This is a genomic window from Roseinatronobacter sp. NSM, from assembly GCF_052379845.1.
In the GTDB taxonomy this organism is placed as follows: Bacteria; Pseudomonadota; Alphaproteobacteria; order Rhodobacterales; family Rhodobacteraceae; genus Roseinatronobacter.
On record NZ_JBQTCF010000003.1, the window covers coordinates 112,228 to 169,898 of the forward strand.

The 57,671-nt window shown below is 61.8% G+C and carries 46 protein-coding genes and 1 tRNA gene (2 of these 47 only partly in view); 31 read left to right on the plus strand and 16 right to left on the minus strand.

Translation table 11 applies throughout. From position 1 onward, the window contains the following. A protein-coding gene (locus ACTZWY_RS02770) for a LysR family transcriptional regulator (RefSeq protein ID WP_444789153.1) crosses the window boundary here: on the minus strand, positions 1-510 show its 5' portion. The gene continues 408 nt to the left of window position 1, outside the view; only the first 510 of its 918 coding nucleotides appear in the window; its start codon is at positions 508-510; the stop codon falls past the left edge of the window. 109 nt (positions 511-619) lie between these two features. On the opposite strand from ACTZWY_RS02770, the gene ACTZWY_RS02775 reads away from it, so the two are divergent. Genes ACTZWY_RS02775 through ACTZWY_RS02790 form a run of 4 tightly spaced genes read left to right on the plus strand, consistent with a single transcriptional unit; the run spans position 620 to position 4,959 of the window. After that, the gene (locus ACTZWY_RS02775) at positions 620-1,903 is read left to right on the plus strand and encodes a TRAP transporter large permease (RefSeq protein ID WP_444789154.1); all 1,284 of its coding nucleotides are present in this window, start codon (positions 620-622) and stop codon (positions 1,901-1,903) included. 29 nt (positions 1,904-1,932) lie between these two features. Next, positions 1,933-2,913, plus strand: coding sequence for a TRAP transporter substrate-binding protein (locus tag ACTZWY_RS02780; protein ID WP_444789155.1), 981 nt, complete (start codon positions 1,933-1,935; stop codon positions 2,911-2,913). After that, a complete protein-coding gene (locus ACTZWY_RS02785; protein WP_444789156.1) occupies positions 2,913-3,455 on the plus strand; it encodes a TRAP transporter small permease in 543 nt (180 codons plus the stop codon). Before ACTZWY_RS02780 ends, ACTZWY_RS02785 begins: the two co-directional genes overlap by 1 nt. Before the next feature lie 43 nt (positions 3,456-3,498). After that, on the plus strand, positions 3,499-4,959 hold the full coding sequence (locus ACTZWY_RS02790; RefSeq protein WP_444789157.1) for an N-acyl-D-amino-acid deacylase family protein: 1,461 nt from the start codon (positions 3,499-3,501) through the stop codon (positions 4,957-4,959). Between the two features lie 36 nt (positions 4,960-4,995). Here the strand turns inward: ACTZWY_RS02790 and ACTZWY_RS02795 are convergent, their stop codons facing one another. Then, on the minus strand, positions 4,996-5,436 hold the full coding sequence (locus ACTZWY_RS02795) for an RbsD/FucU family protein (RefSeq protein WP_444789158.1): 441 nt from the start codon (positions 5,434-5,436) through the stop codon (positions 4,996-4,998). 63 nt (positions 5,437-5,499) lie between these two features. Further along, positions 5,500-6,300, minus strand: coding sequence for an IclR family transcriptional regulator (locus ACTZWY_RS02800; RefSeq protein ID WP_444789159.1), 801 nt, complete (start codon positions 6,298-6,300; stop codon positions 5,500-5,502). A 161-nt stretch (positions 6,301-6,461) separates the two neighbouring features. Between ACTZWY_RS02800 and ACTZWY_RS02805 the strand changes: the two genes are divergently transcribed. From ACTZWY_RS02805 to ACTZWY_RS02840, 8 genes are all read left to right on the plus strand, one after another. Further along, complete coding sequence (locus ACTZWY_RS02805; protein ID WP_444789160.1) at positions 6,462-7,214, plus strand: SDR family oxidoreductase; 753 nt, start codon at positions 6,462-6,464, stop codon at positions 7,212-7,214. Position 7,215: 1 nt separating this feature from the next. Then, positions 7,216-8,079 (plus strand): amidohydrolase family protein, encoded by an 864-nt coding sequence (locus ACTZWY_RS02810; RefSeq protein ID WP_444789161.1) that lies wholly within the window; start codon positions 7,216-7,218, stop codon positions 8,077-8,079. Then, positions 8,076-9,614, plus strand: a complete 1,539-nt coding sequence (locus ACTZWY_RS02815) for a sugar ABC transporter ATP-binding protein (protein ID WP_444789162.1) — start codon at positions 8,076-8,078, stop codon at positions 9,612-9,614. Before ACTZWY_RS02810 ends, ACTZWY_RS02815 begins: the two co-directional genes overlap by 4 nt. Further along, positions 9,611-10,627 (plus strand): ABC transporter permease, encoded by a 1,017-nt coding sequence (locus ACTZWY_RS02820; protein ID WP_444789163.1) that lies wholly within the window; start codon positions 9,611-9,613, stop codon positions 10,625-10,627. The genes ACTZWY_RS02815 and ACTZWY_RS02820 overlap by 4 nt, the downstream gene beginning before the upstream one ends. 55 nt (positions 10,628-10,682) lie before the next feature. After that, on the plus strand, positions 10,683-11,630 hold the full coding sequence (locus ACTZWY_RS02825) for an ABC transporter substrate-binding protein (protein WP_444789164.1): 948 nt from the start codon (positions 10,683-10,685) through the stop codon (positions 11,628-11,630). Between the two features lie 91 nt (positions 11,631-11,721). Continuing rightward, on the plus strand, positions 11,722-12,582 hold the full coding sequence (locus tag ACTZWY_RS02830) for a fumarylacetoacetate hydrolase family protein (RefSeq protein ID WP_444789165.1): 861 nt from the start codon (positions 11,722-11,724) through the stop codon (positions 12,580-12,582). Continuing rightward, a complete protein-coding gene (locus ACTZWY_RS02835) occupies positions 12,579-13,856 on the plus strand; it encodes an L-fuconate dehydratase (protein WP_444789166.1) in 1,278 nt (425 codons plus the stop codon). Before ACTZWY_RS02830 ends, ACTZWY_RS02835 begins: the two co-directional genes overlap by 4 nt. A 3-nt stretch (positions 13,857-13,859) precedes the next feature. Next, positions 13,860-14,642 (plus strand): SDR family oxidoreductase, encoded by a 783-nt coding sequence (locus tag ACTZWY_RS02840; RefSeq protein WP_444789167.1) that lies wholly within the window; start codon positions 13,860-13,862, stop codon positions 14,640-14,642. Here the strand turns inward: ACTZWY_RS02840 and ACTZWY_RS02845 are convergent. Beyond that, positions 14,637-15,668 carry a LacI family DNA-binding transcriptional regulator gene (locus ACTZWY_RS02845; RefSeq protein WP_444789168.1) on the minus strand — a complete coding sequence of 344 codons (1,032 nt, stop codon included), beginning with the start codon at positions 15,666-15,668 and terminating at the stop codon, positions 14,637-14,639. The genes ACTZWY_RS02840 and ACTZWY_RS02845 overlap by 6 nt on opposite strands. Before the next feature lie 142 nt (positions 15,669-15,810). On the opposite strand from ACTZWY_RS02845, the gene ACTZWY_RS02850 reads away from it, so the two are divergent. From ACTZWY_RS02850 to ACTZWY_RS02875, 6 genes are read left to right on the plus strand one after another with little or no spacing between them, the layout of a single operon-like run. Continuing rightward, positions 15,811-16,800, plus strand: a complete 990-nt coding sequence (locus ACTZWY_RS02850; RefSeq protein WP_444789169.1) for a tripartite tricarboxylate transporter substrate binding protein — start codon at positions 15,811-15,813, stop codon at positions 16,798-16,800. Positions 16,801-16,815: 15 nt separating this feature from the next. Further along, positions 16,816-17,295, plus strand: coding sequence for a tripartite tricarboxylate transporter TctB family protein (locus tag ACTZWY_RS02855; RefSeq protein WP_444789170.1), 480 nt, complete (start codon positions 16,816-16,818; stop codon positions 17,293-17,295). A gap of 6 nt (positions 17,296-17,301) precedes the next feature. After that, a complete protein-coding gene (locus ACTZWY_RS02860) occupies positions 17,302-18,804 on the plus strand; it encodes a tripartite tricarboxylate transporter permease (protein ID WP_444789171.1) in 1,503 nt (500 codons plus the stop codon). A gap of 14 nt (positions 18,805-18,818) precedes the next feature. Beyond that, complete coding sequence (locus tag ACTZWY_RS02865) at positions 18,819-19,595, plus strand: HpcH/HpaI aldolase family protein (RefSeq protein ID WP_444789172.1); 777 nt, start codon at positions 18,819-18,821, stop codon at positions 19,593-19,595. 12 nt (positions 19,596-19,607) lie between these two features. Next, positions 19,608-20,474, plus strand: coding sequence for a PfkB family carbohydrate kinase (locus ACTZWY_RS02870; protein WP_444789173.1), 867 nt, complete (start codon positions 19,608-19,610; stop codon positions 20,472-20,474). A gap of 31 nt (positions 20,475-20,505) precedes the next feature. Then, a complete protein-coding gene (locus tag ACTZWY_RS02875; protein WP_444789174.1) occupies positions 20,506-21,504 on the plus strand; it encodes a Gfo/Idh/MocA family protein in 999 nt (332 codons plus the stop codon). Between the two features lie 171 nt (positions 21,505-21,675). On the opposite strand, the gene ykgO is transcribed toward ACTZWY_RS02875, so the two are convergent. Both ykgO and ACTZWY_RS02885 read right to left on the minus strand, forming a co-directional pair. Continuing rightward, positions 21,676-21,801, minus strand: coding sequence for a type B 50S ribosomal protein L36 (gene ykgO / locus ACTZWY_RS02880; RefSeq protein ID WP_071479794.1), 126 nt, complete (start codon positions 21,799-21,801; stop codon positions 21,676-21,678). 64 nt (positions 21,802-21,865) lie between these two features. Continuing rightward, positions 21,866-21,940, minus strand: a tRNA-Val gene (locus ACTZWY_RS02885). 153 nt (positions 21,941-22,093) lie between these two features. On the opposite strand from ACTZWY_RS02885, the gene ACTZWY_RS02890 reads away from it, so the two are divergent. Then, positions 22,094-22,957: an N-formylglutamate amidohydrolase gene (locus ACTZWY_RS02890; protein ID WP_444789175.1), complete on the plus strand. Its 864-nt coding sequence runs from the start codon at positions 22,094-22,096 to the stop codon at positions 22,955-22,957. A 108-nt stretch (positions 22,958-23,065) separates the two neighbouring features. Here the strand turns inward: ACTZWY_RS02890 and ACTZWY_RS02895 are convergent, their stop codons facing one another. Next, positions 23,066-25,585 (minus strand): cation:proton antiporter, encoded by a 2,520-nt coding sequence (locus ACTZWY_RS02895; RefSeq protein WP_444789176.1) that lies wholly within the window; start codon positions 25,583-25,585, stop codon positions 23,066-23,068. Positions 25,586-25,833: 248 nt separating this feature from the next. Here ACTZWY_RS02895 and ACTZWY_RS02900 point away from each other — a divergent pair, with 248 nt between their 5' ends. Then, the gene (locus ACTZWY_RS02900; RefSeq protein ID WP_444789177.1) at positions 25,834-26,709 is read left to right on the plus strand and encodes a 3-hydroxybutyryl-CoA dehydrogenase; all 876 of its coding nucleotides are present in this window, start codon (positions 25,834-25,836) and stop codon (positions 26,707-26,709) included. 90 nt (positions 26,710-26,799) lie between these two features. Then, positions 26,800-27,075, plus strand: coding sequence for a hypothetical protein (locus ACTZWY_RS02905; protein ID WP_444789178.1), 276 nt, complete (start codon positions 26,800-26,802; stop codon positions 27,073-27,075). A gap of 5 nt (positions 27,076-27,080) precedes the next feature. Here ACTZWY_RS02905 and ACTZWY_RS02910 read toward each other — a convergent pair whose 3' ends face one another. Further along, positions 27,081-28,274 (minus strand): glycosyltransferase, encoded by a 1,194-nt coding sequence (locus ACTZWY_RS02910; protein WP_444789179.1) that lies wholly within the window; start codon positions 28,272-28,274, stop codon positions 27,081-27,083. A 323-nt stretch (positions 28,275-28,597) separates the two neighbouring features. On the opposite strand from ACTZWY_RS02910, the gene ACTZWY_RS02915 reads away from it, so the two are divergent. From ACTZWY_RS02915 to ACTZWY_RS02935, 5 genes are all read left to right on the plus strand, one after another. After that, positions 28,598-33,139 (plus strand): beta strand repeat-containing protein, encoded by a 4,542-nt coding sequence (locus tag ACTZWY_RS02915; RefSeq protein ID WP_444789180.1) that lies wholly within the window; start codon positions 28,598-28,600, stop codon positions 33,137-33,139. 31 nt (positions 33,140-33,170) lie between these two features. Continuing rightward, a complete protein-coding gene (locus tag ACTZWY_RS02920) occupies positions 33,171-34,022 on the plus strand; it encodes a SapC family protein (RefSeq protein WP_444789181.1) in 852 nt (283 codons plus the stop codon). Between the two features lie 255 nt (positions 34,023-34,277). Then, positions 34,278-35,645: a TolC family protein gene (locus tag ACTZWY_RS02925; RefSeq protein WP_444789182.1), complete on the plus strand. Its 1,368-nt coding sequence runs from the start codon at positions 34,278-34,280 to the stop codon at positions 35,643-35,645. Beyond that, a complete protein-coding gene (locus tag ACTZWY_RS02930) occupies positions 35,642-37,789 on the plus strand; it encodes a type I secretion system permease/ATPase (protein WP_444789183.1) in 2,148 nt (715 codons plus the stop codon). Before ACTZWY_RS02925 ends, ACTZWY_RS02930 begins: the two co-directional genes overlap by 4 nt. Beyond that, positions 37,776-39,089 carry an HlyD family type I secretion periplasmic adaptor subunit gene (locus ACTZWY_RS02935; protein WP_444789184.1) on the plus strand — a complete coding sequence of 438 codons (1,314 nt, stop codon included), beginning with the start codon at positions 37,776-37,778 and terminating at the stop codon, positions 39,087-39,089. The genes ACTZWY_RS02930 and ACTZWY_RS02935 overlap by 14 nt, the downstream gene beginning before the upstream one ends. A gap of 132 nt (positions 39,090-39,221) precedes the next feature. Here ACTZWY_RS02935 and ACTZWY_RS02940 read toward each other — a convergent pair whose 3' ends face one another. Both ACTZWY_RS02940 and ACTZWY_RS02945 read right to left on the minus strand, forming a co-directional pair. Beyond that, on the minus strand, positions 39,222-41,309 hold the full coding sequence (locus tag ACTZWY_RS02940; protein ID WP_444789185.1) for a hypothetical protein: 2,088 nt from the start codon (positions 41,307-41,309) through the stop codon (positions 39,222-39,224). A 209-nt stretch (positions 41,310-41,518) separates the two neighbouring features. Further along, positions 41,519-44,224 (minus strand): VWD domain-containing protein, encoded by a 2,706-nt coding sequence (locus ACTZWY_RS02945; protein ID WP_444789186.1) that lies wholly within the window; start codon positions 44,222-44,224, stop codon positions 41,519-41,521. Positions 44,225-44,356: 132 nt separating this feature from the next. Between ACTZWY_RS02945 and ACTZWY_RS02950 the strand changes: the two genes are divergently transcribed. Continuing rightward, positions 44,357-45,121, plus strand: coding sequence for a hypothetical protein (locus ACTZWY_RS02950; protein WP_444789187.1), 765 nt, complete (start codon positions 44,357-44,359; stop codon positions 45,119-45,121). A gap of 27 nt (positions 45,122-45,148) precedes the next feature. Here the strand turns inward: ACTZWY_RS02950 and ACTZWY_RS02955 are convergent, their stop codons facing one another. From ACTZWY_RS02955 to ACTZWY_RS02980, 6 genes are all read right to left on the minus strand, one after another. Continuing rightward, on the minus strand, positions 45,149-47,782 hold the full coding sequence (locus ACTZWY_RS02955) for a dockerin type I domain-containing protein (RefSeq protein ID WP_444789188.1): 2,634 nt from the start codon (positions 47,780-47,782) through the stop codon (positions 45,149-45,151). A 121-nt stretch (positions 47,783-47,903) separates the two neighbouring features. Next, positions 47,904-51,209 (minus strand): error-prone DNA polymerase, encoded by a 3,306-nt coding sequence (locus ACTZWY_RS02960; RefSeq protein ID WP_444789189.1) that lies wholly within the window; start codon positions 51,207-51,209, stop codon positions 47,904-47,906. Then, positions 51,206-52,669 carry a Y-family DNA polymerase gene (locus tag ACTZWY_RS02965; RefSeq protein WP_444789190.1) on the minus strand — a complete coding sequence of 488 codons (1,464 nt, stop codon included), beginning with the start codon at positions 52,667-52,669 and terminating at the stop codon, positions 51,206-51,208. The genes ACTZWY_RS02960 and ACTZWY_RS02965 overlap by 4 nt, the downstream gene beginning before the upstream one ends. Continuing rightward, positions 52,584-53,192, minus strand: a complete 609-nt coding sequence (locus ACTZWY_RS02970) for an ImuA family protein (RefSeq protein ID WP_444789191.1) — start codon at positions 53,190-53,192, stop codon at positions 52,584-52,586. The genes ACTZWY_RS02965 and ACTZWY_RS02970 overlap by 86 nt, the downstream gene beginning before the upstream one ends. Positions 53,193-53,239: 47 nt before the next feature. Next, positions 53,240-54,475 carry a DUF418 domain-containing protein gene (locus ACTZWY_RS02975; RefSeq protein ID WP_444789192.1) on the minus strand — a complete coding sequence of 412 codons (1,236 nt, stop codon included), beginning with the start codon at positions 54,473-54,475 and terminating at the stop codon, positions 53,240-53,242. Between the two features lie 189 nt (positions 54,476-54,664). Then, the gene (locus ACTZWY_RS02980) at positions 54,665-55,513 is read right to left on the minus strand and encodes an EAL domain-containing protein (protein WP_444789193.1); all 849 of its coding nucleotides are present in this window, start codon (positions 55,511-55,513) and stop codon (positions 54,665-54,667) included. A gap of 186 nt (positions 55,514-55,699) precedes the next feature. Between ACTZWY_RS02980 and argH the strand changes: the two genes are divergently transcribed. From argH to lysA, 4 genes are all read left to right on the plus strand, one after another. Beyond that, positions 55,700-57,091: an argininosuccinate lyase gene (argH, locus tag ACTZWY_RS02985; RefSeq protein WP_444789194.1), complete on the plus strand. Its 1,392-nt coding sequence runs from the start codon at positions 55,700-55,702 to the stop codon at positions 57,089-57,091. After that, positions 57,088-57,225, plus strand: coding sequence for a hypothetical protein (locus ACTZWY_RS02990; protein WP_444789195.1), 138 nt, complete (start codon positions 57,088-57,090; stop codon positions 57,223-57,225). The genes argH and ACTZWY_RS02990 overlap by 4 nt, the downstream gene beginning before the upstream one ends. Continuing rightward, positions 57,222-57,536 carry a DUF2834 domain-containing protein gene (locus ACTZWY_RS02995; protein ID WP_444789196.1) on the plus strand — a complete coding sequence of 105 codons (315 nt, stop codon included), beginning with the start codon at positions 57,222-57,224 and terminating at the stop codon, positions 57,534-57,536. The genes ACTZWY_RS02990 and ACTZWY_RS02995 overlap by 4 nt, the downstream gene beginning before the upstream one ends. Before the next feature lie 85 nt (positions 57,537-57,621). Then, positions 57,622-57,671, plus strand: partial view of a diaminopimelate decarboxylase gene (lysA, locus tag ACTZWY_RS03000; RefSeq protein WP_444789197.1) — the beginning only. It continues 1,228 nt past the right edge of the window; 50 of the gene's 1,278 nt are visible here — the first part of the coding sequence; it begins with the start codon at positions 57,622-57,624; its stop codon lies beyond the right edge, outside the window.

Here is a 57,671-nt window from a genome sequence, read left to right on the forward strand (position 1 = left end):
CAGCTTGCCCCGCCCGATGCGGGTGGCATGCAGTTCGGCGCAATCCACCATACCCACGCAGAACCCTAGATCGATCTGGCCTGCGCGAATGGCCGAAAGCTGTTCAACAGCGGTCTGCATCCACAGGTTCAGCTCAAGGTCGGGCATCTGCCGCATCAGGTGGCTTACGGCCTGTGGCAGGTGGCTTCTTGTCAGCATCCCCACACACCCGACCGACAATTGCCGTTCGGCCCCCATGCGATACTTGTCGATCCGCTTTGACAGTTCGCGCACGCCTTCGCTTAGGAACTTGCTTTGATGATACAGCCAGCCTGCTTCCGCGCTGGGCGTGATGCGCCCCTGGTCCAGTGTGAACAGGCTGAGGCCCAGGGCGCGTTCCAGGTCACGCAGGTGTTTGCTGACAGTGGGTTGTGAAATACTTAGCGCGCGGGCAGCAGCGCTGAAGGAGCCATGCTCATACACAGCACAGAATACTTGCATCCGTTGCAGGGTTATTGCGCGATGATCCATACGCCGCCCATAGCTTATTGCTATGCATATAGCAAAAACTTTTCATTTTATTTGAGAGGATTGCCCGCAATACTGCTTCACAAGTGTAACAGAAGCCGGATGCCATTCTATGCAAGCAAGTGTTGTTCTGGGTTTTCTGTTCATTGCCGTAATCGCGGGCGCGGCCATCGCTTATGCGGTGGGTGCGGCGGCGATCCTGACCTTCATTGTGTCCGACAATACCCGCTACATGGCTGTCCTGCCGCAACGCCTGTTCAGCCAGCTTGATGTGTTCGCCTTTCTGGCGATGCCGCTGTTCATTCTGGCGGGCGATCTGATGAATCGGGGCGGGCTGGCCAAGGCGCTGATCGATTTTTCCATGTCGCTGGTGGGCCGCCTGAAGGGGGGCTTGGGGCATGTCAACATTCTGACAAGTGTGTTCTTTGCGGGCGTGTCGGGGTCTGCTGTGTCGGACGCGGCGGCCTTGGGCAATTCACTGGTGCCGGAAATGGAAAAGCGCGGCTATTCGCGCGATTATGCGGCCGCGATCACGGGCGCGTCGTCCATCATCGGGCCGATCATTCCGCCCAGTTCGATCCTTATTTTCTATGGCGCGCTGATGGATACGTCCATCGCCGCGTTGTTTGCAGCGGGCATTGTGCCGGGGTTGTTGCTGGCGGGGGTGCTGATGGCCATGAACGCGTTTTACGCATGGCGCGACGACCACCCCGGCGGGCGCGATGCGGAATTGCCTGCGGTGCTGCCATCCGCCCTGAAGGCACTTCCGGCGCTGTTGCTGCCCGTTATCATCCTGGGGGGCACGCTGTTTGGCATCATGACCCCGGCCGAGGCTGCGGGCGTGGCCGTCATGGCCGCGCTGCTGATCGGCATTGGCTATGGCCAGTTGGGCTGGCGCGAAGTGGGCGAAAGCCTGCACCGCACGGGCGTTTTGCTGGGGGCGTTGTTCATCATTCTATGTGCGATTTCGACCTTCAGCTATCTGGCGGCGCTGATGCAATGGCCGCAGGCCATTGCGGCCACGATTGACGGCTGGGGCCTTGGGCCGCTGCAATACCTGATGCTGATCAACGTCATCTTCCTGCTGGCCGGTATGGTCATGGATGTGAAGGCGGCGGTGGCGCTGTTTGCGCCTATCTTCGTGCCCGTTGCGCTGGCCATGGGGATTGACCCTGTGCATCTGGGCATTGTGATCTGTTTCAACATCACCATCGGGTTGCTGTCGCCGCCGCTGGGGGGCGTGCTGCTGATCCTGGCCACGGTGGTGAAGATGGATTACTGGCGCCTGATCCGCGTGACGCTGCCGTTCTTTCTGGTCGAATTATGCGTGCTGATCGTGCTGACATTTGTTCCCGAAATCTCGCTGGCGTTGCCCAAGGCACTTGGGCTGCGCTGATCCGTTTCACAACCAAAGAGGACTGAGACATGACAAAGACACTTCTGGCCACTGGCCTGAGCTTCCTGCTGGCGACAACATCGCTTTCGGCAACCGAGGTCAAGATTGCCATGAACGGCGTGAATGATCCTGCCACCAATGCCGAAGCCGCATTTGCCGCAGGGTTTTCCGAAGCGCTGGAAGGCACGGGGTTTGATGTCAACATCTTCCCGTCCGACACGCTGGGCAGCGAACGCGAGCGTTTTGACCAGGTGGCCCAGGGGCTTCTGGAAATCAACCTGGCGACCGTCTCCACCACCTATGGCATGAGCCCCATGGTCCGCGGCGTGGCGCTGCCGTTCATGTTTGAAGATGGCGACGAATTCGACGCTGTGATTGCGCAATCGGACCTGCTGGAGCAGATGAATGAACCGCTGGTGCGCAATGGCGTGCGTCTGGTGGGGTTCACCTATATCGGCATGCCCAACGGAATTCATAACCGCAGCCATGCTGTCACCAAGATGGAAGACCTGTCATCGCTGCGCCTGCGCGCGCTGAATGCCGAACAACTGGCCTATATCGAAGCGCTTGGCGCATCGGGCACGATTGTGGCCTGGGCGGAAGTTGCAAACGCCATCCAGACCGGCATTGCAGACGGCTATATCAACCCGCCCAATTCCGCCATCCGCACCGGCCACACCGAATTCCTGCGCCATTTCACGCAAATCGCGGTCACGCCCTCTACCCGCATCGTGCTGATGTCCGAAGACTGGTATGACATGCTGTCGGACGAAGAAAAAACCCAGATCGATGCGGCCATTGAGGCAGGCATTGCCGCCAACCGCGCCTGGATCGAGGATTGGAGCAGCATCGTTACAGAACGCCACATTGAAGCCGGTGTCACCATTTCCGAACTGGACGAAGGCGAGCGTGAAAAGATGGTCGCGGCCACACGCCCCACATGGGATGACGTGATGGAAGCCGACCATCTGGCGGCCTATCTGGACGCGCTGGACATGGTGCGGAACTGATGCAGTTGGCCGGACGGATAGTCGTTGCGCTTAGCCGTGGCATTGACCGTCTGGCCAGTGCCTTGTCGATGATGTTCCTTGTGGTGCTGGTGGGGGCAGTCATGACGCAGGTTGTTGCGCGGTATGTGCTGAACTCGCCGCCCGCATGGACCGAAGAACTGGCCCGCTACGCCATGATCTGGGCAGGGTTGATGGGGGCAACGCTGTCATTCAAGCGCCGCTTCGATCCTGCCCTGATCGGGGCTGCCAACCCCGACCGCCCTGCATGGGTGTCGGCGCTCACAGGGGCCATTCAGGGGCTGGCGGTGCTGATTTACCTGTTGCCGATCCTGTGGTTCAGCTTCTTTGGCCCCAATATGAACCCCGAACGCAGTTTTCTGGTGCGTCATTCGCGCATGACGGCTGAAACGCTGGGCTTGCCCACGCTTCTGGTCGCGGTGGCGGTGCCGTTGATGGTGGTGTTCATTCTGGTCCATCTGCTGGCCCGCCCGTTTGAACGCGCAGCGCCCGAAACAGCGCCCCCCCAACAGGATATCGCGTAAGCAGGCCTTGCGCTTTTTGACCTTCCACATGTCAGGACTTCCCATGAAAGCGCCCATGAAAGCGGATGTAATTTTCCGGAATGCAACGATTATTGACGGCACTGGTGGCCCGTCATGGCAAGGGGATCTGGCCATCACTGATGACCGGATCACGGCCATGGGCCAACTGGCACCGCACAGCGCGGGTGTGGAACATGACTGCACCGGGCTGGTGCTGGCACCGGGGTTCATTGACCCGCATGTGCATCATGATGAAATCGTGCTGACTGACCCCGACATGGCCTGCATGGTGGGGCAGGGGGTAACAACCATCATCAACGGCAATTGCGGGTTTTCCATTGCGCCCTTGCGTGCGGATGTGGTGTTGCCTGCCCCGCTGGACATGATCCTGTCGCCGGATGTGCCCCGCTTTGGCAGTTTTGCGCAGTATCGCGCGCAGCTGGACGCCGAACCGCCTGCAGTGAACACGGCCTGTCTGATCGGCCATGGCACCTTGCGCGTCAACGAATGCGCTGATCTGAACCGCCCCGCCGACAAGGCCGAATTGCGCGCCATGGCGGCATCATTGGATGCGGCGCTGGCTGATGGGGGGATCGGGCTGTCCACGGGCACCTTCTACCCGCCCGCGCGCGCGGCCCCTACGGCTGAACTGATTGAAATGGCCCGCATCGCGCAGGCGCATGGCAAGCTGTATGTCACCCATATGCGCGACGAGGGCGACCGCGTCATCGAGGCGCTGGACGAGACGCTGCAAATCGGGCGCGCAGCCTGTTGCGGGGTGCATGTGTCGCATCACAAATGCGCAGGGCTGGCCAATCATGGCCTGTCTGAAGTTACGCTGTCCATGATTGACGCGGCGCGCGCCCATCAGGATGTGGGGTTGGACACAACGCCCTGGACAGCATCTTCCACCATGCTCAATTCCGGGCGGCACAAACAGGCGCAACGCGTGATGGTGGCCGATTCCGTGCCCTATCCTGACATGGCGGGCCGCGATCTGGCCGATATTGCGCGCGACTGGGGCGTTGATCTGGATGCCGCCATGGAACGGCTGCTGCCTGCAACGGGTATTTTCTTTCTGATGGCGGAAACCGATGTGCGGCGCATTTTGCAATACCCGCATACGATCATTTGTTCCGACGGGATCGGGCGGGGCAAACACCCGCATCCGCGCGTCTGGGGCACCTTTCCGCGCGTGCTGGGCCATTACGCCCGCGATGAGGCCGTGTTCACCCTTGAAGAAGCGGTCAAGCGCATGACATCCATGCCCGCAGAGCGGTTCGGGCTGACAGGGCGCGGGCGGCTGGCAGTTGGGCATTTTGCCGATCTGGTGGTATTTGACGCCGCGCGCATTGCTGCGGGCGCCAGCTATGAAGACCCCAAGCGCCCCGCAATCGGGCTGCACCAGACCTGGGTGAATGGCCGCTGCGTATGGCGCGACACTGCGCCCACGGGCGCAAGGCCGGGCAAGACGCTGGATCGCAATGACGGGGTCAGGGCCTGACGTTTGCAGGCCCCATGCCGTTTGGTGCGGTTCCGGTCAGCTGGACACAACGCCCTTGCGCAGGATGAAATTGCCATAGAAACGGCGTTCGGTGGTGCGGATGATGACAAAGGATGTCTGCGCCGCCGCATAGAATGCAAACCGATCAAGCATGGCAATATCCTGACCGGCTGCCCGGATCAGCGGCACGGCGTCGCGCACGGCTTCGGGCAGTGTGTCGGGGGTGTCCACCATTTGCATGGCGCGCGCGGGCGGGGTTTGGGGGTCGAAATCGTCCAGCGGCAGCACGCTGAGAATGGCCTGAAGGGCCTGTGTCGAGGTGCCGCCAAAATCCACGACCCGCCCCCAGACACTGTGTCTGGCACCCGTCACCGCCGGATAGTTCGCATCGACGATTGTTGCGCAGTCGCCATGCCCCATTGATGCAAGCGCATACAACAGTTCCGGCGTCAGTCGTCCGTCCAGTCCAAGCAGCATGTTTCCCTCCTCCTCCTTGCCCGTCCCGTCCTTGGGCGGGTGTTTCCCGGCGTCCACCGCCCTTCAGTGCAAGGCAATCTGATTTGCGGTATCGCGCAGGACCTCCAGCGCATCGGATACGCTGACATCGGATGCAGGATGCGTGTCCAGCCGCTGAATATAGGGGCAGGTCAGCACCGCGATGGCATTGCCATCCATCCCGAAAATGGGAACCGAAATATCAGTCACGCCCACCAGTTGCTGGCTGGGTTCCATGCGATAGCCGGCCTTGCGCACCTTGTCCAGCATTGCGCGGCGGGCGGCGTCGATGCCCTGGGGCACGGTCTGGATTGCCTGCAGAATGCGCGCGCGGGCGCTGTCATCCTGAAAGGCAAGCAATGTCTGGCCGGACCCAGTTGACAGCATGTCCAGTTGCGCCCCCACCTGCAGGCGGAATTCCCAGTTTGCGCGGTGGCTGGCCTGTGCCACCACAGCCGCGCAGGGCCCTTCTTGCAGGACCAGATGCACCGATTGGATGGTGCGGCGGGCAAAGTCGTTCATCAGCGGTTGGGCCTGTGACACCAGACGGCGCAGGGGCGGGTGGGCCGCGCCCAGAAGAAACAGCTTCATCGTCAGCGCGTATCGGTCCCCTTCTGCCGAACGGCAGATATAGGCGCGCGCCACCAGCCGTTCGATCATGCGGTATATTTCGCTGGGGCTGCGGTTCATGGCGCGCACAATCTCGCTGCGCGTCAGGCCGCCGGGTTCGTTGGCCAGAAGCTCGAGTATATCCAGCCCCTTGTCCAGCGCGGGTGCGCGATAGCGTGTTTCATCCCCGCTTGATTGGCCCGCTGCTTTTCCAGTCGTTTCCACAGGTTTGTTCATCCAGATGTCCCTTTGACGGGGGCCGTCCGCCCGCAGCGCGGGCGAAAGTGGCACCAGAACATTATGCTTGCAAGCTTATCAAATATGAATAAGCTATCCAAATATAAACTTACAACCAACCCGGGAGGGGGTGAAGGTTGTCAGGTTTTCTTGGGGGGATTATGCGACTGACAGGGAAAACTGTCCTTGTGACAGCGGCTGGGCAGGGCATTGGCCGTGCTGCGGCCATGGGCCTTGCCATGCAGGGCGCGCAGGTGATTGCAACGGATATCAACGCCAGCTTGCTGGATTATGCCGGCCCATGTGGTGCGGGCCAAGTGCTGTCGCGCGAACTGGATGTCTGCAACCCGCAGGCCATTGCGGCGCTGCAGGGGCAATTGCCTGATCTGGATGGTTTGTTCAATTGCGCGGGCATGGTCCATCAGGGCAGTATTCTGGACCTGTCCGATGACGATTGGGCGCGCAGTGTGGATGTCAATGTCACATCGATGGTGCGCATGTGCCGCGCCTTCCTGCCGGGCCTGTTGCGGCAGGCGCAAACCGGGGGCACGGCGGCCATTTTGAACATGGCGTCGATGGCGTCTTCGGTCAAAGGGTTCCCGAACCGCGCCGCTTATGGGGCCACGAAGGCGGCTGTGATTGGCCTGACCAAGGCCATTGCCGCGGATTTTGTGCAGCAGGGGGTGCGGTGCAATGCATTGTGCCCCGGCACTATTGAAACCCCGTCCTTGCGCGGGCGCATTGCGCAAGCCGCCGATCCCGCGCAGGCAAGGCGCGATTTCATTGCCCGCCAGCCCATGGGGCGGCTGGGCAATGTGGACGATCTGGTGCCGATGATCGTTTATCTTCTGTCTGACGAAAGCCGCTTCATGACCGGGCAGGCGGTGTTGGTGGATGGGGGGGTGACAATCTAGAATGTGGGCGCTGGATGCACATTGCCATATCTGGGCGCTGGAGCGCGGTGACTACGGGTGGCTGGACCGCAGCAACCCGGCCTTTGGCCCCATCGCGCAGGATTTCGGGGTGCAGGACCTGACCACGCGGCTGGATCAGGCGCAGATTGCGCGCGCCATTGTGGTGCAGGCCGCCCCGACGCAGGCCGAAACGCGCTGGCTGCTGGAACAGGCGCGCGGGAACGCACGGATTGCCGGCATTGTCGGTTGGGCGGATTTGACACAGCCGGATATTGGCGCGACCTTGCGCGCGCTGGCCGCTGACCCCGTGCTGCGCGGCATACGCCCCATGCTGCAAGATATTTCGCCCGATGACTGGTTGCTGACCGCCCCCTATGGCGGTTGGGTGCAGGCCATGCAGGACAATGACCTGCGCTTTGATGCGCTTGTGTTGCCGCAGCATCTGGACACGCTGTTGCGGTTTTGCACGCGTCATCCTGACCTGCCGGTGGTGATTGACCATGCCGCCAAACCCGCCCTGTCGGCCCGCCGCGATGATCCGCGTCATGGGCTGTGGCGCGACGGTATGATGCGCCTTGCGCGCGATACGGGGGCCTGTTGCAAGCTGTCGGGCCTGTTGACCGAACTGGCCCCCGCCGACCTGCCGCAGGCGCGCGATATCCTGTTTCCAGTGATGGATGATTTGCTGGACTGGTTCGGGCCTGCGCGCCTGATATGGGGGTCTGACTGGCCGGTGCTGCGCCTTGCGGGCAGTTATGCGGGGTGGCATGCGCTGTGTGCCCAATGGCTGGCGCAGCTGCCAAAGTGGGAGTGCGCGCAGATCACTGGGCAGAATGCGGCGCGGTTTTACGGGGTGCAGCCATGACCCCCCTGATTGACATGCGCCATATCGACAAGCGTTTTCCGGGGGTGCACGCGCTGCGCGATGTGCGTTTTGACCTGATGGCGGGCGAAGTGCATGCCCTGATGGGGGAAAACGGGGCGGGCAAATCCACCTTGATGAAAATCCTGTCAGGGGTGTATCACCGCGACGGGGGCACGGTCACGCTGGACGGGCAGGACGTGTCCTTCGCCAGCCCCAAGGCCGCGCAGGATGCAGGCATTGGCATCATTCATCAGGAACTTAGCCTGATGAATGACCTGAGCGTGGCGCAAAACATCTTCATCGGGCGGGAGCCGCGCGTGCTGGGCATCATGGTTGATGATGCGCAGATGGTCCGGCAGGCGCGCGCGCTGTTTGACGCGATGAACGTGCCGATTGACCCCGAAACCCCTGTCCACCGCCTGAGCATTGCCAAACAGCAGATGGTGGAAATCGCCAAGGCGCTGAGTTTCAGAACCCGCGTTTTGGTGATGGATGAACCCACCGCCGCCCTGAACGACCGCGAGATTGACGAGTTGTTTCGCATCATCGCCAAGCTGCGCGCCAGCGGGACGGGCATTATCTATATCAGCCACAAGATGGACGAAATCCGCCGCATTTCAGACCGCATTACTGTCATGCGCGATGGCCAGACCATTGGGACGCGCAGCACCGCCGACACCACGCTGGACGAAATCATTGCCATGATGGTGGGGCGCGATCTGGGGCAGGATACCGCCCGCATTCCCGACCTGAGCGCTGCGCCCATCGCGCTGGAAGTGCGCAACCTGCGCCGTGGCCGCGACATCCGCGATGTCAGCTTTTCGCTGCGCAAGGGTGAGATTTTGGGTTTTGCGGGGCTTATGGGGGCAGGGCGCACCGAAGTTGCGCGCGCCATCTTCGGTGCCGACCCCCGCGACGGCGGGCAGATCCTTGTTCATGGCGCGGCAGTGGCCATTCGCACCCCCGCCGATGCAGTGCGCGCGGGCATTGGCTACCTGTCCGAGGATCGCAAGCATTTCGGGCTGGCCCTGCCCATGTCGGTGCGCGACAACATAAGCCTGACCAGCCTGCACCAGTTCACCCGCGCGGGGGGCGTGCTGGATGACGCGGCACTGGCGCGCACGGCGTCAGAGCAGATTCGCGCGCTGGACATCCGCACCCCGTCCGACCGGCAGGAAGTGCGGCTGTTATCCGGGGGCAACCAGCAAAAGATTGTCATCGCCAAATGGTTGCTGCGCGACTGCGATGTGCTGATTTTCGACGAGCCCACGCGCGGCATCGATGTTGGTGCCAAAAGCGAGATTTACAAGCTTCTTGCCGCACTTGCCGCCGAAGGGCGCGCGATCATCGTGATTTCGTCGGAATTGCCGGAAATCCTGCGGCTTAGTCACCGCATCGCCGTCATGTGCGAAGGGCGCCTGACCGGCTTCTTGCCCGGTGGGGAAACCACGCAGGAACAGATCATGGAACTGGCCACCCGCACCGCCCGATCCCCGCGCCCCGATAGCCCGCCAAGACCAGAGGTTCGCGTATGACCGAAGCCACCACCCCCGCCCAACCCGCTGGACAGGCCGAACCTGTCAGCTTCTTTGCGACGGCCACAGCGCAACGGTTGCTGGCCTTCGCCAGCCTGATCATCATGCTGATCGGGTTTTCGCTGGCGTCACCCAATTTCATGCAAAGCTCCAACATGATTGCCATCCTGCAGGCCGCCAGTGTGAACGGTGTCCTGGCGATTGCCGTGACGCTGGTTATCATTACGGGCGGGATTGACCTGTCGGTGGGCACGATGATGACCTTTTGTGCCGTTATTACGGGCGTGGTGTTGACCAATCTTGGCATGCCGCTTTGGGTGGGGGTGTTTGCCGCCATCGGGACGGGGGCGTTATGCGGGTTTGCGTCAGGAACATTTGTGGCGCGTCTGATGATCCCGCCGTTCATCGCAACCCTTGGCATGATGCTGATGCTCAAGGGGCTTAGCCTTGTGACATCGGGTGCGCGGCCCATCTATTTCAACGACACGCCCGGATTTGACCAGATTTCGCGTGGATCACTTGTGGGACAGGTCTTTCCTGCCTTTCCGCTGCCCAATGGCGTGTTGATCCTGTTTGCGGTTGCGCTGGTGGTGGCCTTCATCCTGAACCGCACGGTTCTGGGGCGCTATACCTATGCGCTGGGGTCCAATGAAGAAGCCGTGCGCCTGTCGGGTGTCAATACGGCCGCGTGGAAAACCGCGATCTATACCTTGTCGGGGGCCATTGTCGGCATTGCAGGGTTGTTGATTGCATCGCGCCTGAATTCGGCACAGCCCGCGCTGGGGCTGGGCTATGAACTGGAAGCGATTGCCGCCGTGGTTATCGGGGGCACGTCGCTGTCGGGGGGGCGCGGCACGGTGCTGGGCAGTCTGATCGGGGCGTTGATCATGGCGGTTCTGGCCAATGGGCTGCGCGTCATGTCTGTGGCGCAGGAATGGCAGACGGTCGTTACCGGAATGATCATCATTCTGGCGGTCTATGCCGACCAGCTGCGCCGCAGAAAAACAGGATAACAGGCAGGCAGGACAAACCTGTCCAGGGCAGTTTTCAAACCGGGAGGAGACTAACATGCTGAAAAGACGTTCTTTGATGGCTTCGGTCATGGCGCTGGGGCTTATGGGCGCGGGGGCCAATATGGCGCTGGCGCAGGAAACAACCATCCCGCTTATTTCCAAAGGGTTCCAGCACCAGTTCTGGCAAGCCGTGCGCGCGGGGGCCGAACAGGCCGGTCAGGAATTCGGGGTGCGCATCGTTTTTGAAGGGCCGGACAATGAATCCCAGGTTGACCGCCAGATTGACATGCTGGCCGCAGCGCTGGCCAATAACCCGCCCGCCATAGGGTTTGCGGCGCTGGACAGTCAGGCGGCCATTCCCCTGCTGCGTCAGGCGCAGGATGCAGGCATTCATGTCGTGGCTTTTGACAGCGGGGTGGCCAGCGACATTCCGGTGACCACGGCCACCACTGACAACGTGGCCGCCGCGGCGTTGGCGGCAGACAAAATGGCGGAATTGCTGGGCGGGTCGGGCAAGGTGGCGGTTGTCGCGCATGACCAGACATCGGCCACAGGTGTGGACCGGCGCGACGGTTTCCTGAACCGCCTGAGCGAAGCCCACCCCGGGATTGAAGTTGTCACTGTCCAGTATGGCGGCGGCGATCACCTGCAATCGACGGAAATTACCAAAGCGATCCTGACCGCCAACCCCGATCTGGGCGGCATGTTCGGCACCAATGAAGGGTCTGCTGTTGGTATTGTCAACGGCGTGCGCGAAGCTGCGCGCGAAGGGTTGGTTGTCATCGGCTATGACAGCGGTTCGGCCCAGCAGGGTGCCATCCGCGACGGGCTTATGGCCGGTGCGATCACGCAAAACCCCGTTGGTATCGGCTATGAAACCGTGCGCGCGGCCCTTGCCGCCATGAATGGCGAGGAATTGCCCCAGATTATTGACACCGGCTTTTTCTGGTATGATGCCACCAATATGGACGAAGACCAGATTCAGGCCGTGCTTTACGACTGAAGCCTGTCGCGGTGCGACACTGGCAGGGGCGGCCCCGGCCGCCCCGCCCTTTGATGACATGCGCCTTGGGCGCCAGACAACAGGACGACCGATGAAATTGCTGCGTTACGGCCCCGCAGGGCAGGAAAAACCGGGTTTGCTGGATGGTCACGGGCGCGTGCGCGACCTGTCGGCCCATATCCCCGATATTGCCGGACAGGCGTTGTTGCCTGACAGCCTGCGGCATTTGGCCACGCTGGATGTGGACAGCCTGCCGCTGGTGGCGGGTGTGCCACAAAAAGACCTGCGCCTTGGGGCCTGTGTGGGCGCAATCGGCAAGTTTATCTGCATTGGCCTGAACTACGCCGACCACGCCGCCGAAACCGGCGCGGCCATCCCGCCAGAGCCGGTGATCTTCAACAAATGGACATCCGCGGTGATTGGCCCGGATGATGATATCCAGATTCCGCGCGGGTCCACGCATACAGATTGGGAAGTGGAACTGGGCGTCGTGATCGGCAAGGGCGGCAGCTATATTTCGCAAGATCAGGCGCTGGACCATGTCGCGGGCTATTGCGTGGTCAACGACGTGTCCGAACGTGAATTCCAGTTGCACCGGGCGGGCACATGGGACAAGGGCAAAGGCTGCGACACATTCGGCCCCACAGGCCCGTGGCTGGTCACGCCTGACGAACTGGACGATATCGACAACCTGCATATGTGGCTGGAGGTTGACGGCAAGCGCTATCAGGACGGGTCGTCCGCAACGATGGTCTATAAAATCCCGCATCTGGTGTCCTATTGTTCGCAGTTCATGTCCCTGCAACCCGGCGATATCATCTCGACCGGCACGCCGCCCGGGGTGGGCATGGGCCAGAACCCCCCTGTCTATCTGAAAGGCGGCGAAGTGCTGCGCCTTGGCATTGCGGGACTGGGGGTTCAGACCCAGCGGGTGCGCGGGGCCAGCCAATGACCCGCATTACCGGATTGCGCACAGTCGATGTCCGGTTTCCCACATCCGCGCATCTGGACGGGTCGGATGCCATGAACCCCGATCCCGATTATTCTGCCGCCTATGTCATCCTTGAAACCGATGGCCCCCATCAGGGCCATGGGCTGACATTCACCATCGGGCGCGGGAATGAAATTTGCGTGGCGGCCATTGACGCGCTGCGCCCGCTGGTTGTGGGGCTGGACCTTGCGTGGGTGGCGGCGGATATGGGGCGCTTCTGGCGCCACATCACCAGTGACAGCCAGCTGCGCTGGATCGGGCCGGACAAGGGCGCGATCCATTTGGCCACGGGCGCGGTTGTCAATGCCATGTGGGATTTATGGGCCAAGACCGAAGGCAAACCCGTCTGGGCATTGGTCGCGGACATGACGCCCGAAGAATTGGTGCGCTGCATCGATTTCCGGTATCTGACCGATTGCATTACCCCGGAATGGGCGCTGGAATTTCTGACCGCGCAAGCGGCAGGGAAACAGGCGCGCCGCGCTGATCTGCTGGAAAACGGGTATCCGTGCTACACCACATCGGCGGGGTGGCTGGGCTATGATGACGCGAAGCTGGCGCGCCTGTGCCGCGAGGCCATGGATGCGGGGTTTCGCCATATCAAGATGAAGGTCGGGCGCGACCTGGACGATGACAAGCGCCGCCTGACGATTGCGCGCGCCACTTGCGGGCCTGACATGAACCTGATGATTGATGCCAATCAGGTCTGGGAAGTGGGACAGGCCATTGACTGGGTGCGGGAACTGGCCTTCGCCCAGCCGTGGTTTATTGAAGAACCGACCAGCCCAGATGATGTGGAAGGGCACCGCGCCATTCGCAACGCCATTGCGCCGGTGCAGGTGGCCACTGGCGAAATGTGCCAGAACCGCATTGTTTTCAAACAGCTTATCATGCGCGAAGCCATTGACGTGGTGCAGATTGACGCCTGCCGTCTGGGCGGCCTGAATGAAGTGCTGGCCGTGTTGCTGATGGCCGCGAAATACGGGCTGAAAGTGTGCCCCCATGCGGGCGGGGTCGGGTTGTGCGAATATGTGCAGCATATCTCGATGATTGATTATCTGTGCATCGCCGCCACGCATGAGGGGCGCGTGGTCGAATATGTCGACCACCTGCATGAGCATTTTCTTGACCCCTGCATTATTCGCAATGCCGCCTATATGCCCCCGCAAGCGCCCGGCTATTCCATCCAGATGAAGCCCGCATCGCTGGAAACCTATTGCCATAAGGGGGGCTAGGCCATGGATCTGGGGCTTGCAGACAAGGTTGTGATTGTCACGGGCGGCGGGTCCGGGATTGGCGCGGCCATTTCCATGGCGCTGGCGCAGGAAGGGGCGGTGCCTGTCATCGTGGCGCGCAGCGCGCCCGACGCGGCGTTCATGGCCGCGCTGACCGCGCTGTGCCCGCGCGCGCGCGTCATCCGCACGGAATTGACCGATGACAGCCAATGCGCGGCGGCCGTTGCGCAGGTGGTCGCGGAACTGGGCGGAATATACGGGCTGGTCAATAATGCCGGCGCCAATGACAGTATCGGGCTGGATGCGGGGCCGGATGCCTTTCGGGCGTCGCTGGACCGCAACCTGGTGCATTACTACACCATGACGCATCTGTGCCTGCCGCATTTGCGCATTCAGACCGGGGCAATTTTGAATGTATCGTCCAAAACCGCGCTGACAGGGCAGGGGAATACATCGGCCTATTGCGCGGCCAAGGGGGCGCAGTTGTCGCTGACACGCGAATGGGCGGCGGCGCTGCTGGGGGACGGGATCAGGGTGAACGCACTTATTCCCGCCGAAGTCATGACCCCGTTGTATGACCGTTGGCTGCAGACATTCGACGACCCCAGGGCGCGGCTGGACAGCATTGCCCGCACCATTCCCTTGGGGCAGCGGATGACCACCCCGCAGGAAATGGCCGATACTGCCGTGTTCCTGCTGTCGGCGCGCGCCAGCCACACCACCGGGCAATGGGTGTTCGTGGACGGGGGGTATACCCATCTGGACCGGGCCTTGACCCTGTTATGACGGGGCTTGCCCCGGTTGCGCCGCCCGTCCGACAGTGCCGCGCAAGACAAGCTGCGGGGGCAGGATGACAATCTGCTGCCCGTTTTGCGGGGACAGCAGGCAGCGCGCCGCCTGACGCCCGATCCCCGCCTTGTCCACGGCAATGGTGGTCAGGGGCGGATAGGTCAGGCGCGCTTCTTCCATGTCGTCACAGCCGATGATGGATATATCCCTGCCGGGCATCTTGCCCCGTTCCTGACACCCTGCGATCATGCCAAAGGCGATCAGGTCACTAAAGCAGATCACCCCGGACGGCGGCGCATCGCGCGCAGCCAAGGCACGCGCCATCTGGTGGCCAAACTGCCGCGATGTCGGACCGTGCAGCGTTTCCGCCAGCGGCAGTCCGGCCTTGGCCAGTGTCTGTTGCACGCCCAGAAGCCGGTTTTGCGCTGTCGATGTCTGCTGCCCGCCCCCGACCCAGACAATGCGCCTGTGGCCATGGTCAATCAGGCATTGGGCCGCAAGCTGCCCGGCGCGCAGGTCATCATTGACAAATTGCGGCAAGGGCACATCGCCCAGCGCGCGCGACACCACCACCATGGGAACCAGCGGGTCTGGCCGTCCTTCGGGCAATACTGCCGACAGGTCCGCGCGGGTTGTGCCCCTGACCGGCAACAGAATAATGCCCCCCACACCCTGTTCCAGTGCAGTTTGCAGAAATCGGCGTTGCACAGCGGGATCTTCGCGCGCGATCCCCAGAAAGACCTGCATCTGGTGTTCGCGCAATTCGTCTTCGATATGTTCCAGAAATTCGTTGAAAACGGGGTTGGACAAATCACTAAGGCAAACCGCAACAAGGTTGCTGCGTGTCTGGCGCAAATTGGCGGCCGAACGGTTATAGATATAGCCCAGCCGCGCCGCCGCCTGTTCAACGCGCTGTGTGGTTTCCGCCGATATACGCGGATGCCCACGCAAGGCCAGCGACGCAGTTGCGACCGTTATTCCCAGATCGTCAGCAATAGTGCGAAGGGTGACGCGCTTGATCATGATTGCCAAATATAGCGCTGAAAAGATATCATATCTAGCTGTTTAATCGATTGACTAAAGGATTTTCGGCATGTTTACTTTCATTCGGGAGGCGTTGGCGGATTCGTCGCGCAATGCTCTCATATACGGAGGAGGATTCTACATGAAAGCCATGATGAAAACGGTCCTGCGCCTTGGCGTTCTGGGGGCAATCGCTGCATCCACCAGCACTGCAGCACTGGCGCAGTCCTGCGACTGGACGCCGGACCGCGCTGTAACCTATATTGTGCCATGGGGTGCCGGTGGTGGCACTGATGCCAATTCGCGCATGCTGGCGTCCATGCTGGAACAAAAATGGGGTGTGCCGTTCAATGTTGTCAACCGCACTGGCGGGAATGGCGTAACCGGCCACAGCGCCATCGCAAACGCGGACCCTGACGGCTACACCGTGGGGGCGGTGACTGTTGAAATCAACACCATGCACTGGGTTGGTCTGACCGACCTGAACTATACCAATATCACCCCGCTGGCGCTGATTGATATCGTGCCTGCCAGCGTGCTGGTGTCCAAGGACAGCCCGTTTGAAACCATTGGCGATTTGCTGGACCATGCGCGCGAAAACCCCGGTGACCTGACCGCGTCGGGCACATCGCTGGGCGGTATCTGGCATCTGGCGCTGGCCGGTATGCTGAACGCCGAAGGCATGGACCCTGAAAGCATTCGCTGGATTCCGTCCCAAGGCGCGGCGCCTGCGCTGCAGGAACTGATTGCCGGCGGTGTGGATATGGCAACCCCCGCCCTGTCCGAAGGCAAGGCGCTGGTCGATTCCGGTGAAGTGCGCGCGCTGGCCTATATGCATGACACGCCCATGGCGGCGCTGCCAGATGTGCCTGTGACAGCTGAAGCGCTTGAAAGCGGCTGGACGCTGGCGGCCTATATCACCATTTCCGGCCCTGAAGGCATGTCTGATGAGATTTCCTGCGCCTATCAACAAGCGGTTCAGGAAATTACCCAGACGCAGGAATGGGCGGATTTCAAGGCATCGCGCGGCGCAGAAGTGGTGTTCACCGGCGGGGACGACCTGACCGCCTATATGCAAGCGCAAGACGAAGCGCTGGGTGCCACGATTCAGGCCGTCGGTCTGGCCCAATAAGCGCGGTTCCCCGACATGATACTTAGACGCGACTTTGTGGTGGGGGCGGTCCTGATCGCCCTTGCCGTTGCCATGATCTGGGGGGCGCAGGGGTTCCCGCGCATTCGGGCCATGCCTTACGGGCCTGATCTGTTTCCAAAAATCATCGCGGGCGGGCTGATCCTGTCGGCCCTTGGTATTATTCTGGAAGGGCTTCGCGACATGCGCAGCGGGCAGGGGAATGACGCCACCACACCGGCCACGATAACCCCGCTGGCCGCGCTGTCCTTTCTGGGGATTGTCGCATTGGTGGCAGGGTTTGCGCTGCTGTTGCCGGTGCTGGGGTTTCATGTGGCGGCGGCGCTGGTGCTGTTATGTGCGGTGCGCATTTTTGGCGGCAACTGGGTGTTGGCGGGGATCATGGCGATCACAGCGCCAGTCGTCTTGCACTACATCTTTTATACAGTGATGCGCGTTGTGCTGCCTTGGGGCGTGCTTGCGCCTTATGCGTGGTAGGCGCGCATGGACCTTCTTGCTATATTCACCATCGTTCTTGACCCCAGAATTCTGGGAACGATCCTGCTGTGCACGCTGTATGGGGCATTCGTGGGGGCCATGCCGGGGCTGACGGCCACCATGGCGGTGGCGCTTCTGGTGCCGTTTACATGGTTCATGGACCCCGTTCAGGCCGCTGCCGCAATTGTGGCCACAACAACCACGGCCATATTTGCAGGCGATATTTCGGGGGCCTTGCTGAAAATTCCCGGCACGCCCGCATCTGCCGCCTATGTCGAGGACAGCTTTCGGCTGTCGCAAACCGGCAAACCGCGCACAACGCTGTTCACATCGCTGTTCGCGTCCGTCTGCGGGGGCGTGATCGGGGTTGCCATTCTGGCCTATGCCACACCGCAACTTGCGCAACTGTCGCGCAGTTTTTCCAGTGACGAGGCGTTCTGGCTGGCCACATTGGGCCTGTCCTGTGCGGTGTTTGTGGGCGGGCCATCGGTGCCGCGCAATTTTGCAAGCCTGTTTATCGGGCTGGCCGTGGCCACGATTGGCATTGATGTGGCGGTGGGGCACCCGCGCTACACCTTCGGGATGCTGGAATTGTATGATGGGGTCAATTTCATTCCCGCCATGATCGGTATTTTTGCGCTGTCGGAATTGCTGCGCAACGCTGCGCTGGGCCGCCAGACGCGCATTGGCAAGCTGGTTGTCGAACCGCTTCTGGTGGCCATTCGCGCCGCGTGGCGGGAATTCCGCACACGCTGGGTGAATGTCATCCGCTCTGCCAGCGGTGGCACGGTTATCGGCGCGCTGCCCGGCGCGGGTGCTGACGTGGCCGCATGGATTGCCTATGCCGTGTCGCGCCGGTTTTCGAAAACGCCAGAAGCCTATGGGCGCGGCCATGTCGAAGGGGTTGTGGACGGGGGCGCGGCCAATAACGCCGCTGTGGCGGGGGCCTGGACGCCCGCGCTGGTGTTCGGCATTCCCGGCGACAGTGTGACGGCCATTGCCATAGGTGTGCTGATGATGAAGGGCCTGACGCCGGGGCCGGATATCTTCGCCAATGATACAGTGCTGGTCTATACGATTTTCGGGTCGTTTTTCATGGCGAATGTGCTGATGCTGTTCACCGGCGGGCTGGCCGTGGCCCTTGCGACACAGGTGCTGCGCGTGCCGCGCGCTGTGCTTATGCCGCTGATTTTGCTGCTGTCGATGATTGGCGGCTATGCGATTACCGGCAGTGTTATCGCCATATGGATCATTCTTGCGCTGGGGTTGCTGGCCAGTGGCATGATCTGGGCCAGCATCCCGCTTGCGCCCGCTATCCTGGGCATCGTGCTGGGCCGGATTGTGGAAGATAATTTCATGGTGTCGATGATGAAGGCGCGCGGGGATCTGACCGAATTTTTTGCGCGCGACACGGCTGCGGTGCTGGGCACGCTGACATTGCTGGTCTGGGCCGCGCTGTTGCTGCGCGCCGGCTGGAGCTTTTTTGGAAACCGGACTTCGTCCAAATAACAGAAGATGACAAGATGACAGGAAGAAACAAACTGAAAGCGCGCCTGAAGGCGGGCGAAACCGTCACTGCGGCGTGGCTTGATCTGGGATCGCCCGATGTGGCGGAGCTGTTGGTGCATGCGGGCTGGGATGTCATTGTCGTGGATTGCGAACATGGCGCTGCAGGGCTGGAAGACGGGTTCAACCTGATCCGCGCTGTGGAAGCGGCAGGGGGCGAGGCCATCTTGCGCGTCCCCGACGCCAGCGAGGCCGTGTTGAAACGCGCGCTGGACCGGGGCGCGCGGTCGCTGATGGTGCCCATGGTGAATTCGGCCAGAATGGCCCAGGGCGTGGCCGATTGCTGCCTGTATCCGCCACGCGGCCAGCGCGGGTATGCCGCCCCTATTGTGCGCGCATCAGGCTTCGGGGCGCTGCCGGATTTCGCCCGCGAACGTGCCCATGAAGAATTGCTGCTGATGGTGCAGATCGAACATGTGGATGCCGTGTCTGAAATTCCCGCGATCACAGCGATTGACGGTATCGACATGGTGTTTATCGGCCCGAATGATCTGGCCGCCTCCATGGGCTATCTGGAACGCATGGACACCCCCGAAGTGCTGAAGGTGGTGAACAAGGCCGAAGACCTGACGCTGCAGGGCGGGTTGCAGCTGGGCACCGTGCTGTGGCCAAACCGCAACTACCGCGATTTGCAGGATGCGGGCTACCGGCTGATTGTGGGGCCGTGCGATGTGGCGATGCTGGCCAATGCGGCCCGCGAAGCGCGCGCCGCCTGCCTTGACATGCTGCGCTAGGGGCAGGTGGGCATGCGTAGGGCTGCGCCGCATATCATCTGCGGGGGACTGATTGCGCTGGATCTGGAACTGTCCGTGTCCAGCTATCCGGTGGCGGGCGCCAAGCACAAGGCGCAGGCGTCCCGGCTTGTCGGGGGCGGTGGTGCCCTGAATGCGGCAGCCGCCATCGCGCGGTTGGGCGGGCAGGTCACACTGTATGGCGCGATTGGCGATGACGAACTGGCGCCAGTGATGCGCGCGCGCATTCAGGCGCTGGGCGTGCCGCTGGATCAGGTGCATGGTGTCGCGGGCGCGGTGACCCCGCATTCCGCCGTGCTGATCGAAGGGGACGGGGACCGGACCATCATCAACTGGCGCGATGACCAGCTTGCCGCGAACCTGCCGCCGCTGGCGCAGCCCTTCGGCTATGACGGGGCGCTTGTGGACACACGTTTTCCACAGATCACCAAAACCTTGCTGGCGGCGGCGCGCGCGGCCGGAAAACCCGCTGTCATTGACGCCGAAGCGCCAGTGCGCCTTGTGCAGGATGCGCTGTGTCACGCGTCGCATATCGCGTTTTCGGTGCAGGGCCTGACGGATTACACGGGCCGCGCAGATGCAGCGGCGCTGGCGCAGGTGGCGCGGCAGTTCAATGTCTGGGTCTGTGTGACACGCGGGCCGGACCCGGTGCTGTGCCATGACGGGAACGCGGCGTATGAAATACCTGTTCCCGTGGCCGTGGCGCAAAACACCAACGGCGCAGGCGACACATGGCACGGGGCCTTCACACTTGCGCTGGCCGCCGGACAGGATGAAATGGGTGCCGTCCGCGCGGCCAATAGCGCCGCCGCGCGCCATGTGGCGGGGCAGACAGACAGTCTTGCGCCGTTGGGGGCATAAAGACGCCATGACAACACAGGATGATGCATCGATGAGCAAACCGTTGAAAGTGGCCATTGCGGGCGCAGGGGCCATTAGCGAATTCCACCTGAAGGGGTGGCAGGCGCAATCGGGTATTGATCTGGTGGCCATTTGCGACCCTGACGCTGGAAAGGCAGGCGCACGCGCGCAGGAATTCGGCATTGCGCAGGTCTATTCGGACACGGCCCACATGCTGGAGGACACCCGCCCCGACGCGCTGGACATCATCACGCCGGTGGGCACGCATGCGCCGCTGGTGCGCATGGCCGCCGCGCGCGGTATTCATGTGATGTGCCAAAAACCCATGACCCCCACTGTCGCCGAGGCCGAGGCCCTGATTGCCGAGGTGGGCGAGAAGATCCGCTTCATGGTTCATGAAAACTACCGGTTCCGGCCCCATTACGCTGAAATCGCGCAGCGCGTGCAGGGCGGCCAGATCGGGCGGTTGCGCCATGCGCGGCTAGTAGTGCGGTCGGCATCGCTGTTCAGCTATGGCGAGGGGCCTGCATTCCTGTTGAACCGCCAGCCCTATCTGGCAGAATTCCCGCGCCTTCTGGTGTTCGAGGTGCTGATTCACCATCTGGACGCGCTGCGGTCCATCCTTGGCGAAATGCGCGTGCTGAATGCGCGGCTGGACCGGATAAACCCCGCCCTGAAGGGCGAGGATGTGGCGCTGGTGACGCTGCAATCGCGTGACGGGGCCATTATCACGATTGATGCGAATATTTCGGCGTTGGGCTATCCTGACCTGCCCACTGACCGGCTGGAACTGCTGGGCGATGCGGATACGCTGGTCTATGACCGCGACCGTATTACGCTGTTGTCACGCCCGGATGATGTATCACTCCATGATCTGGCGGCGAATTATCAGGCGTGTTTCACAGGTGCCGTGACCGAATTTGTGTCGGGCCTGCGCACGGGCCGCCCCTTTGCCACCGACCGGCTGGACAATCTGGAAACCCTGCGCCTGATGGAAGCGGTGTATAACAAGGCGGGCAGTGGCGTGTAAGCTGCCCGCCACAGCGCGACCTGCGCCACAGCATGTCGCGCAAAAGTGGGACCCGGTTTTGCGCCAAAAGACATGCGACACACCCCAAGGCCCTAATTTGGGATAGGCCAAACTAAAAAACCGCCCCCCGGCAGAAACGGGGGACGGTTTTTCTACACCAATGCTGAAAAATCAGCCCTGACGTGCCTTAAATTTTTTCTGTGTCTTGTTGATAACATACACACGGCCCTTGCGGCGCACGATTTGACAATCGCGGTGGCGCTGCTTGAGCGACCGGAGCGAGTTTCTGACCTTCATCGGCCTTCTCCTTATCGCGGCGCGCTTGCGCCATTGCGGTTGTCCTGCAAGATGCAGGGTTTAATGGTGGGCACGACAAGGTTCGAACTTGTGACCCCTACGATGTCAACGTAGTGCTCTACCACTGAGCTACGCGCCCTGACTGGCCAATCCCATACGCCCCAAACAAAAGGGACGCGGGGTAGGGCCGCGTCAATTGCCGCCCGTATAGAAAGAATCGCAGCCATGATCAAGGGCTTTTGAAAGCAAGATCATTCGCGCTATAGTTATTTTCTGAAACATGGCCGGACATATGAACGCATTTGATTTTTTCCCAGCCCGAATCGCCACCAGCGCGGTGGTTTTCGCATCCCCCCACAGCGGGCGATTCTATCCGCCAGAGTTTCTGAAGGCGTCCGCGCTTGATGAAACGGCCCTGCGCTCCTCAGAGGATGCCTATGTCGATCTGTTCTTGCAAGACGCGCCCGAACATGGGGCGCCTGTCTTGCTGGGCGGTGTGCCGCGCGCCTATGTCGATTATAACCGTGCGGCAACGGAACTGGACCCCGCGCTTATTGCAGATGTGCCCAAGGCCACGCTGAACCCGCGCGTCATGTCGGGTTTGGGCGTCATTCCGCGCGTTGTTGCAGGGTCGCGGGCCATTTATGCAGGCAAGATCACCAGAACCGAAGCCGACACCCGCCTGATGCGGTTCTGGCACCCCTATCATGACCAGCTTGCATCCGTGATGGACCAGCAGCGCCGACAGTTCGGGCGCGCAATATTGTTTGACATGCATTCCATGCCCCGCGATGCAACCGGCCATGACCGCCGCTTCGCAGGCAGGCGCCCCGACATTGTTCTGGGCGACCGATTCGGCGCTGCATGTTCCGGCCCCATAAGTGATGCGGTCGAAGCGGTCTTTTCGGCGGCCGGGTTCTGCGTGGCGCGCAATGCCCCCTTTGCAGGGGCCTATATTACCCAACGCTATGGCAGCCCGTCCACGGGACAACATGTTGTTCAGGTGGAAATTGACCGCAGCCTGTATCTGGATGAACGCACAGTCACCCCAAACCGGGATTTCGACCGCTTCGCCAAGGTTATGCGGCGCGTCGTCAAGGAGCTGGCGGATATTGGGCGCGACACCACCCAGACCATTGCGCTGGCCGCAGAATAGCCGTTTACAGCATGTGGCGCTTATCCGCATTCATGCCGCATACTCCAGCTTATTGATTGCGCAGGTTCGAAAAGCGCAAAACCGGGTCCCACTTTTGCGCGACATGCACTAGCGTTGGCGCTGCGTGGGCGCCTCAAACGCGCTTAGGTCCAGAACCACGCCGCGCTTGGCGGCACTGTCGGCCACAGCTTGTAACAGGGTCTTGTTGCGTGCCATCATCCGCCGAAAGCGGGTTTCGTCCAGTTCCAGAAGTGTGGAATGGCTGATGGCGCTGACCATTGCCTTGCGGGGTTCGCGCGCCAGCATTCCGATATGGCCAAAAAACTCCCCCCGGCCCAAGCGCGCCTTCTGGCCCTTGCGTTCCACCTCTACTGCGCCAGAGGCGATGAAAAATACACAATTCGCCACCTCTCCCTTGCGGATCAGCACCGCGCCGGGTTCGACATAGCGGGTGGTCAGCGCGCGCGCCAGAATCTGGCGTTGGTCGTCGGTCATGTCCTGAAACAACGGAAAACTGCGCACAAACGCGCTTTTGTGCAGGGCGAAATCAAGGTGGGGGCGGGCCTCTACCTTGGTGCGGGCCTTGTTGGCGCGGTTGCGCAGCGTGGTGTAAAGTTCGCGGCTTATCAGTCCGTCACTGAACAGCACCTCATATTCGCGTTCTTCCAGTCGCAAACTGGTGCGGCGAATGAAGCGGCGTTCCATTTCCTCGGCATAGCCGGGGTATTGCAGGCGCAGCCTTTCGATGGCGTTTTCTGTTTCTTCTTCGCGGCGGCGCAACAATTCGTGCAACAGGTCCGCCACGCGGCGGCCATGAATGCGCCGGATCTTGTTGTCCAGAAACCCGTGCAACTGCCCCAGAACAAGCCGCTGGTTCAGCAATATCTCGAAGCGGTCGGCGGTCATGGTTTCCAGCAGCCATGACCATTTCAGGCGGCTGTGCAGCCACACGGCCACCCGATACCATGCGCCATAGCCCAGTGCCATCCGCCCTGCCGCGCGGTATTCATAGCGCCCGCCCTGCCGGGTGCGTTCAATCAGGCGGTCCACATCTGTCAGCATCTGTTCCACCAGACGGGCGGAAAACAATTGCTGGCGGAAATTGTCGATGATCAGGTCGCGTTCGCGCCCCGCCAGCGCGATCAGGCCCAGCGTAATGCGGTCGCGGTCCGGGATGGCCTGCGCATTTTCCGCAAGGTCCACAGCAATATCCAGCCGCTCGGCAAATCGTTTCGCTTCGGAACGGATCACTTCCTTGGGCAGGCGGTAATCGCGGGTTGTGTCTGCCACGGCCTCGCGCACGTTCTGAAGGGCCACAGCGATGACCTGATTGGACAGCGCGGTGTCCAGTGCGGGCAACCTGTCCAGCCCCAGCCGCGCGATGACCCAGCGCAGCGTTGTCCCCTGCACCAGCAGCGTGAACAGTGTGAACCCGGTGGCCAGAATGCCCACCTCGCGCTTGATGGTTGGGGGCACCAGCGCGCTTTCGGTGACGGCCAGCGCCAGTGCCAATGTGACCGCACCCCGCAGCCCCCCCCAAAGGATGGCCACGCGATAGGGCCTGTCCACACGCGGCGACAGCTTCAGCGCCGACAGCACCGGAAGCATACCAAACAAGATGACGGCGCGCGCAAGGAACGCGGCCACGACAATGACCCCGATCAGGAAAACATCATTGGGGCGCACATCCCCCATAAGGCGCGGAATCAGCAATGCGGCCAGAATGAAGATCAGCGCCCCCGCCCAATAGGCCAGCACGTCCCACACTTCGCGCAGGTAGTTGTAGCTGGCGGGCGTCAGGCGCCCCGGCCCCAGCAAGTTCAATGTCAGCCCCGACACGACAACCGCAATCACCCCGGATGCGGATGCAAGCTGTTCGGCCACAACATAGGTCAGATACGGCAGCGCCACACTGATGGACACCTGCGCGCGCGGAAATGTCGGAATGACCGCCATCAACGATACGGTCACACGGGCAAAGACCCAGCCAATCCCCACCCCGCCCGCGATCAACCAAGGGAATGTGACCAGCGCTTCTTGCAAGGTGGGGTCGGGCACACCCAGCATGACAAAGGTGATGAAAAACCCGAATAGCGCAATGGCCGCCGCATCATTCAGCAGGCTTTCCCCTTCTACAATACGGGTCAGCCGCTGGGGCGCGGCAATATTGCGAAAAATGCTGACAACCGCTGACGGGTCGGTGGTGGACACAATTGCCCCGATCAGCAGACACGCCACCAGCGGCAGCGTGGTAAACGGTTTCAGCGCGTAGCCAATGACCACAGTTGCCACGACAACCGCCATCACGGCCATAACCAGAATGGGCACCCAGTCATCCAGCATGCGCCGCGCATTGACCATCAGCGCCACCTGAAACAACAATGTGGGCAACAGGACATACAAAAACACATTTGCACGGATGGGTTGGTCCAGAAACCGCCGCACAGTCGGGTTCAGCGCCTCGCTCAGGTCGGAATTCAGCAAATACAGCGCGACCCCGCCAAGAATACCGCCGACCACAGCCAGAATCACGGTAAAAGGCAGCCGCGCCCGTTCTGACAAGGGTTCGGATATGCCAATAACGATGAAAAGCACCGCCAGTGCGGCGACAAGTGTGATAATGTCCATAGTTTTTTTATAGCCGGAAAATTGCCTTAATCGAATATGTTAGCATCACTTTCGCAACATTTCCCCAACAACGCGATCTGTTTGCATCGGATCGGGGCAATCCGCATCGCGCGGCGCGTGATGGCTGCGGGTATGTGTGGACCTGTGGCGTTATTGGGGCCATCTGCGCTATGGTTGGGCATTCGCTCTTGCGCTGGCGGGCATGGGGGTCATATGGTCGGCGCGACGCAGCAAACCGGGGGCGCAAAATGGACATCAGGACAGTCGGGATTGTCGGTGCAGGCCAGATGGGCAATGGCATTGCCCATGTTTTTGCGTTGGCCGGTTTCGATGTGCTGATGAACGACATATCCGAGGATGCGCTGAACAAGGCGGTTGCGCTGATTGATGGCAATCTTGAACGGCAAGTAGCGCGCGACAAGATCAGCGCCGAAGCCAAGGCGGCGGCGATGGGGCGCATTCGCACCACCACCAAACTGCATGAACTTGGCCCGTCCGACCTGATAATCGAGGCCGCGACGGAACGCGAAACCATCAAACAGGCTATTTTCGAGGACCTGTTGCCGCATATCCAGCCGCATACGATTCTGACATCGAACACCTCATCGATTTCCATTACCCGGCTGGCCAGCCGCACGGACCGGCCCGAAAAATTCATGGGGTTCCATTTCATGAACCCCGTGCCGGTCATGCAACTGGTGGAATTGATTCGCGGCATTGCCACGGATGAACCCACCTACAAGGCGCTGCTGGCCGTTGTGGAAAAGCTGGGCAAAACCGCCGCCAGCGCCGAGGATTTTCCAGCCTTCATCGTGAACCGTATTCTGATGCCCATGATCAATGAGGCGGTTTATACCCTGTATGAAGGCGTAGGGTCGGTCAAATCCATTGACGAGTCGCTGAAACTGGGCGCAAACCACCCGATGGGGCCGCTGGAACTGGCGGATTTTATTGGTCTGGATACCTGTCTGGCCATCATGAATGTGTTGCATGACGGGCTGGCTGATACCAAATACCGCCCCTGTCCGCTTCTGACCAAATATGTCGAGGCCGGATGGCTGGGCCGCAAAACGCAGCGTGGCTTCTATGACTATCGGGGTGAAACGCCTGTGCCCACGCGTTAAGCGGGGGCGCAACGCCCGGCTTGCTTGACATGGAACAAGGCAAACCCTTCGGAATTTGGTATCCTGCCAAATCACGAGGAGGGTTTGGCCATGATAAACGAAAACGACATTCTGGATATGACATGCCTGACGCGCGCACAGATCGCCGCGATTGCCGAGCATGAGCATATTACCCCGGTCAGTGCTGCCGAACTGGGGGAATACATGATGCACATTCACCACGGCCCGCAGCGCGTGCAACGCATGATATGCGATGACATTGTGCAGGCGCTGCATGCTGATGACCTGCCCACGGCGCGCGGGCTTTACACTGCGCTGAAGCAGTTTCTTGCGGACCATCCCGAAGCGTTGCGCGGCAACAGCTGACCCCGTCAGGCAAACTTGCCAAACAGCGCTTTCAACGCCGCTGCGCTGCGGCTGATGTCATGCGCCTTTTCGACCCGCACGCGCCCTTGGGCGCCCATTCTCGCCAGATCCTCTGGCGGGGTGTCCATACAGGCGCGCATTGCGCCCGCAAGCGCGGTCACATCGCCCGCAGGAACCAGCCAGCCGGTCTGGTCATCCACCAATTCCGGTATACCCGCAATATAGGTCGAAATGACAGGCCGCCCCAGCGCATGCGCTTCCATGATGACAATTGGCAGCCCTTCGGCAAAACTGGGCAGCAGCAACGCGCGCGCCCCCGCCAGCGCGTCCTTGACCGCCGCATTGTCGGCCCAGCCGCGCAAGTCCACATGCGCGTCAAGCCCGTGGCGGGCAATCGCTGTGGCAATGGCGGGGCGGGTGTCCCCGTCCCCGATCAGGACAAGGCGCGCATGGGGGTGGGTTTGGTGCAGCTGCGCCAGCGCGGCCACAATCAATTCCTGCGCCTTTTGCACGCACAGACGCCCGACACAGACAAAGGGCGCATCAGCGGCAGGGGCGGGCGCGGGGCGCAGGTCGGCCACATCCACCCCGCAGCGCACGACATGCAGCTTTGGCCAGATATCCATGCCATAGGCCAGTGCCAGTTGAACGCGCGCGAATTCCGTGATGGCCACAGCAAAACGCGCATGATGAAGCTTCATGCCAAGCGAGGCGGCCGCGGGGTTCACAAATTCGTCCGGGCCATGCGCCGTAAAGGAATAGCCCGGCCCGCCCATGCGCGCGCAGAGTAATGCAACCGCGGCGGTGTTCGTTGAAAAATGCGCATGCACATGCGAACACCCCGCCGCCAGCCGTTTCAGATGCACCGCTTCCAGCAAATAGGCCACATGGCGCACCAGCGTGTGACGGCCCGCATTGCGGTGCAACTGCCATGCTGTTTTTGCTGCGCGCAACACACCGCGCGGGTTGAAAAACGCCTCTTGCAGGGTCATGCGCGCCAGCCGCACCCCGCCGGGCGCCAGCAAATAGGTTGTGCGGGTCTGTTCCTGCCGGTCCGCGGGGTCAACCAACGGTTGGTCCCACGCACGGATGGCAAACCGCCTGACGCGCACGCCTTGCGCTTCCAGCGCCGCAATCTCGCGCCGGATAAACGTCCCCGAGGTGACGGGGTAAGTATTCATAAGATAGGCAATCTGCATCCGCCCGCCCCGCTGTCCTGTCAGTCACGCCGCACGCCAGACTATCTGTGTGCTGGAATGAAAGTTCAAGCGTAATCAATTTGTTGGTTTTTCAAGCCGGTACGGATGGGCGCGGGTGGGAAAAGCTGACGCGCCCTGCCTGCCGTCGCGCGGGCTGTGTCGGGGCCGCGCTGGCCCTTCGCAGTCGGGGAGGGGGCGTTACATGCTGGTTCACTACAACACAGTTAATAAATTAGTGACGATGCCCTCTTCCCACGTCTCGAAAGTTGTGTAAATGTCCCCAAAGGAATTAGAAATTAGCCATTTGATTGACGAGGTTTACGATGACCAAACACGTCCCGTATCTGGAAAATGCTACAGAAACCGACGCGAACCCTGCCGGAGTGCTTGCATCAGATGCGGCTGAACGGCGCAATTACATTCAGAACTGGATTGCGAAGAACCAACGCCGTGTGGCGGCGGGTCTGGGAAGCGCCGTTTTCGTGTTGCCACTGCTGGCGCAGGCACAAACCGCCGAGGGGATGGTAAATGCACTGGACATTTCCGGTGTCAGCTCCGCCCAGGTGGCGGCGGATGGCAGCGCGCAACTGACATTGACGAATGGTCAGATCGTTCAGGTAAACGCCTCTGTTGTGCAGGTTGCGGCGGATGGGACCATCCTTGTCACCTCGGCGGCGGCGCAGGTTGTGGCCGAAGTTGCGGCATCGGCCTTGGCGGCGGGTGCCGGTGCGGGCGGGGTTCTGGGCGGATTGGGCGGCGCGGGCGCTGCTGCGGCCGGTGTGGGCGTTGCGGCGGCGGCTGCGGCGGCGTCCGGCGGTGGCAGTGATGCGGTCGCAGCCCCCCCCCCGCTGCCGATTGTCAACCTTGGCGGTGTTTCCGGGTCAAGCCCCCAAAGCTTTGACCAGATATTCGGCGCAGTCCCTGAATTGCAGGCCGGCGACCGCGTGTTCATCCAGTTTGGCGATGAACCCGAACGCGAAGTGACCGTCAACGAAGATGGCGAAATCACTTTCCCCAATGACCTAGACCTAAGCAATGTGCAGGGCCCCCAATCTGTCAGTTTCCGCGTGGAACGGACAACCACCGTCATTGGCGAAGATGATGAGGGCAACCCCACCAGCACGGATGTTGTGGAAACTGTCGCGTCGGGCGGCGCAACGGTGAATGTGGATACAATCCCGCCGGTCATCGCAATCACCGCCGTGGCGGGCGGTGACAACACGCTGAACGCGGACGAACAGACATCGGGTTTGGTTGTGACCGGCACAACCGACGCCGAAAACGGGCAGGTTGTGACCATCAATGTGCTGGACGGCCTTGATAATGTTGTGGCCACGGGCACCGGCGTTGTCACTGGTGGGGAATGGAGTGTGCTGATTGCAGCTGGCGATCTGGCCGACAATACGGAATATTCCGTGCGTGCCACAGTGTCCGACGCGGCTGGCAATGTTGTCGACACGCCTGCAACCCAAGGGTTTACCACGGATTTTACGGCAGATATCAGCATTAATGCCATAGGTGACCTGTCCACCGCCGACAGCTTCTTTGACCTGACCATCACCGGCGGCAGCACCGGCATAGAAGAAGGCCAGAACGTCACGCTTAGCTTTGCGGGCGTGGATTACAGCGCAGGTGCTATTGACAGCGCAGGCAACTGGTCGGTGACGATCGGGCAATCGGTTCTGGCCGGTTTGCGCGATGCGGGCGTGGACAGTATTGCAGTTTCCGCCACCGCAGGCGATGCGGCCGGAAATACCGGAACCGCAACGGCCAGTGTTGCGGCCACATTTACCCCACCTGCCCTGACCATCGACACCCCCGCCGATGATCTGACACTCAACGGCACAACCGCAGCCAATGATCTGGACATTGTGGGTGCAACGGTGCCGGGTGCGACCGTGACCGTCAGCATCAACGGAACCGCGTTTCCGTCTGTGACCGCTGATTCCGGCGGCGCATGGACTGTTACTGTGCTGTCCGCTGATCTGCCCGCCGACGGGGCCTATACCATCACCGCCAGCGCCACGCTGAATGCGCTGGAGGTTGCGCCTGATGCGACTGTGGGCTTGGCCATCGACACAATCGCGCCGTCGATCACCATCAACGCAGTTTCCGCCGACAACGTTCTGAACGCGCTGGAGCAGGGCGAAGACCTTGTTATTTCCGGCACGGCCTCGGGCGCCGAGGATGACCAGCAGGTCAGCGTCATCTTCAACGGCACCACCTATACGGATGATGTGGCAGGCGGCGCGTGGTCCGTGACTGTGCCTGCCGCTGATCTGGTCGGTTTGGCAGATGGCGCAAGCCTGCCAATCACTGCAGATGTGACCGATGCCGCAGGCAACGCGGCCACGCAGGCCACCGCAACGCTTGCCACTGATTTCACAGCGGAAATCACCATCAACCCGGTGACGATTGAAACTGTGAATACCTTTACCGGGCTAACCGTCACGGGCACCACCACCGGCGTGGAAGAAAACCGCGAGGTGACGCTTACATTTGACGGCGCGCCCTATACCGGAACAGTTGCCGCTGATGGCAGTTGGTCTGTGCTGGTTCCAAGTGCTGTGATTGACGCGCTGGACGACCAGACAGAGGTGACGATTTCCGCAGCTGTGTCTGACAGTGCCGGCAACAGCGACGAAACCGCCCCCATCACCAGCACCACGGATTTTTCGCAACCCGCGCTGGCCATTACTGCGCCCGCAGATGGCAGTTTCATCAATGCGCAGGATGTGGCCGACATGACCGACCTTACCGTGTCGGGTGTTGCGGTGCCGGGTAATCCTGTCACGGTCACGTTTCCGGGCATTGCGCCGGTCAGCGTGACGGCGGACAATGATACAGGGGTTTGGAGCACAACATTCCTTGCTGCAGACCTGCCCAGTGTTGACGCCGCCTATACCATTTCCGCCGAAAGTGACATTGGCGGAACCTCGGTGACCCGAGAGATTGAGGTGACGCGCGACACAGACGCCCCTGCGCTGACGGTCACAACAGCCGTCACCGAAGACGGGTTGGTTGTGTCCGGCACCACATCGGGCGATGTTGATGAAGTGGTCGTCACAATCGGTGGCGAAACCTTCACTGCGCCTGCGTCGGGTGGGGCATGGACAACCACCGTTGCAACGGACGATCTGCCTGTGGCGGCGGCGGGCAGCGCGGTGACTGTGGGCGCAAGCGCCCAAGACCGCGCCGGAAATGAAACCACGGGTTCGGTCAGTGTGACTGCGCCAACTGTCACCATTGTTGCGCCTGCAGCGGGTTTTGTGCTTGGGCTTGATGAATTCGACAACGGGTTCACCATTTCAGGCACCACCACAGACGTGGCCGAAGGCGCGAGTGTCACAATCACCAGCGGGGATGACCCCGCAACCTTCAGTGTGACTGCGCAAGTTCAGGCAGATGGCAGCTGGACAACCACTGTCCCTGCCGCCGCTGTCCAAGGCGCCGAGGATCAGGCCAGCTTCACCCTGACCGCATCTGCGCCCGGCAACAGCTACCCGGCCATGGCAACTGCCGATCTTGGGGTCAGCACGAACATTCCCCCCCAGATCACGGTCAACCCGGTGGGCGAGGATGGCGCGCTGATCATCGATGATCTGGGCGCCACGCTAGAGTTGTCGGGGACGACGCGCGGCGTGCAGGCAGGGCAGGAAGTCAGCATCGCCTCGGGTGGGACGGAACTGGGCACGGCCACCGTTGCGGCGGATGGCACATGGACCACGACAATCACCACGCCAACACTGGTCGCAGAACAGGTTTTGACGGCGGATTTCACTGTTTCCAATGCATCTGGCCGAAGCGTGCAGGAAACCTTTTCCGCCGTGGGCTATCAGGCGGGCGCGATATTCGTGCTGGACGGGGCGCGGGGCGCAGGCACCGTTGCATTCGACGTGCTTGTGGACATGGATGCGGTCAGTGGTTCGGTGCTCAACACTGTGGAATTCACCGTCAGTTTTGACCCGGCCCTTGCCAATCTGGACCTTGACGGGTTCGTGATCCCATCTGCGCTGACAACCGACACATTCCAGACCAACCGCTTCAACATCTCGCAACTTGGTCTGGCCGATATGGATGATGGGGTGTTTTCCTTCGCGGGCGGGTCGTTGCGCGGCTTCAACAATCTGGAGGATGAAGCCCTTATCAGCTTCCGCCTGATGGATGTTGACTTCGCGGATGTCCTTGTCATCCGGGTTTCGGGTGATGACAGCGCGCTTTTCGTTGAAACCGCGGATGAGCTGACCTTCTCCGGGCAGCCCGAGCCGGTGTATACCACCACAAACCTTGGCCCATCGGTCGCCATCATCGGGACGGCCAACAACGACACACTTGTCGCCCAGAATATTGACACCATTCTGCGCGGGCGTGGCGGTGATGACCAGATCGATATGTCCGCCGCCGGTGTGAATATTGTCTTGTTCGAAGGAAGTTCCGTTGCCAACGGGTTTGACACCATCACCGGTTTCACATTGGGCGGTGCGCTGGCGGATCGTTTCTCAATCGCGTTTGAAACATTCGATCAGGATGTGCTGCGCGGCGAAGGCAATGAATTCCAGCTTATCGCAAGCGGGGCCGTGGGCGCAGATGTGGGGCTTTTGGTCTTCACCACGGCTGTGGCTGATTTCGACAATGCCACAATCGAAACCGCATTGTCGGGCCTGACGGGGTTGAACGCGGGCGATGACATGTATCTGCTGATCGGGGATGGCACCGATGCCGTGCTCACGGCCATCAGCTTCGACGGGACCGATATCAGCGTTTCCACCGGGTCTGGCACGGCCTATGCGCAATTCACTGCAATCGGCGATCTGTCAGGTTTTTCGGCGGCCAATATTCTGGGCTTCGAACAGCATCTGGTCTGATGCAAGGCGCAAACTTTCCAATGGTCCCGGTATGATAAGTGCCGGGGCAGACCTGACCCCTGTCAGCGCCGAACGCCACGGCGCGCGGCGCTGGCGGCGGTTTTCTTCCTTTGATTTTGTGCAGGCGCATCAATTGGTGCCCATCGTGCTGGGCGAACATGAACAGGTGGCGGCCTGCCTGCCCGTTTTCTTCACGCCTGCACCTGCCGGGACATGGTGGCCCATCGCCCTGACGCGGCTGGGCGCGCGCACAGCACTGGTGGGCAGCACAGGGGCATGGCGCGGGTCTTATGTGCCGTCCATCCTGCGCATCCACCCGTTTCAGGCCCGCCAAACGGATAGCGGGCAATTCGCCCTGTTGGTCGCAGAAGGCAGCGGGCTGGTGACCGATGACCCTGGTGATGAACCGTTTTTTACGCCCGATGGACAGCTTGCGCCCGCGCTGGCGCAGGTGGTGGCGTTTTTTCGCAACCGTGCGCAGGCGGAAACGCAAACCCGCGCCGCGATGGCCGAATTTGCGCGTCTGAACCTGCTTGCCCCGTTCCGGCCACCGGACGAATTTGCGGCGTCAATGCCCGCGCTTATGACGGTGGACGGGGAAAAACTGGCCGGTCTGGCGCGCAGCGAATTGTCGCTTTTGCACCGCTGCGGGGGACTGGAACTGGCCTATTCGGCACTTGTCGCGCGCCATCATCTGGCCTTTCTTGCGCAGGCAGAGCTGCGCGACAGCGCCGCCCCGAAGCCTGCCCGCGCGCCCGCATCTGCGCCGGACCCTGCCTTGACGGGGTTTTTCGATGCTTTGGCCACCGCGCGCGGGCAGGAACCGGATTTGACAACCTGGATGGGCGGCCAGCCCCCGCCACGGGATTCGAACAGCACCTGATCGCCCCCCGTGCCGCTGTGGGCCATCACGACAGCTGCCTTAGGTTTTTCAGCACATTCCAACAGGATGGAATGGCATTGACTCGGAAAATGCCTTAAGACAAGAATAACAATTAAGGGCGCTCTATGTGCCGGATTTTAGCAAGTCGTGCATCTCCAGGCAGGGTTTACGGCCTAATAAGTGTTTTGAGCCAGTGTATTTCGAGCAAAGACTAGGATTTGGATGTTTGCGTCTTGTCTTCCCCCCGCATACCGCATGAAATTTAGGGCCGCCCCGTGGGTGTTGCCGCTGGTGGGGGCGGTGTTGCTTGGGGCTTGCACCGCTGGCCCTGACCTAAGCGAGATTCGCGCCAGTTTCGACGCGCCCCCGGAACTGCGCCCTGTGCGCGTGTCCGCAGATGTGGCGCGCAGCCCGTTCGGGCAACAGGTCACGCGTGCTGTGGAAACACACCCGCAGATGGTTGCGTCAACTGCCGGTGTGCGTGCCGCACAGGCCCGCGCAGATGCCGAAGGCGGTGCGTTTTATCCGCGTATTTCACTGGGCGCGACATTGGGTGCAGTGGTCAACGGGGTGACCTCCAACAGCGTCAGTCCGGTTTTGCGGGTGCTTCAGCTGGTCTATGATGGCGGGGGCGCGGCCAGTCGGCAAGTGGCGGCGCAGGCGCGTGTGTTCGAAAGCCGGGGTGCGCGTCAGGAAGTTGCAGCAGCGCTGGCGCTTGGGGCGGTTGCGGCGTGGTATGACCTGCGCGCCGCACAGGACCGGGCTGGTATTGCCGCTGACAGTGTGCGCGCGCATCAGCGTGTGCTGGATCAGGTGCAGCAGCGTGCGGATGCAGGCGCGGGCGGTAATGCTGATGTTCTGACCGCGCGGGCGCGTCTGGCCACTGCCCGCGCGCGCGCCGCCGAAGCGGATGCCCGCACCGAACGCGCTGCAGCGGGGTTTGCGGCCAGTTTCGGCCAACGCGCGACCAGCAGCCTGGCCGATCCGCCTGCCGCACCCGGTCTGCCCAGTGCGCCTGACGGCGATCTTATTGCAGGCAGCCCCCGCATTCTGGGCGTCGAGGCCCGGATTGCCGCCGCCCAAGCCGATGTTGCGGTGGCCAAATCGCAACGCTTCCCACAATTTCGCATTGATGGAAGTGCGCAGCGCGGTGGCAGCCGTGCAACGCTGGATGTGGAATATGACCCCGGCGCGCCCGGAAGCCAGCAGGCGCGAATACGCGCGGCTGAGGCGCAGCTTGACGCCGTGCGCGCCGAGCGTGCAGGGCTGGCGCGCGAGATTGCGCGCGCCCTGTCGGACCTGCGGTCTGACCAGCGGGCAGGGGCCGCGCGCGTCGCCGCCGCAAGGGAGGCCGTGAACGCCAACCGCGCCACCGTCGAAGCCTCGAGGGAGGAATTCTCGATCGGGCGTCGTTCGCTTCTGGGGTTGCTGGATGCGGAACGCGACCTGTTTGAAGCCAGCGAAGCGCTGATTGCCGCAGAACGCGAAGTGGCGCTGTCGGGCTATGCGGCGCTGGCATTGACAGGCGACATTCTGGACGCCTTTGCCATTACGTTGCCCGCCCCCAAGGACAGCGAAGATGACGCCGACGCCACGCCCCCACCGCCGGAGCAAGGCACATGAATGACGCGCGCCCCGTGAACCTGGGCGCTGGCGCACAGGACGCGGAGCTTAGCGCCTTGGAAGCCTGCCTTCTGCACGCCACCGCCAGCCTTGACCGACCCATGACATTGGCCGCCTTGCGCGCCGCGCAATCGGGCGCGCAAGGCGGGGTGACGCTGCGCGATGCAATCACCGCCGCAGAACGCGCGGGCGTGCAGGCGGGTTTCGGCAAACGCCCCCTGAAGGCATTTGACGCCACCTTGACCCCGACCATCCTGATGTTGAATGATGACCGCGCGGTTGTTCTGGAAGATGTGCTGCCCAACGGGGATCTGGCAGTGTATGACCCCGCGCTGGGGCAGGGTTTGGGCCGTATCGCGCTGGACAAGCTGGACGCGGTGTATACTGGATACGCGCTTTTGTTGCGCGCAGAACACCGCGAAGATATTGCGCTGAATGCCACAGGGCGGCAGGGGCATTGGTTCTGGTCCACTTTGGCGGAAAACCGGTGGTCCTATAGTCAGGTTTTGCTGGCTGCGGTGCTGGCCAATTTTCTAAGCCTGTCGACATCGCTGTTCATCATGGTTGTGTATGACCGTGTGCTGCCCAATGAAGCGATTGAATCCTTGATTGCGCTGACGGTTGGGGTTGGCATTGCGCTGTTTTTCGACTTTCTGATCAAATCCTTGCGCGCGGGTTTCATTGACCGCGCCGGCCAGCGCGCCGATATGGTCATGGGCCGGCGCATTTTTGACCAGATACTGGATTTGCAGATGCGCGCGCGCAAAGGGTCCACCGGCGCGCTGGCCAGCACCTTGCGCGAATTTGAAACCCTGCGCGATTTCTTCACCTCGGCCACGTTGGTGGCGGTGGTGGATTTGCCGTTTATCCTGTTGTTTGTGGGCGTCATTTACCTGATTGGCGGGCCATTGGCGATTGTGCCCGCGCTTGCTGTGCCTTTTGTGTTGATTGTCGGGATTGCGGTTCAACCCATTCTGTCACGGCTGGCCGAAAAAAGTTTCGCGGATGGGCAGTCGAAACAGGGGGTTCTGGTCGAAACGCTGGCGGGGCTGGAAACCATCAAGGCGACAGGGGCGCAGCGCCGCATGCGCGCCCGCTGGGAAGATGCGATCGAACGCCAGTCTGAACATGGGTTGAAAAGCCGTGCAGTAACGCAATTTGCCATCAACGCGACCGCGTTTGCCCAACAGGCCGCGCAGGTGATGATTGTGTTCTATGGCGTGTTCCTGATCACGGCAGGCGAGGTCAGCATGGGCGCGCTGATTGCAGGCGTCATCCTGACAGGGCGCGCGCTTGCCCCCCTTGCGCAATTGGCCCAGACATTGACGCGCTTCAATCAGGCGCGCACATCCTACCGCAGTCTGGACGCGCTGATGCAGGCCGAAAGCGAACGCCCCGAAGGCAAGGGCTGGATTTCCCGCCCCAAGCTGGATGGGGAAATCCGGTTCGACAATGTGTCCTTTGCCTATCCCGACCAGACAGTTGACGCGCTGCGCAACATTTCATTCACCATCAAACCCGGCGAGAAGGTTGCCATTCTGGGGCGCATCGGGTCGGGCAAAAGCACGGTGGCGCGGCTTATGCTGGGGCTGTATCAACCGCGCGAAGGGGCGGTGCTGGTCGATGGCATTGACATTCGCCAGATTGATCCGGGTGATTTGCGGCGCAATATGGGGTCGGTGCTGCAAGATATCTGGCTGTTTTCCGGCACTGTGCGCGAAAATATCGCCATCGGGGCCATGCGCGCGCGCGACCATGATATCATTGAGGCCGCGCGCATTGCCGGGGTCGAGGATTTTGTGAAACGCCACCCTTCGGGCTATGACATGATGCTGGCCGAACGCGGCGAAGGGCTGTCTGGCGGGCAGAAACAGGCCATCACACTGGCGCGCGCCTTGCTGGGCCGCCCGCCGATCATGTTGATGGACGAACCGACATCCAGCATGGATGTGCAAAACGAAGCGGGCGTTATTGCGCGGCTGAAGGGGGAAATGGCCGATCGCACCTTGGTAATTGTCACCCACCGCACCAGCCTGCTGGACCTGGTGGACCGCGTTATTGTCATTGATCAGGGCAAGGTCGCCGCGGACGGTCCCAAATCCATTCTGACACAAACCAGACCGGGGGGGAATGATGGCGCGTAGCCGCGATTTTGAAACCCTTGCCCATGAAATGCAGGGCCGCCAAAGCTGGCGGGGCAGTGTGCTTCTGGGCGTGATCTTGCTGTTTTTCCTGTCCGCAGGTGTCTGGGCCGCGCGCACTGAAATTGACGACGTGACCCGCGCAGAAGGGCGCATTGTGCCATCGCGGGATTTGCAGCTTATTCAGGCCACCGAACCGGGCGTGTTGCAGGCGTTGTTTGTGGTCGAGGGGGATGTGGTCGAAGAAGGGCATATCCTGATGGAACTGGACGGCACGCAACTTGCCAGTCAATTGGATCAGGAACAACAGCGCGCCTATGGATTGATGGCGCGCATCACCCGGTTGCAAGCAGAAATTGACAGCGTTGATTTGCATTTTTCCGACATCCTGATTGCGCAAGCCCCCGCCGTGGTGCGGTCGGAAACTGCGCTATATCACGCAAGGCGCGATGAACTGGCCGCAGATATTGGCATTCTGGAACGCCAGCGGCTGCAGCGGCAGGAACAGTTTGTCGAAGGGCAAGTGGATCTGGACACCGCGCGCGAAACACTGGCCATCGTGGCCGAAGAACGCGCGATGATGGAACCGCTTGTCCAGCGGCGGGTGGAACCTGAAACCACATTGCTGGAGTTGCGCAGGCGCGAATCCGAATGGCGGGGGCGCGAAACACGCGCCCGCGCCAGCCTTGCGCGCATGCGGTCCGCGCTGGACGAAATTGATGACCAGATCGGGGCGTTGCGCGCACGCGCACGCGCGGCCGCCTTGTCCGATCTGGCGTTGGCCACGGCGGAACTGGCCGCTTTGGAACCCAGCCTGCCTGCCTTGCGTGACCGCGCCGAACGCGCCGCCATCCGTGCGCCCATGCGCGGGGTGGTCAACCGTATACACCGCTCCACGCTTGGCAGCCTTGCGCGCCCCGGCGAGGATTTGATCGAAATTGTGCCCTTGGACGACACGCTTCTGGTCGAAGCCTATGTGCGCCCTGCCGATATTGCCTTTGTCTATCCTGGCCAGCCCGTGAAGGTGAAGGTGACGGCCTATGACTTTTCGCGCTATGGCAGTCTGAACGGTGAAATTACCCGCATCGGCGCAGATGCCGTCACCCGGTCCGAACGCGACCCCGAGGAATACTTTATCGTTCATGTTCGCACCGAAGAAAACTTCCTCGATGCTGACGGGATCGTGGTTGAGGTGATGCCCGGTATGGTCACGGAAATTGATATGCTTTCGGGGCGCAAAACCGTGCTGGAATACCTGACAACACCTGTTGTGCGCGTCAGGGACCGCGCGTTCCGGGAATAGCCCGTCACGCGGGCCTTGAACGCGCGGCGCGCCACAGTGGGCCGCGTTCATTCGCATTTACGCGACCCACTCTCGCTTATGGTGTCGCATGTCTTTTGCGCAAAACCGGGTCCCACTTTTGCGCGGCATGCGCTAGATGAATTCGGACATGGCCCCCAATAGAATGCCGGTCATGGCCAGATCACCGCTGTGCCAGTCCGGGGCCAGCGCCAGCCCGACAGGCCAAGTGGTGTCATTGCGCCCCAATGCCAGTGCGTTCCAATCTGTTTGCGCGTCGAAAAACACCCAGCGGGGCGGGGTCGCGGATTGAAGCCCCACGGCTGCGCGCAACACTTCCAGCGCGTCCAGTGCTGTTACCTGCCCATCACGGTTTATATCGGCCGCGATATAGCTTTGGGCAGAGGCCGGCCCGAAGGACGGCGTTACCCCCACCGCCATGCGCAGCACATCCAGCGCATCGCGCGCCGTAACGCCGGGGTCCCCCGCCGCGACATCCCATGCGCGGGTGGCTTGCACAGTGGCCAACGGGGCACCGGGCAGCGCCAAACTGCCGCTGCCATTTGCCATAACGCTGGCTTGCTGACCGTTTTGCAGGGTGAAATGCACCAATGTGTTGGCCAATGGCACCCCTGCTGGCGTTTGCAGTTGCAGCACCCCGTCACCCGTCGGCAATACCGGCGGTGTCGGGTCTTCCGGCACCGGATCGGGCGGGTCCGTATCGGGGGGCGGGGTCACGTCCGGCGGGTCCGTATCGGGCGGGTCTGTGTCTGGCGGCTCGGTGGGGTCATCCACGGGTGGCGGGTCGGTTGGGTCATCTGCAGGTGGGTCCGCAGGCGGGGGCGCGCCGTGCAATTCCGACACGCTCAGCACTATCAGGCGGTCCGCCCCCGTCAGGCCCTGCGGGAAAATATCCTGCACCGTCAGGCCGGTGCCCGCGTCAGACACAATGTCAATGTCATAGCCGCGATAGGTGATGACCGCCCCTGTGGCAGTAGTTTGAACCTGCAACTGGCTGACATCGCGCAGCATGGGCCATGCAGACAGGTCCAGCCTGTCCAGTCCCGGTGTGAAATCGGTAATTGTGACAGTTCCGGTTTGCGGGCGAATGACAAAAACATTCGACCCGCCCCCTCCGGTCAGTTGCGTTACCCCGGCATGGGCAATCACAATGTCATCACTTGCGCCCCCTTGGCCTGCGGGGGCAATGCCGCCCAGATTGGCCAGCGGCAGGCGCAGCACCGTGACCCCCGCATCGCGCCCCGATGTGGCGGCGATGATCAAATGCCCGTCCTGCACGAAGCTTTCCAGCGTGGTGACATTGTAAAGGCCGGTCGCGGGCGTATCAAAAACCGTGTCCAGCCAGACAAGCCACCCTTCTGGCGTAACCGCGAACAAGGTCACGCCATGGTCAGCCCCGCCCACAAGAACCAGATCCAGCGGCCCGTTTGGCGTGGCCACACTTGCCCCGCTGATGGCCTGCGCACGGAAGAATGCCGTGCTGCCAGTATCAAGCATATGATCGGTGGGCATGTAGCCCTCGGAACCGGTGCGCAGCACCGAAAGCGATGAACTGCCCCCCCCCGCCACCACCACGCGCGCGCCGTGCCCCGCATCGCTGAAGGCGACCAGCCCAGTGGGGGCGAATACCCCTATGCTGTCGCCTGCCAGTTGGGGCGCGGCATTGTGGGGCAGCACATGCAGCGCGTCTGACCCCCCGCTGGTCAGCACGACATCGCCGTTTTCGGCAAAGGCCAGCCCGTTTGTGCCTTGCCATGCATCCGTCTGGGCAAATCCGGTGGGCGCATCGGGGCGCAGCATGGCCCATAGCTGCACGAAGCCGTCATTGCCTGCGGCAATCTCCTCAGTGGCGCGGTCAAAATTGACCAGCCTGCGCGCCCCGAAGGTGCCGTCAGGGTTCAGGGCATAGCCCCAGAATGTGGTGTCGCCCCTTCCGAAAAAGGCGACTGTTTCACCGCGAAACTGCACCAGAACCAGATGGTCGCGCGCGGCATTGGTGCCCGTTGCGCCATAGGCCAGTGTATCAACCAGTTGCAACTGGCCCGACGGGCCAGCCCGCCACGCGGTCATGCCCCCGTTTCGCCCGGAATTGACCAACAGCACCGGCCCACCCAGTGCCGTATGCCATACAGTCGCTGCCCCCAGACTGCTGTCGAACATGTCAACACCAGTCTGGACACGGCCCAAGACATGCAGCCGCATCTTCCCACCATTTTTTCTTCACCCAAGGGCAAGACTGGCGGGAAGACCTGACAAGGGCAGGGGCGCGAATGCGGCAACACAGCGACCTTTGCCGCGCATTTTCGGCAAAGATGTAACTGTTTTGAAAGGGGTCAGCGTGCCGCGCAATTGGCAATTATCGCGTGGCACGCTGGATTATGATGATATCATTGTCAAATGCTGGTGTCGCGTCAGGCCACGCTGTCCATATTGCCCAGCAAGATGCCCACCATATCAATGCCCGCAAGGCTGCTGTTCAGCGCGGCAATGTCGATGCCCGTTTCAACATGGGTATTGGTGCGCGACAGCGACATTGCCTCGAAATCCGTATCTGCGTCGAAAAACACCCAGCGCGGCGGGGTCGCGGATTGCAGGCCCACAGCGGCGCGCAGCACTTCCAGCGCGTCCAGCGCGGTCACCGCCCCGTCACCATTCACGTCAGCGGCAATGAAATTCTGCGCCTGCGCCGGGCCAAAGGACGGGTTCAGCCCCACAGCAAGGCGCAGCACGTCCAGCGCGTCCAATGCGGTGATGGCCGGATCGCCGGTTTGCCAGTCGCGGCTGGCGTCCAGACGGCCAGTGGCGTTTTCAGACAGATCGAAGCGGAAGTCATCGCCATCGCGCGTCAGGCGCGTCAGGTTGACGGATGTGCCAGCGGGGCGGAAAGTGACTGTGGCATTGGACAGGCCCGTGCCGTCAAGGTCGGTCACACGGCCTGACAGGCCCAGCAGCCCTTCGGTAATGCCGCCGCCCGCCACCTGCGGCACATGAATATTGTCAGGTGTCGCGCCCATATCAATCAGCACGTTATTTGCATTCACAGCACTGTCCAGATAGCTGTCATCTTGCGTGATCAGCAAATCCAGCACAGCATTGTTGAACGCGAATGTGCCCGGTGTCAGACCGGCCGCTTCTGCCGCCGCTTCGGCACCTGCGCGTTCTTCGGTTGTGAAATCGTCAAGGGTTGTCATCTGGGTCGGATAATCCGCCAGATAGAAGCTGTCAGGCCCCTCGCCCTCGCCATAGGTGAACAGGGTTGTGGTGTCATTCACACGCCAGTCTTCGCGGAATTGCCCGTAAACGCCGTATGTGCCTGCGGCTTCGTCATCGCCGAAAACCAGCGGAAAGGTCAGCGATGTGCCATTGGCCAGTCGCAGATCATCCTGAATGGAGCCGCTGAAATTGCCCAGCAACCCTTCTACATTGTTCTGCCAGTAGTCGGACAGGCCAACGCCAATATCGACACGGCTGCCGACAATATCGACCTGAACAAGGCTTGTGGACATGTCCGGCGCGGTGATGGAAATTTTGTAGCTGTTGCCGTCGCGTTCAATGCTGCCATTGGCCCGCACCAGAACACCGCCATCCGCAAGCGGCTGCGCCACCCCGTTAAGAAGCAGCGGTGTCGCCCCCGGGGCGATCATGATGACATCATCGCCCAAGCGCAGCGCGGCAGCGACATTGGCAGTGACATTTTCGCCCGCAGGCGACATGCGCGATTGCAATTCGAAATCCGCACCATTGGTCGCGCGCATCAACACATATTCGCCTGCGGCATGGAAATCATAGCCCAGCCCGTCATGGGTCAGCAAATGCGGGTCACCCGTGGCAAAGGCAAGCCCCAGCCCGCCAATCTGCGGCAGGCGCATACTGGCCAGAATGGTGTCCAGCTCATCCATGAAGGCCGCGAAACTTTCGACATTCTCGGCCGAGACAATGACCGTGCCATCAGGCGCACTGACGGTCAGCCCGCCAAAGTTCAGGCCCGGCAAGTCCCGAAGCTGCGGTTCGGGCTGGCCGGTGCCAAAAGCCTGCAACACCAGCGCGTCGGTGAATTCCACAGATTCGCCACTGAACATGTCGTATTGTCTGTATGTCGAACTCCATTCCGGAAAATCGATTCTGACCCAATCCGCATCGCCCACGCTGCCAACTGCGCCAAAGAAGATTGCACCGGAATTCAGCACATATGGGGTGGATGCATTGGCGGGTGCATCGCCCATATCCTCGGACGACGATACCCCCGAATTTACCCCCGCCCACCAACTGCTGTAGAGTTGGTAAAGTCCGGTCTGGGTTTGCCAATCGACGATCTGCTGATCACTTGCGGTGATCTGCGCGTAATATGTGCCCTGCGGAAGATGCTCATAAGCGATGCGGAATGACGATGGACTGTCATTGGAAAACCCGAATGTATGGCCGTTCACCACGGTTCCGTTGCTGTCAAACAGCGTGATCTGGGGCAGAATTTGCCCGCGGCCGGGGTTCAGGAAGTTGAAAATCTGCTCCGATGTGATGTCCGCATCGGTCATGGTCAGCGTGTAGCCGTCCAGATTCAGCGTCAGTGTATCGCCCGTTTGCAAGCTGGCCAACACCGCGCCGCCGTCGCGCAGGGTCAGGCCGGTGAAGCCATATTGCGCCAGCGACCCTTCGCCTTCGCCGTCCAGAATATCGACAAGGTTGATGATGTTTGACAAGGTAACCGGGAAGCCGCCAGTCAGTTCAAGGCTTTGTGTGCCGCTGGTCAGGGTCAGGCTGCCGGGGGCAATGTCCAGTTGGGCAACGCGCTGGGCGCCGTAATCAATGCTGATCTGGGTGATGGTTCCGTTCGCGGTGCCATTGTCAAGCGCGGTGCTGAATTCCTGCGCAGTGCCGGACGGGGTGATCCCGCTGCCCTGCACACGCAAGGTGTAAAGCGTCGGATCACTTTCGTCCAGACTGTTGAACTGCGCCGTGAAGCTGGTTGAGGTCAGCACCGGGTTGGACGCGAAATAGGCGTCTTCGGTGGTGAAATTGTCCAGCAGGTCAATATTGCCAAAGTTGAAATCCGCCAGCCGCGTGTCGCCAAGGCCGTCCAGCAGGGTTTGGAAATTGCGGTTCAAAGATATTGTGGTCATATGCTTAAACTTCCTTTACTTGAATGACGATTACCCAGAACCGGAAATTTCGATGGCCGGGGAAATAGTTAATATTTCCTTGCTTATGCCGCAGGCGACGACTTCAGATCAAGATAATTCGAGTGTGAGTGCATGACATTGACAAGGAATACGGCCAAGGTCCGGGGCGGTGTTGTGGCTGTGGTATTGGCCGTGTCAGCATGTTCCGACGGCGCTGGCCCACAGGTCGGGTTGCGATTGGCGCAGGCGGATCTGGGGTATGGACGGGGCGCGCTGGACCATGCGGTTGCGGAATTTCTGGCGCCAGCGCCCGCCGCGTCAGGGGGGGGCGGTCTTGGCCTGCCGGGCGGCGGCGGCGGTGGTGGTGCGGGCAGTGGCGGCGCGTCGGCGCGCGCAGAAATCGATTTCCGTGCTATTACCGGACGTGAAGCCGCTATCGCCCTTGATATGCGTCACCCCCTTGCGCAAGGCTGGCACCTGCAAGGCAGTGTGCGGCTGGGGCAGGGGCAAACCGATTATGTCATGCCTGCGGGCACATTGCAGGTGCCAGCGGGGCCGGTCAGCGTGATCATTGGCGAAGATGTGACGCTGAAGGCGCGCCACCGTTTTATCGAGGCCGAAGCCCTGGCGCTGCGCCAGTTTGAAACCCCGCTGCCGGGGATGGTGGCGCTTGGGGCAGGGGGCGGGGTGCGGGCCACGGACAGCCGATTGCAGGTGCGCACCGCAACCCTGTTCCCGATCGAGATTGACAGCCGCCACCGGCAGGTGCAGCCCTATGGGGTTGTGCAAGTCCACTATGCCCCCCCTCGCCTGCCTGCACGGGTGTTTGTGGAAGGGCGCGTCTATGGGCGCCGCGCTGCGGGGCTGCGTGCGGGGCTGGATGTGGCGCTGCCCTGACGGAAAGGGCCAGCGCCGGGTGTCGCGTCAGGCCACGCTGTCCATATTGCCCAGCAAGATGCCCACCATATCAATGCCCACAAGGCTGCTGTTCAGCGTGGCAATGTCGATTCCGGTTTCAACATGGGTATTGGTGCGCGACAGCGACATCGCTTCGAAATCCGTATCTGCGTCGAAAAACACCCAGCGCGGCGGGGTCGCGGATTGCAGGCCCACAGCGGCGCGCAGCACTTCCAGCGCGTCCAGCGCGGTCACCGCCCCGTCACCATTCACGTCAGCGGCAATGAAATTCTGCGCTTGCGCCGGGCCAAAGGACGGGTTCAGCCCCACCGCAAGGCGCAGCACGTCCAGCGCGTCCAATGCGGTGATGGCCGGATCGCCGGTTTGCCAGTCGCGGCTGGCGTCCAGACGGCCTGACATGCCCATGTTTGGGTGCAGCGTGAATGCGCCGGATGACAAACTTGCCGCTTGCAGCGCCGCGCCCGCATCTGGGGTGAAAGTGACGACAGCCCCCGCCATGGGCGTGTCGTCCAATGCGGCAAGCGCCCCTGACACGGTCAGCGGCCCGTCACCGGGGTTCGGGCCGGGTTCCGGCGGGGTGAATTCCGTGGTGAAACTGGTGCTGTTTTGCGCATTCGTGCCCGCAACAGTGGTGGTGGCGGTGGCGGTCAGGGTTGTGCCATCGGGCAGGGCGGCCAGATCGTCGGCCGGGATGGTGACAGCCCATAGCCCCGCGCTGACCTGTTCGGTGTAGGTTTGCCCGTTCAGCGTGACAGTGACCAGCACCCCGTCCGGCACGTTTTGCGCACTGCCTGTCAAACTCAGCCCCTGATCGCGGATTTCGGCCGTCATGCCACCGTCAAAGGGCAGCGCATCAATGCCCAGGACAGGGGCGGGAAAGTCAAGGCTGGCGGTAAAACCGGTCAGGTTGAAATTATAGCTGTTGTCGAACTGGTCGACCAACTGCAGGGGCAGCTGATAGGCCGTGCCGTTTGTCAGCCGCGCCAGCGTTGCGCCGGGGAAATCAATGACCCAGCCCCCGTCTGCAATGGTGGCAGTATGCGCCACACCGGCAAGCGTCATGGTGACTGTGCCACTGGTTGCGCTGGTCACCCCGCTGAAGCTGACGCCCTGCATCAGATCCGCCCCTGTCAGCGTTGCGCCGAATGGTGACGGGAAGGTGCCCAGCGTTGGGGCGTCGAATGTGGTGCGGAAGCCGAATGTGGTTTGCACCGGGCCAGTGGCGGTCTGCGCGGTCGCAGTGATGTCGTAGTTTGTGCCATTGGCCAGACCTGCCAGATCAGCGGGCATAAGCGTATAGGTCCACTGGCCGGAAGTTGTGCGCACAGTGGCGTCCTGCCCGTTCAGGGAAATGACCACCTCGGTGCCCTCGGGAATATCCTGGGTCTGGCCCGACAGGGTGACGGGCAAATTGCGTTCCTGCGCGCTTAGGAATTCCCCGAATGCCGGGGTCTGAAGGGTGATCTGGCCTTGTGGCACAGGGCTGTCCAGCGTGCCGTCAGGGGTATAGACCCCATCTGCAAAGCGCAGGAACTGGATGTTGTTTAGCGTATTGTCCCCGTCGCCAAGCGCGCTGGCGCGCTGGTCGTTGACAGTTATTGTGCCCGCAGTGACCGTGATATCATAATCTGCAAATGCGCCGCTGAACCACGCGGTGTTCACCCCGCCTGCGCCGTCAATCACATTGTTGCCGTGCCCGACCAGCAGGATGTTGTTCAGGCTGTTACCAGTCAGCGCCAGATCGCCCGCCCCCAGCAGGCCCCCTTCGGCCACGCCGTCCAGCAATGTCAGGTTGCTGGACGCCATGATCCGGCTGCCGCCCACAATGTCCAGTTTCACATTGCTGATGCTCAGGTCGATGGCGGCGCGCAATTCCTGCCCCTGCCAGTCGATCACCACCGTCACAGGGGTGGCTTGCGCCCCAAGGTTCAGCGCGTAGCCGCCTGCGCTTGCGGTCGTGGTGGTCTGGCCCAATGCAGTAATGGTCACACCGCTGGCAGCTTCGCCCAGCGAATAGAACCCGTCGCCGTCGTGATCGTCATAGGCCACCCCGGTCAGGAAACGGTCCCCCAGCGCTTCGCGCCCGAATTTATTGGTTATGACCGAGGCGTTGAAAACCGTTCCACTGCTATTGGTATAGTCGCCCATCACCTGCGCGATGCCCGCTTCGGTGTAATCGGCATTCAGCAGGTTGGGCCGGTGGGTGATGGAATAGAACAGGCCCTGATGGTGGCCAATGCCTGACAGACCACTCAGAACCGCCTGTTCCGCGTTGTAATTCCCTGTTGTTGCGGAAAATGACAGGTTTTCACCCACAAAGCTGGACCCGTAGCCTGCATCAAGGGCGCGGTCGACGGGGGTTGTGCCATCCAGCCAGTGATGGCCTGCATTCGGACCATCCAGTTGCACATTCCCCGCAAGATAGGCGTCCGAATGGGTGACAGCGGCCTGCGACAGTGCAGTGTTCACCGCCAGAGGCTGGCGCACGCCGTCAGCGATTGTGGTTGCGGGTGTCGCGCTGGAGCCGCTTGTGGGGTTGGGGTCATTCAGGCCTATGCCGAAACGTTCAGCCTCGCCCGTGGGGTTCAGGCGGGCACGGTTCAGTTGTTCAAGAAAAAACTGTTCTGAATTGGTCAGCATCAAAAAAAACTCCGGATCAAGGCCGCGATGACATGTCCCGCGCAGGGTGTCAGGGCATAGTTTAGTGCAGGCGGCTTAAAATGTCATTATTTAGCCGCGCGACGCGATGGCGGCGTATGGGTCAATGGAAATCCCGGCTTGGGAACAGGCGTTTGGCCTGTTCGCGCGGGTGGTGGGCGCGGGGCGGGTAGCGGGGCGGGCGCGGCGCGTCATCGGCCTGTGGGGCGGTCAGTCCAATGTCGTGATCCATGGGATGGCCCAGGTCGGATAAATGATGCGACATATCCTCGATCTGGTCGGCAATCAGATGTGCCACGGCCCCTTCGCGTTCCAGCCGCCCGGTGACCCGCAGCAACCGCCCCCCCATGACAACCCGCCGGAACCGGGCATAGGTTTTGGGCCAGACCACCACGTTGCACACGCCGGTTTCATCCTCCAGCGTCAGGAAAATAACGCCCGATGCCGTGCCGGGGCGCTGGCGGGTGATGACCAGCCCGCACACGGCATGTCGCCCAGGCGGCACGGCAAGAAGCTGGTCATGCGCCGTCAGGGTGCCCATGGCGGGGCGCAGCAGTTCCATAGGATGGGCGCGCAGGCTCAGGCGCAGGGTGATGTAATCTTCCACCATCTCCTCGCCCAGATGCATGGCGGGCAGGGACACGGGCGGTTCGCGCAGCCCCTCGCCATCAATGGGGTCGGCAAACAGCGGCAGGGGCGCGGGCGCGCGAATGGCCCGCACGGCCCAAAGGGCCGCGCGCCGCGTCAGCCCCGTTCCCGCAAAGGCATCGGATTCCGCCAGCCGGTCCAGCACCGCAGGCGCGATCCCGGCGCGCAACCACAGGCTTTCGGGATCGGGATAGCCATTGCCGCGCGCGGCCACAATCCAGTCCGCATCTTCCTTGCGAAAGCCCTTGATCTGACGAAACCCCAATCGCAGCGCCAGCGCGCCATCGCCGCGCCGTTCCAGAAGATTGTCCCAGCCGGAATGGTTCACGCAGACCGGGCGCACATCCACGCCATGGTCGCGCGCATCGCGCACAATTTGCGCAGGGGCATAAAACCCCATCGGCTGGCTGTTCAGCAACGCACAGGCAAAAACCGCCGGATGGTGGCATTTCAACCATGAGGATACATAGGTCAGCATGGCAAAGGCCGCGGCATGGCTTTCAGGAAAACCGTAATCGGCAAACCCTTCGATCTGGGCAAAGCACGCCTCGGCCACGTCGCGGGCGTAGCCGTTGGCCAACATCCCGTTGATGAAGCGGTCCTTATGCGCGCCTATCGTGCCCATGCGCCGGAAGGACGCCAGCGACCGGCGCAGATGGTCGGCTTCTTCTGCAGTGTAGCCCGCCCCCACAACGGCAATCTGCATGGCCTGTTCCTGAAACAGCGGCACCCCCAGCGTTTTGCGCGTGACCTGTTCCAGCGCGGGGCCAAAGGGTTCGGGCGTTTCCAGCCCCTGACGGCGGCGGATATAGGGCTTGACCATGCCGCCCTGAATGGGACCGGGGCGCACAATGGCCACTTCGATGACCAGATCATAGAAGGTGCGCGGCCGCATACGGGGCAGGAAATTCATCTGTGCGCGGCTTTCCACCTGAAACACGCCCACTGCATCAGCCCGGCACAGCATGTCATAGGTGGCGCGGTCTTCTTGTGGCACGCTGTCCAGTGTCAGGTGGGTGTGGTTATGGGTTTGCAGCAGATCAAACGCCTTGCGAATACAGGTCAGCATGCCCAGCGACAGGATATCAACCTTCAGGATACCCAGCGCGTCAATATCATCCTTGTCCCATTCGATGACAGTGCGCCCCTCCATCGCGGCGTTTTCAATGGGGCATAATTCGTCAAGCCGGCCTTTGGTAATGACAAACCCGCCGACATGCTGGCTAAGATGGCGGGGAAACCCGATAATTTCTCCAATCAGGCGCAGGGTCAGGGACAGGCGGCTGTCGCGCGGGTCCAGCCCCAGTTCGCGCAGGCGCGCAGGGTCCGCGCCGCTGTTGGAATGGCCCCATATCTGGCCTGCCAGTGCGGTGGTGACATCGGCACTTAGCCCCATGACCTTGCCCACCTCGCGGATGGCGGCGCGGGTGCGGAAATGAATGACCGTGGCGCACAGCCCGGCGCGGTCGCGGGTGTAGCGGTCATAGATCCACTGAATCACCTCCTCTCGGCGTTCATGTTCAAAATCCACGTCAATATCGGGCGGTTCGGCGCGGTGGCGTGAAATGAAGCGTTCAACCACCATGCCAATCATGTCGGGGCTGACATCCGTGATGCCCAGCAGGTAGCACAGGATGGAATTTGCCGCAGACCCGCGCCCCTGACACAGAATGCCGCGCGACCGCGCATGCGCCACAATGTCATGCACTGTCAGGAAATAGGCCGCATAGTTCAGGTCAGCCACCAGCGCCAGTTCTTTGGCCATCAGCCCTTGCACCCGCGCAGGCGCGCCTTGCGGGTAGCGCCGCGCCATGCCTTCGCGGGCCAGCCGTTCCAGCCGCGCTTGCGGGGCTTCGCCCTGTGCCACCTCGTCGGGGTAGTCATAGCTTAGCTGCCCCAGATCGAAGCCGCAGCGCGCCGCAATGTCCAGCGTGCGTCGCAGCGCGGCAGGGTGGTTGCGATACAGGCGCGCCATATCGGCATGGCCCTTCAGGCGGCGTTCCGCATTGGGCAGGGCGCGGGTGCCGATCTGGTCAATGGTGATCCCGCAGCGCAGGCAGGTCAGCACATCGGCCAAGGGGCGGCGCGCGGCGCGGTGCATCAGCACATCGCCCAGCGCCACCATGGGGGTGCTGGCGCGCAGGGCCATCCGCGCGCAGGCATCAAACCACGCCTGATCACTGCCATCATAGCGGGGGGGCGCGCCCAGAAACACCTGACCGGGATAGCGCGCTTGCAGGGCCTGCAGCGGGGCTGTGGCCTGCGCCAGGTCCGTGGGGGGCAGGGCAATCAGGACCATGCCCTGACAGCCGGTTTCAAGGTCGCGCATTGTCAGGTGACACCCCCCTTTGGGGGCGCGGCGTTTGCCCAGTGTCAGCAAGCGCGCCAGCCGGTGATAGGCCGCGCGGTCAGTGGGCAGGGCAATCCAGTCCACGGCGCAATCATCCAGCACCAGCCGCGCGCCGACAATCAGCTTCGGCAACTCTGGCAGGTCGACATGGGACAATTCCTGCGCCGAAACCTGTTGGCGTGACGACGCATCCATGCGTGTGCCAGACCGCACCGGCAGGCCCTTGCCTGCATCCGTCCGCAGGGTTTTCAGGGCCGACCATGCGCGCACCACCCCCGCCAGCGAATTGCGGTCCGTTATGGCAATGGCCGCCAGCCCCAGTTCGGCGGCGCGCAGCACCAGTTCTTCGGGGTGCGATGCGCCCGTCAGAAAGGTGAAATTCGATGTGACGCATAATTCGGCATAGCTCATGCGAATTCGCCCTGCACAAACCAGCCGGGATTTTGGGGCGTGTGAAACAGCCACAACCTGCGGCCCTGGCGGGTGTGAATGCACCAGTAATCGCGCATGCCTGTCCGCCAGTTCGGGTCATCGAACCACCATTCGGGTGCAATGCGTTCCGGCCCGATGGCGCGCGCGGTGTGCAGATGCATGCGCCGCCACTGGAACCGCGCGGGCGGTGTGGGGCCTGTGGCGGCAATGGCTTCGGGGGGGAACAGGTGCAGGGGGCGGGGCGGGGCGGGGCGCCAGCCTGTTTCAGGCGCGCTATGGGCTGCGGGCGCTATCAGGAAACTGCGTTCGGGGATGTGGCTGTCGGCGGGCAGAAAGCGGCGCACATTTTCCAGCCCGATACGGGTTCCGATGCGGGTGACCAGATCGGCCAGCCGGTCGGGGGTTTGCGATGTGGCCCCTATTGCGGCCTGCTGCGCGGCCAGCGGTTCTGTCAGCGTGGCTTCCAGCCGCACCTGGTCAATGCCGAACCCCGCCTGCACAGTGCCCACACCCCGTTCAAACAGGGGCAGAATGCGCGCGGGGTCGCGCATGGCGGCGGCCAGCCGCAATTCCACCTGCTGGCTGCCCTGATCCACCCGCCGCAAGGTCAGCACCAATGCGCGCGCGCCAACCCCCTGCGCGTGCAATTTGGCACATAGCGCGTCCAGCAAGCGGCCCGTGGCGGTCATGACATCGCCAACCAGACCAATGGGGTCAGGCAGGGTCAGGCGCACGGCGTAATGCACCGGCGCAGCTTCGGGGGTGACGGGTTCGGGCAGATGGCCAAGCGCCTGATCCAGCCGTTGCAACAGGGCGGGTCCAAACCTGCGGGCCAGTGGGGCGCGTGCCGTGTCCGACAAGTCACCGATGGTGCGCAGGCCCAGCCGTTGCAGCGCGGTGCTGGTTGCATTGTCCAGCCGCAGCGCGGCCACGGGCAGGTTGTCCAGCGGTTGTTCTGCCTGCGTGCCGTAATGCGCCCGCGCCCATGCCGCCCCGCGCGTGTTGCCCAGCCCCAGCCGCACCTCCAGCCCGGCGGCGTCCAGCCGCGCGCGCAGGCGCGCCAGCAGCGCCCCCTCGCCCCCCCACAGATGGGCTGAACCGCTGATATCCAGCACCAGCCCGTCTGCGCCGTCATGCCCCACCCAAGGGCACCAGCGCATGGCCCAGCGGCGCAGCGTGGCCAGAAAACGCGCGTCCAGATCCGGGCGCGCGGGGCGGCATACCATGTCGGGGCAAAAAGCGCGTGCATCGGCCAGCGACATGCCACACTGCAACCCCGCCTGTTCGGCATGGCGGTTCAGGCAATACAGCCGGTCGCTGTTGTCCTGCCGGATGGTCAGCGCAAAGGGGCCGTCAACCGGATGCGCCCGCAGAACCCGATCTGTTGCCAGTCGGGGAAACCACATGCAAATGACGCGTTTCTGAATCCCATCGAACATGCCAGGCCCCAATTGTTCCTGATTTGTTCTTATTAATTTCCCAATGCATCAGAGTCGAGTCGCTTCTGTTCACATCCAGAACAGGGGTGGCGTGCCAACGTGTTTCTGCGGCATTGGACCCCATCCCTTCAGGAATGATGCACAGCCCTGTGGTGTTTCCCGCGCGTGCCGCCAGTTGCAGCCTGCGCCCCGCGCGCAAGTCCAGCGCGCGGGTGATGGCGATGACAACCAGCGGTGTGGACCCATCCCTAAGCGCTTCTTCTGCTACTGCGAGTGTGTCGGTCTGGTTGGGCGTGCAGGCCAGCATGATGCGGGCAGGGTCCACAAAGGCCGCAAGGCCGGGCGGGTGCAGGGTGCCGGCCTGCCTGCTTTCGCATACCCACAACACCATTCCCGCCATTCTTGCCGCAAGGACAGCGGCAAACGCCACTGCCCCCGCGCCGGACACTTCATGGACACGGGCGGCACGCAGAAAACTGGAAGATGACGGATCACAGGACATGGTGCCAATATATGGCACCATGTCAGGCGTTTCAAACGGCGGTTACAGGGCTGGCCCCCGTCAGGGGGTTATGCCGCGCGCCCGAACAGCGGTTGGGGCCGCAAATGCGTCAGACTGCGCCACAGCCATTCCCACGGCCCGTAGATGAAATGTCGAAACCACAGATGCGCGAAACCGCACAGCCCCATGACAACCCCGCCCGCAAGTGCGACGACAGCAAGCGTGCCGGTCTGGCCGATCAACTGAAAGCCCCAGCCATAAAACAGCATTTGCCCCAGCGCCGAAGACCCCAGATACCCTGTCAGACTCATCCTGCCCAACGGGGCCAGCAGGGTATGCACCCACTGCAGGCGCGGGCCATGCAAGGCACCTGTCAGGACCATAAGATACCCCAGCGCCATCAGCGGCGTTTCCAGATACAGCATGAACCAGATGCCCCGTGGCGTCTGGATCAGGTGCAGTCCGGCCCATGCCCCCAGACCCAGCAACAGGCACACAGCACCTGCGCGCAACATCGCCCCGCGCCGCGCCGCGATATGCGCCAGAAGGGCAGCTTTGCCCGCTGCAAGCCCCAGCAGGAACAGGCCCGACAGCATGAACAGCCGCAACAACAGCATTCCCGCCGCCCCGTCAGCGGCCCCCGTGACCATATTCAGGTTTTGGGTGACCGCATCTGCATATTGCGGCAAGGCGAAGGCTTGCAGGCTGTCCCCATGCCCTTCGGGCACAGGTGCGGGCGGGCCAACCCCGCTCAGGGCAAGGGCCGCAGGCCCCGCCAGAATTAACCCCACCCCCAGCGCGCAAATGACCCGCTGCGACAGGCGCGCGGCCAGCGGAAGCAGCAGCCCCAATGCGGCATAGGTCATCAGGATGTCGGCCCAGAACAAAAAGATCGCATTGAACGCCCCGATCGCGCCCAGAACCAGAAACCTGCGCATGATCTGCAGCGCTGATGCGCCGCCTTCGGGACCTGCGCGCTGCAAGATCATGCTGAAACTTAGCCCGAACATGAAAGAAAAGGCCGCAAGCGCCTTGCCGTCAAAAAACATGTCCAGCAAAGTCCATGCAGCGCGGTCCAGTGGCCCCAGCATGTCAGCGCGCGCCGCCGGGTCCAGATAGGCCAGCCCCGAAAAGGTCATCATGTTCATAACGATGACAACCGCCAGTGCCACGGCGCGCACTGTGTCGATACGGGTGTTCCGCTGGTGTTCGTGCAAAGCCATCGCCGCCGCCCCCCCCTTCGCTACAGGCTGTTCCACTGCAGGGCCGAAAGCATAAAATGCCGCCCATCGAAGGCCAGTCATGCCCGTTTTCAGCGCGTGAAATGGGCGTTTTCGTGCCAAAACCGCCATGATTGCGCGGGGGGCGGGGGGGGCACAGAAGGGGAGATTTCCGGTTTGCGCAACTGCGCGGGCGCGGAGCACACGCGCGGGGCAGGGCGCACCGCCAAATGCATGGCATTCCAGCTGCACCAGCCCAGTTGCGCGCGCGGATTACCCTGTCATCTTCTCATCTTGAAGATGCGACATTTTCCATGGCGCGCGTGTGTCGGGCGCGCCGAACAGATACCCTTGCAGACAATCAACCCCCATATCGACCAGCATCCGCGCATCTTCTGCGGTTTCAACGGATTCCGCGACAGTGAACATGTCGAAATGCCGTGCAATTGACACCAGCGCCTGTGTCAGGATCTGGTTGTCGGGGTTTTCACTGATACCGCGAATGAACTCGCCATCAATCTTGATGATGTCGAAATAAAAATCCTTCAGATACCGGAAGGCGGTGTAGCCCGCGCCGAAATCATCCAATGCGAAGCATATGCCGCGTTCTTGCATGTCCTGCATGAAAACCGTCACAAGGTCAGGCATGACAATGGCCGAGGATTCCGTGATTTCAAGGATCAGCCGCTCCCCGATCCTGGGGTCCTGACGCAGGCCGCGTTCCAGCGTGGCCAGCCATTCGGGGTATCCGATGGACCGCGCTGACATGTTGATGGACAGCCGGATTCCAGGTTCGACAGCCAGCGTGTTCAACCCCATTTCCAGCGCCAGACAGTCAATCTTGCGGCCCAGTTCCATCGTTTCGACCGCGCCCATGAAATCGACCGCGGGAATGATCCTGCCCTTGGGGTCCATGATTCGGATCAACCCCTCATAGAAGGCCACGCGCCGCGGCATGCGCGCTTGCACGACAGGCTGGAAGGCCAGCATCGCGCGACGATCCTTCAACGCGTGTTCCACCAGACTGATCGCATCTTGCCGCGTTTGTTCTGCCGCTGCAGCAAAAGGGGAAGAATGCGCTGCATCCTCATTATAGGGCCGACCAGTAAGTGGGTTTGACATCAGGACTACTCCAAGGCTTTTCCCGACATTCGCGTGTTGCACTTAATCGGCGGTTAAATTCAGGCGATTCTCTAAAATACTTGTCATATTTTCAGCTTTGCGCGACGCCTTGGGCGCGGATTGCTTTCGGCGGACGGCCCGCGTATAGGCTTTTGCAAAATCCGGCGGCGTCAAAGGACAGCAATCATGGGCGAATCTTCGGCAAATTCGATGTGGGGCGGGCGTTTTGCAGCAGGCCCGCACGCCATCATGGAGGCCATCAATGCCTCAATCGGTTTTGACCAGCGCATGGCCGCGCAGGACATCGCCGGATCGCGCGCGCATGCGGCCATGCTGGCGGCAACGGGAATCATCACGGCGCAGGATGCACAGGCCATTGATCAGGGGCTGCACCAGGTTCTCACCGAGATTGAGGGCGGCAGTTTTGCTTTCTCGACCGCGCTGGAAGACATACACATGAATGTCGAGGCGCGCTTGTCAGACCTTATCGGTGCCCCGGCAGGGCGCCTGCACACAGCACGGTCGCGCAATGATCAGGTCGCGCTGGATTTCCGCATCTGGGTGCGCGACCAATGCGACGCCGCGATTGCGGGCATCGACGCGCTGATGCGCGCCTTTCTGGCACAGGCCGAAGCGGGCGCAGATTGGGTCATGCCCGGATTCACCCATCTGCAAACTGCGCAACCTGTCACATGGGGCCACCATATGATGGCCTATGTGGAAATGCTGGCCCGCGACAAGGGCCGTTTCCAGGATGCACGCGCGCGCATGAACGAATGCCCCCTTGGGGCAGCCGCGCTGGCGGGCACGTCCTTTCCCATCGACCGCCAGATGACGGCCAGGGCGCTGGGCTTTGACCGGCCCACGGCGAATTCCCTTGATACTGTGTCGGACCGCGATTTCGCGCTGGAATTCCTGTCAGCGGCCAGCATTTGTGCGATGCACCTGTCGCGCTTTGCCGAAGAACTGGTCATCTGGTCCTCGGCGCAATTCCGCTTTGTGCGCATGTCCGACCAGTTTTCCACCGGCTCCAGCATCATGCCGCAAAAGCGCAACCCCGATGCCGCCGAATTGCTGCGCGCCAAACTGGGGCGCATCCTTGGGGCAACTGTGGCGCTGTTCACCGTCATGAAGGGGCTGCCGCTGGCCTATTCCAAGGACATGCAGGAAGACAAGGAGCAGGTGTTTGACGCCGCCGATACCCTTATGCTGGGCCTTGCCGCCATGGAAGGCATGGTGCGCGACCTGACGGCCAACCGCGCCACGCTCGAAACTGCGGCCGCCTCCGGGTTTTCGACCGCAACCGATCTGGCCGACTGGCTGGTGCGCGAACTGAACCTGCCCTTCCGAGAGGCGCACCACGTCACCGGGTCCCTTGTCAAACTGGCCGAGGACAGCGGCTGCGACCTCCCCGACCTGACGCTGGACGACATGCAAAAAGTGCATGGTCAAATCACGCAGGCGGTCTATTCTGTGCTGGGGGTGCAGAACTCGGTCAACAGCCGCACCAGCTATGGCGGCACAGCCCCCGCAAATGTCCGCGACCAGATCGCCCGCTGGAAAGGAATATTGTCATGAAATACGCCCTGCTGGCTGCCGTGTTCGTGCTCAGCGCCTGCGGTGCCGAAGCCCCGCCAAGTTACCCCGCACCAGCACAATCGGGCCTCAGTGTCACAGGTGACGCGCGCATTGGCGTGGGCGCAGACCTATGACGCCCCTGCGCATGATCTATCTGGCGCTGGCCATCTGGGGCACACTTCATCCGATGTATTGGTTCATCACATGGTTTGTGCAAAATGAATGGTCGCTGATGGCCATGGTCGACGCGTGGCATGCCAACGCGGCCACCAGCGGGCTGGTCTGGGACCTGACAATTGCCGCTGTCGCGTTGACGCTGTTCGTGCTTGTCGAAAGCTGGCAGCGCCGCCGGTTCATAGGGCTTCTGGCCATTCCGGCGACATTTTGCATCGGCGTGTCTTGCGGCGTGCCGCTCTATCTGTTCCTACGCTCCCGCCCGGAGTGACCGCTCTTTCATCTTGCCACAAATACTCTCGCCGAAGGCACCCGCCCCAACGCCCCGGCCAGCCGCCTGACCGAAAGCACCCCTGATGGATCATTTCCTGTATCGCAACGGTGTCCTGCACGCCGAAGATGTGCC

Coding starts and splice junctions, on each gene's coding strand:
- ACTZWY_RS02775 (WP_444789154.1), top strand. CDS start 620: ATGCAAGCAAGTGTTGTTCTGGGTTTTCTGTTCATTGCCGTAATCGCG.
- ACTZWY_RS02780 (WP_444789155.1), top strand. CDS start 1,933: ATGACAAAGACACTTCTGGCCACTGGCCTGAGCTTCCTGCTGGCGACA.
- ACTZWY_RS02785 (WP_444789156.1), top strand. CDS start 2,913: ATGCAGTTGGCCGGACGGATAGTCGTTGCGCTTAGCCGTGGCATTGAC.
- ACTZWY_RS02790 (WP_444789157.1), top strand. CDS start 3,499: ATGAAAGCGCCCATGAAAGCGGATGTAATTTTCCGGAATGCAACGATT.
- ACTZWY_RS02795 (WP_444789158.1), bottom strand. CDS start 5,436: ATGCTGCTTGGACTGGACGGACGACTGACGCCGGAACTGTTGTATGCG.
- ACTZWY_RS02800 (WP_444789159.1), bottom strand. CDS start 6,300: ATGAACAAACCTGTGGAAACGACTGGAAAAGCAGCGGGCCAATCAAGC.
- ACTZWY_RS02805 (WP_444789160.1), top strand. CDS start 6,462: ATGCGACTGACAGGGAAAACTGTCCTTGTGACAGCGGCTGGGCAGGGC.
- ACTZWY_RS02810 (WP_444789161.1), top strand. CDS start 7,216: ATGTGGGCGCTGGATGCACATTGCCATATCTGGGCGCTGGAGCGCGGT.
- ACTZWY_RS02815 (WP_444789162.1), top strand. CDS start 8,076: ATGACCCCCCTGATTGACATGCGCCATATCGACAAGCGTTTTCCGGGG.
- ACTZWY_RS02820 (WP_444789163.1), top strand. CDS start 9,611: ATGACCGAAGCCACCACCCCCGCCCAACCCGCTGGACAGGCCGAACCT.
- ACTZWY_RS02825 (WP_444789164.1), top strand. CDS start 10,683: ATGCTGAAAAGACGTTCTTTGATGGCTTCGGTCATGGCGCTGGGGCTT.
- ACTZWY_RS02830 (WP_444789165.1), top strand. CDS start 11,722: ATGAAATTGCTGCGTTACGGCCCCGCAGGGCAGGAAAAACCGGGTTTG.
- ACTZWY_RS02835 (WP_444789166.1), top strand. CDS start 12,579: ATGACCCGCATTACCGGATTGCGCACAGTCGATGTCCGGTTTCCCACA.
- ACTZWY_RS02840 (WP_444789167.1), top strand. CDS start 13,860: ATGGATCTGGGGCTTGCAGACAAGGTTGTGATTGTCACGGGCGGCGGG.
- ACTZWY_RS02845 (WP_444789168.1), bottom strand. CDS start 15,668: ATGATCAAGCGCGTCACCCTTCGCACTATTGCTGACGATCTGGGAATA.
- ACTZWY_RS02850 (WP_444789169.1), top strand. CDS start 15,811: ATGAAAGCCATGATGAAAACGGTCCTGCGCCTTGGCGTTCTGGGGGCA.
- ACTZWY_RS02855 (WP_444789170.1), top strand. CDS start 16,816: ATGATACTTAGACGCGACTTTGTGGTGGGGGCGGTCCTGATCGCCCTT.
- ACTZWY_RS02860 (WP_444789171.1), top strand. CDS start 17,302: ATGGACCTTCTTGCTATATTCACCATCGTTCTTGACCCCAGAATTCTG.
- ACTZWY_RS02865 (WP_444789172.1), top strand. CDS start 18,819: ATGACAGGAAGAAACAAACTGAAAGCGCGCCTGAAGGCGGGCGAAACC.
- ACTZWY_RS02870 (WP_444789173.1), top strand. CDS start 19,608: ATGCGTAGGGCTGCGCCGCATATCATCTGCGGGGGACTGATTGCGCTG.
- ACTZWY_RS02875 (WP_444789174.1), top strand. CDS start 20,506: ATGAGCAAACCGTTGAAAGTGGCCATTGCGGGCGCAGGGGCCATTAGC.
- ykgO (WP_071479794.1), bottom strand. CDS start 21,801: ATGAAGGTCAGAAACTCGCTCCGGTCGCTCAAGCAGCGCCACCGCGAT.
- ACTZWY_RS02890 (WP_444789175.1), top strand. CDS start 22,094: ATGAACGCATTTGATTTTTTCCCAGCCCGAATCGCCACCAGCGCGGTG.
- ACTZWY_RS02895 (WP_444789176.1), bottom strand. CDS start 25,585: ATGGACATTATCACACTTGTCGCCGCACTGGCGGTGCTTTTCATCGTT.
- ACTZWY_RS02900 (WP_444789177.1), top strand. CDS start 25,834: ATGGACATCAGGACAGTCGGGATTGTCGGTGCAGGCCAGATGGGCAAT.
- ACTZWY_RS02905 (WP_444789178.1), top strand. CDS start 26,800: ATGATAAACGAAAACGACATTCTGGATATGACATGCCTGACGCGCGCA.
- ACTZWY_RS02910 (WP_444789179.1), bottom strand. CDS start 28,274: ATGCAGATTGCCTATCTTATGAATACTTACCCCGTCACCTCGGGGACG.
- ACTZWY_RS02915 (WP_444789180.1), top strand. CDS start 28,598: ATGACCAAACACGTCCCGTATCTGGAAAATGCTACAGAAACCGACGCG.
- ACTZWY_RS02920 (WP_444789181.1), top strand. CDS start 33,171: ATGATAAGTGCCGGGGCAGACCTGACCCCTGTCAGCGCCGAACGCCAC.
- ACTZWY_RS02925 (WP_444789182.1), top strand. CDS start 34,278: ATGAAATTTAGGGCCGCCCCGTGGGTGTTGCCGCTGGTGGGGGCGGTG.
- ACTZWY_RS02930 (WP_444789183.1), top strand. CDS start 35,642: ATGAATGACGCGCGCCCCGTGAACCTGGGCGCTGGCGCACAGGACGCG.
- ACTZWY_RS02935 (WP_444789184.1), top strand. CDS start 37,776: ATGATGGCGCGTAGCCGCGATTTTGAAACCCTTGCCCATGAAATGCAG.
- ACTZWY_RS02940 (WP_444789185.1), bottom strand. CDS start 41,309: ATGCGGCTGCATGTCTTGGGCCGTGTCCAGACTGGTGTTGACATGTTC.
- ACTZWY_RS02945 (WP_444789186.1), bottom strand. CDS start 44,224: ATGACCACAATATCTTTGAACCGCAATTTCCAAACCCTGCTGGACGGC.
- ACTZWY_RS02950 (WP_444789187.1), top strand. CDS start 44,357: ATGACATTGACAAGGAATACGGCCAAGGTCCGGGGCGGTGTTGTGGCT.
- ACTZWY_RS02955 (WP_444789188.1), bottom strand. CDS start 47,782: ATGCTGACCAATTCAGAACAGTTTTTTCTTGAACAACTGAACCGTGCC.
- ACTZWY_RS02960 (WP_444789189.1), bottom strand. CDS start 51,209: ATGAGCTATGCCGAATTATGCGTCACATCGAATTTCACCTTTCTGACG.
- ACTZWY_RS02965 (WP_444789190.1), bottom strand. CDS start 52,669: ATGTTCGATGGGATTCAGAAACGCGTCATTTGCATGTGGTTTCCCCGA.
- ACTZWY_RS02970 (WP_444789191.1), bottom strand. CDS start 53,192: ATGGTGCCATATATTGGCACCATGTCCTGTGATCCGTCATCTTCCAGT.
- ACTZWY_RS02975 (WP_444789192.1), bottom strand. CDS start 54,475: ATGACTGGCCTTCGATGGGCGGCATTTTATGCTTTCGGCCCTGCAGTG.
- ACTZWY_RS02980 (WP_444789193.1), bottom strand. CDS start 55,513: ATGTCAAACCCACTTACTGGTCGGCCCTATAATGAGGATGCAGCGCAT.
- argH (WP_444789194.1), top strand. CDS start 55,700: ATGGGCGAATCTTCGGCAAATTCGATGTGGGGCGGGCGTTTTGCAGCA.
- ACTZWY_RS02990 (WP_444789195.1), top strand. CDS start 57,088: ATGAAATACGCCCTGCTGGCTGCCGTGTTCGTGCTCAGCGCCTGCGGT.
- ACTZWY_RS02995 (WP_444789196.1), top strand. CDS start 57,222: ATGACGCCCCTGCGCATGATCTATCTGGCGCTGGCCATCTGGGGCACA.